This window comes from Terrabacter sp. NPDC000476, from assembly GCF_040300125.1.
Taxonomy (GTDB): Bacteria; Actinomycetota; Actinomycetes; order Actinomycetales; family Dermatophilaceae; genus Terrabacter.
Window position 1 is genome coordinate 1,627,487 of record NZ_JBEPDF010000001.1, and the last position, 56,425, is coordinate 1,683,911.

Here is a 56,425-nt window from a genome sequence, read left to right on the forward strand (position 1 = left end):
CGAGCCGAGCCCGCCCGCTCCGACGACGAGCACGCGGGCCGCGGCCAGACGCTCCTGCCCCTCGCGCCCGACGTCGGGCAGCAGCACGTGGCGGGCGTAGCGCGTCGTCTCGGCCTTCCCCAGCGCCCGACCCGTCTTGACCAGCGGATCCGTCGACATGTCCTCACCGTACTGCTCGGTATGGTGAGGTGGACACGGTCGTCGGCGGGTGGACGGCTGGACCGCACGAGCACCACGCCCACGCTTCGAAGAGGAACCGCATGGCAGAGCAGACCAACCCGACGGCCCGCGGCCAGCGGCTGCCCCGATCCGAGCGGCGCGCACAGCTGCTCGACGCGGCCCTCGGCGTCTTCGTCGAGAACGGCTACCACGCGGCGGCCATGGACGACATCGCCGGCCGCGCCGGGGTGTCGAAACCCGTGCTCTACCAGCACTTCCCCGGCAAGCTCGAGCTCTACCTCGCCCTCATCGACCAGCACACGGGCGAGCTCGAGCAGCTCGTGCGCGACGCCCTCGCCCTCTCCGACAACAAGGCGCGCATCAACACGATGACGCGCGCCTACTTCGACTTCGTCGGCCAGGAGGGCGCCGCGTTCCGGCTCATCTTCGAGTCCGACCTCGCCAATGAGCCGGAGGTGCGCCGTCGTCTCGACCAGATCGACCTGACCTGCGCCGAGGCGATGGCCGAGATCATCCGCAGCGAGACCTCCATGGAGCAGGAGGAAGCAGTGCTCGTCGGCGTCGCCTTCGTCGGTCTCGCCCAGACCTCGGCCCGGCACTGGCTGACCCACGAGGCGACGGTGTCCAAGGAGACGGCCGTGCGCATCACGGCCGCGCTCATCCGCCGTGGGTTCGGCGCCTTCCCCCTCGTCGGTCGCGCCGACCACGGGGAGAACGAGCGGCCGGGAGACCCCGCGCGGGAATCGGTCGGCAGCGACGCTGGTTAAGGTGACGACGGGCGCGGTCGACCGCGTCCACCCCGAACGCAGAAAGCAGGTTTGACGTGGAGGTCCGCATCGGCGTGCAGAACGTGGCACGCGAGATCACGTTCGAGACGACGCAGTCCACCGACGAGATCTTCGCCGCCGTCAAGACGGCGCTCGGAGCCGACGTCCTCGAGCTGACCGACGACAAGGGCGGCCGCATCATCGTGCCGTCCGCCTCGATCGGTTACGTCACGACGGGCGCGGAGCGCAAGGGCGGCGTCGGCTTCGGCGCCAGCTGACGACGAGCAGGGCGCTGCCGCAACGGCATCCGTCCTGCACGGCACGAGGGTCGCCGGCCTGCGAGGTCGGCGACCCTCGTGCGTCTCGGGTCGGGTGTGCGCCGGGAGGCCCTGACGGGTACGACCCTGCCGAGAGCGTCACGGGGCCACCGCGACGCCGTCACCCGCGAGGCGGGACCTGAAGGAGGACGCGTTCCAGATGCTCACCACCATCCTCATGGCACTCGTGGCCGGGGCGGTCGTCGGACCGCTCGCGCGGCTGGTGCTGCCGGGCCGGCAGAGCATGGGTGTCGTGCTGACGATCGTGCTCGGCGCCGTCGGGTCCCTCCTCGGAGCGCTCATCTACTACAAGGCGACCGGCGTGCAGGACACGGACGGCATCGACTGGGTCTCCGGGCTCATCGGGGTCGTCGTGGCGGCAGCGCTCATCGTCGGCTACGGGATGATCACGGGCAACCGCCAGACCCGCTGAGCCGACGCGTCGATCGCCGTAGAGACCGCCTCGCGAGAAATCACCACCACCACATCCACCACTCCCGCCACACACGGTGGGACATTGATCTCGTTGCACGAGACGTCCGCACCCGCGGACCCAGCGGTCACCCTCCGTGACCAGAAGGAGCTGTGACACATGATCGGAACCATCATCGGGGCCATCGTCGCCGGCCTCATCATCGGCGCCCTCGGCCGGCTCATCCTGCCGGGCAAGCAGAACATCTCCATCGTCATGACCATCGTCATCGGCATCATCGCCTCGCTCGTGGCCACGCTGATCCTCGGCGGCATCTTCGGCTACGGCAACGACAACGGCGGTGTGCGCTGGTGGTACTGGATCGTCAGCGCCATCCTCGCGGCCGTCGGGATCGTGGGCTACGGCCGCATCTCGAAGAAGTCGGTCTGACCGACACCGCACCACCCGTAACGTCGAAGGGCCCGACCGCCACGGTCGGGCCCTTCCGCGTGCCCCCGCCGATGCCGTGCCGCGGATGCGCCCCGGCCCGACGGCTCGGCCCGACTGCTCAGCCCGACTGCTCAGGCCGCCTGCTCAGGCCGACAGCCCGAGCCGCTCCATGCGGCGGGAGTGCTCGTCGGTGAGGCGGGCGAACATCCGGCCGAGCTCCGCGAGGTCGGCGCCCGCCCGGCCCGGTGCGCCGACGAGGATGCTGGCGAGCGCATCGCGCTCGACGCCGACGCGCTGCGCCTGGGTGATCGCCTCCCCCACGAGCCGTCGCCCCCAGAGGGCGAGCCGGCCGGCGAGGCGTGGCTCGGCCGCGATCGCCTCGCGCACCACCGTCACCGCGAAGTCGGCCTGGCCGGTGTCCTCGAGCACGCTGACGACGAGGGCCCGGGTGTCGTCGTCGACGTACCGCGAGATCTCGCGGTAGAAGTCCTGCGCGATGCCCTCGCCGACGTAGGCCTTGACGAGGCCCTCGAGGAAGTCGGAGGCGGTCGTGCGCTCGTGGAAGGCGTCGATGGCGGGCACGAAGGGCTCCATGGCCGTCTCGGGCGCCACGCCGAGGCCCTGGAGCCGTTCGGTGAGCACGGAGTAGTTCTTCAGCTCGTGCGCGGCGAGCACCGCGATGGCGGACTTGTGGCGCAGGCTCGGGGCGAGGTCCGCGTCCTTGGCGAGCTGGGAGAAGGCGCGCAGCTCGCCGTAGGCGAGCGCGCCGAGCAGGTCGGTGACGGCGGCGAGGTAGCCCGGCTCGTCGCCCGAGCCCCGGCGAAGGTGGTCGTCGGCCGCGGCGGTCACGTCATCGCTCATGGCCCCAATCTAGTGACGGAGTTCGGGTCGGCGGCCACCTTGCCGGTAGACTGTGGAGGACAACCCGGTGCCCGGTCGGCCCGATGGTTTTTCCAGATGGTGCTCGCGGACTCCCCGCGCACCGGTGGAGCCCACGCTCACGCGAGAGCCCCCCACCGTCCTGACAGTCTCCGATCGGCCCGTCACGCCACTGAGCTCCCGCCCTCCGGGGTGCTCGTGCCGATCGAGAGATGCCCATGACCCAGCCTTCCGAGACCTCCGCCCAGGCGGAGGCCACGACCACCGCCGCCCTCGACACGCCCGACGTGCCGGAGAACCCGGACGTCGCCGTGACCGGCGGCGCCGCCGCCGAGCCGGTCGCGCCCGACCTGACCTTCGCCGACTTCGACGTCCACCCCGAGATCGTCGCCTCGCTCGCCGCCGCGGGCATCACCACGCCGTTCCCGATCCAGGCCATGACGCTGCCCGTCGCCCTCGGCGGCCACGACATCATCGGCCAGGCCAAGACCGGCACCGGCAAGACGCTCGGCTTCGGCGTGCCGATGCTCAACCGCGTCGTGGCCCCCGGCGACGAGGGCTTCGACGGCCTGGCGCGTCCGGGCAAGCCGCAGGCCCTCGCCGTGGCGCCCACCCGCGAGCTCGCCGTGCAGGTGGCGGGCGACCTCGAGCGCGCCGGCCGCGGTCGCGGCATCCGCGTGCTGACCGTCTACGGCGGCCGCGCGTACGAGCCCCAGATCGAGGCGCTCCGCACCGGTGTCGAGGTCGTCGTGGGCACGCCCGGTCGACTCATCGACCTGGCCAAGCAGGGCCACCTCGACCTGTCGCAGGCCCGCACCGTCGTGCTCGACGAGGCCGACGAGATGCTCGACCTCGGCTTCCTGCCCGACGTCGAGACGCTGATGTCGCTGACGCCCGCGTCGCGCCAGACGATGCTCTTCTCGGCCACCATGCCGGGCGCCATCGTCGCGCTGGCCCGTCGCTACATGTCCCAGCCGACGCACATCCGCGCCATGGGCGACGAGAACGAGAACGCGCACACCGTCAAGGCCGTCGAGCAGTTCGTCTACCGCGCGCACGCCATGGACAAGGTCGAGATGCTCTCGCGCATGCTGCAGGCCAACGGCCGCGGCCTGACGATCATCTTCAGCCGCACGAAGCGCACGGCGGCCAAGGTCGCCGACGAGCTCGTCGAGCGCGGCTTCGCTGCCGCCGCGATCCACGGCGACCTCGGCCAGGGCGCCCGCGAGCAGGCGCTGCGTGCCTTCCGCAACGGCAAGGTCGACATCCTCGTCGCCACCGACGTCGCGGCCCGCGGCATCGACGTCGAGAACGTCACGCACGTCATCAACTACCAGTGCCCCGAGGACGAGAAGACCTACCTGCACCGCATCGGTCGCACGGCCCGCGCCGGCAACACCGGCGTGGCCGTCACCTTCGTCGACTGGGACGACCTGCACCGCTGGACCCTCATCAACAAGACGCTCGACCTCGGCATCCCCGAGCCGCAGGAGACCTACTCCAGCTCCGACCACCTCTACACCGACCTCGACATCCCCACCGACGCCAAGGGCCGCCTGCGCCGCTCGCAGCAGAAGCTCGCGGGCCTCGCCGCGGAGGAGATCGAGGACCTCGGCGAGACCGGCAAGCGCCACGGCAAGGCGGGCGCCGGCGCCGGGTCCGGCCGCGGCGACCGAGGCGACCGCGGGCGCACGCGCTCCGACCGTGGCCGTGGCGGCTCGGACGGCGCCGCGGCGTCGGCCGACGCGGGCGAGGGGTCGACGCCTGAGAGCGGCGAGGGGCGTCCGCGCCGCAACCGCAACCGCCGCCGCACCCGTGGCAGCGGTGCGGCCGCCGCCGGTGCTGCCGGCTCGGCGGAGTCGACCGGGGGCGACGAGTCTTCGGCCGCCGCGCAGGACACCGCCGGCGAGGGTGGCTCGCGCCGCCCGCGCCGCCGCCGTCGGGGCGGCTCCGGACGCGAGGGCGCGACGGCGTCCACCACGACCGCGGCCGAGTGACGTCCGCGGCGTCCCGCACCGACCAGGGATGCCGCCCACCGAGCACTCAGCACTGCGACACCACAGGACCCGGGTCCCGGCACACAGCCGGGGCCCGGGTCCTGTTCCGTCCCGCCACGCCGTCGGAGGGGCGCCGCCCCCGGGCGAGGGGAATCGTCCTCGTCGACGTCGAGCGCGTCTCGGACTCCTGCGGCTACGCGGTGCCCCTCATGAGCCACGACGGGGACCGTGACCGGCTGACGCACCGACCGAGCTCGGACACACGGACGGCCGGGCCCCTGCTGGGACCCGGCCGCACGCATACGCCCCGTGCGGGGCGTCGTGATCAGGCGCTGATCGTCGCGGTGTCGATGACGAAGCGGTAGCGCACGTCGCCGGCGACGACGCGGTCGTAGGCCGCGTCGACCTCGTCGGCCGAGATCGTCTCGATGCTCGCCCCGATGCCGTGCTCGGCGCAGAACGCGAGCATCTCGGCGGTGGCGGGGATGCCGCCGATGTTCGAGCCGGCCACGACGCGGCTGCCCCCGACCACGGCGCCGGGCGCGAAGTCGTAGTTGTTCGTGGGGAGCCCGACGTTGGCGATGACCCCGAGCGGGCGCAGCAGGCCGATGTAGGTCTGCATCGGCAGGTCGGCGCTCACCGTGTTGATGATGAGGTCGAAGCTGCCCTTGAGGCTCTTCAGCACACCCTCGTCACCGGTGGCGTGGTAGGCCGTGGCACCGAGGGCGAGGCCGTCCTCCTTCTTGGCGTCGCTGCGGCTCAGCACGCTGACCTCGGCGCCGAGCGCGACCGCGAGCTTGACGGCCATGTGGCCGAGACCGCCGAGGCCGATGACGGCGACCTTCTTGCCCGGCCCGGCGCCCCAGCGCTTGAGCGGCGACCACACGGTGATGCCGGCGCAGAGCAGGGGGGCGGCGACGTCGAGCTCGATGCCGTCCGGGATGCCGACGGCGAAGCGCTCGCTGACGACGACCTGCTGGGCGTAGCCGCCCTTGGTCGGCTCGCCGTCGTAGCCCTTGCCGTTGTAGGTCATGACGGCGCCCTTGGAGCAGAACTGCTCCTCGCCGTCCTTGCAGAACTCGCACTCACCGCACGAGTCGACCATGCAGCCGACGCCGACGCGGTCGCCGACCTTGTACTTCGTCACGCCGTCACCGACGGCCGAGACGACACCGGCGATCTCGTGCCCCGGGACCATGGGGAAGATGGCGCTGCCCCACTCCTCGCGGACCTGGTGGATGTCGCTGTGGCAGATGCCGGCGAACTTGATGTCGATGAGGACGTCGTCGTCTCGCAGGTCGCGGTGCTCGACGGTGCGGGCCTCGAAGGCGGCTCCGGCGCTCGGCGCGACCAGTGCAGGGGTGGAAATCAAGGGGGTGTCTCCTTCGTGGTGGGTGGCGACGCTCTCAGGTCCAGCGCCGACCTCACGAGGTTCATTCCCGCCCCGGGCCCCCGGGCGAACGGTGGGAGACTCCTCACATCCTCGCGAGCAGGGCCGCGGCGACCTCGCGGTAGGCCTGCGCCCCCTTGGAGGTGCGGGCGGTCGCGAGCACCGAGCGGCCCACCGCGGGCGCCTCGGCGAAACGCACCGTCTTGGGGATCGGGGGCTCGAGCACGGGCAGCTCGTAGCGCTCGCCGACGTCCGCGAGCACCTCGCGCGCGTGGTTGCTGCGACCGTCGAAGAGGGTCGGCAGGATCCCCCACACCTCGAGGTCGCGGTTGAGGATCCGCTGCACGTCGGCGACCGTGTCGAGCAGCTGCCCGACGCCGCGGTGGCTCAGCATCTCGCAGGGCATCGGCACGACGAGCCCGTCGGCGGCCGTCAGCGCGTTGAGGGTGAGCACGCCCAGGCTCGGTGAGCAGTCGAGCAGCACGACGTCGTATGCCGTCTCGAGGCCTTCCAGCGCCGTGCGTAGCACGTACTCGCGGCCGGGGCGGGCCAGCAGCATCGCCTCCGCCGCGGCGAGGTCGATGGTCGAGGGCACGAGGTCGACCCCGTCGTCACAGGCCACGACGACCTCCTCGAGGCCGACCCCGGCGGTCAGCACGTCGTGGACCGAGCGCTCCACCGTGTCGGGGTCGACGCCGAGCGAGAAGGTGAGGCAGGCCTGCGGGTCGAGGTCGACGAGCAGCACCCGGCGGCCCTGCTCGGCGAAGGCCGCGCCGAGGCTGGCGACGGACGTCGTCTTCGCGACACCCCCCTTCTGGTTCGCCAGCGCGAGGACGGTGGGGCCGGTCGTGCGCCGGCTCGAGGGGGTGCGGCTCGCCATGGCGACAGTCTGTCAGGCGCTCCGGGACGGCACGAACAGGACGTCGGTCGTGCGCCGGAGGTCACGCACGTCGACGGGCGCGCCGTCGACGAGGCGCGTCTCGTAGCCGAGCGCGACGAGGGCGTCGAACGCCGCGAGCTCCTGAGCCCACTCGGGGTGCCCGCTCCCCCAGCCGACCTCGCAGAGGATGGCCGGACGTGGCGACCAGCGTCTCAGGGCGGGCAGCATGCCGGTCAGCACGCGGTGCTCGGCACCCTCGACGTCGATCTTGACGAGGTCGGGCACGTCGGCCAGCCCGAGACCGTCGAAGCGGACCCCCTCGACCTCGACGGGCGCCATCTGCTTGCCCCGGGCCTTCTGCTCGACCATGGTGTTCCAGCCGAGGTTGCCGTAGCTGGAGACGAAGATCGTCAGGCGCGCGTCCGCGTCGCCGAGACCGACCCGGTGCACGGTCGCCGCGCAGGGCAGCCGGGCCGCCGTCTCGATGCAGAGGTCGGCGAGGTTGGGCACCGGCTCGAAGAGGTGCGCACGGCCCCTGAAGCCGGTGCGCTCGGTGAGCACCTGCGTGAAGAAGCCGATGTTGGCGCCGACGTCGAGCAGCACACCGTCGCGCGGGAGGAAGGGCGCCACCGCGTCGGCGAGGCCCTCGTAGACGGCGCGGCGCGCCTCGAAGAAGGCGAGCGCCCTCTTGCTGTCGATGGTCTCGGCGGTGACGCGCTCACGGGAGCCCGGCGGGGCGGTGGTGGCGGACGACCTCCGTCCGCCGCCGGGCCGCCCCCCGAGCCGGCGCGCGACCCGACGCCGGGTCGCGGTCACGACACCGCGGAGCCCGCCGCGGGCATACGCCCTGCGCACCGACGACCAGGTGGGCATGCCTCGACCGTAGCGACCCACAGGGGCCCGGTGGAAACGAACCTGCGGTCGAGGTCAGGGCAGCACGGGACCGGCGGTCGCGGACTCGTAGCCGGCCGGCTCGAGTCCGGCCCAGTCGGACTTCTCGGGGCCCATCCGCTGGCCCTCGGGGCAGTGCGCGCGGAAGTCGCACCATCCGCAGATCGCCGAGGGCCGCGGCTCGAACCGGGTCGACTCGATGCCCACCTGGGCGAACTCGGCATCGGCCCGGCGCAGGTCCGCAGCGATGGACTCGGCCTCGGCCACCTTGCGCGAGAGGGAGTCGTCGGTGTGCTCGTGCACGGCCACGGTGCCCGACGGCACGTGGTGCAGCTCGACCCGGTGGCACGGCCGGCGGAACATACGGGCGGACGCGACGGCATAGAGGGCGAGCGGCAGCGAGGTGCGGGCGTCGTCGTCGGTCGGCACCTGCCGGCCGGTCTTGTAGTCGACGACGACGAGCTCACCGTCTCGGTCGTCGAGTCGGTCGACCCGCCCGGTGATCGCGATCTGCTCGGTCTTGAGCGAGACGCTCCGCTCGACGCCGACGGGCTGGCGCTCGCGGTCGCTGCGGCGGAGGTAGTCGGTCACCGCGTCGCGCACGCGCAGCCGCCAGGCGGCGGACTGCTCCGGGTCGCGGAACCCGACGTCGATCCACGACGACCGCACGAGCTCGGCCACACCGGCCGGGGTGCGCCGGGCGAGCGGGAGGTCCCAGAAGTCGCGCAGCGCGTTGTGCGTGGCGATGCCCACCGAGGTGTGCGCGCGCTGGGGGCGCGCGGCGGGGCGCGGGCGGTCGAGGTACTGCATGCGGTAGCGGCGCGGGCAGTCGAGCCAGGCGAGCAGCCGCGAGGGCGAGCCGGAGTAGAGCGGCGTCGGCATGCCCGCAAAGGTCGTCTGCTCCGCGGGTCCCGTCGTCACGCCGACACCCTACGGCGCGGCGCCGACCGTTCGCTCCGGCCGTGCACACCGTCCGCGCCTCGGCGCCTCGGCGCCGCGTGGCACTCGGGCCGGTCGAGCACGACGACCGGCCTGCTGGGAGGCGTCGACGGAGGGTCAGGTCGAGCCGGCTCCCGGCCGCACCACCTCGGTGGCCCCGCTCGAGGCCGCCTCGATCACGGCGAGCGCCTCCGGGGTGGTCGTGTTCTCGCCGAGGCGGTTGCGCTTGCCGGCACCGTGGTAGTCGCTCGAGCCGGTGACGACGAGGCCGAGGCGGTCGGCGAGCGCCACGGCGCGTGCCACCTCGGCCGGCCCGTGGTCGCGGTGGCGCGCCTCGAGGCCGACGAGCCCGGCGTCGCGCATGGCCCCGACGAACGCGTCGTCGAGGACGCCGGCGCGGGTGCGGGTGAACGGGTGCGCGATGACGGGCACGCCGCCCGCCGCGCGGATCAGCCCGACCGCCCGCAGGGGGTCGGGGGCGTAGTGGCCCACGTAGTAGGGCGAGTCGTCGCCGAGCCAGTCGCGGAACGCCTCGTCGCGGTGGGCGATCGTGCCGTTCGCGATGAGCGCGTCGGCGATGTGCGGCCGGCCGGGCGTCGCGCCGGGGGCGACCTGCGCGAGCACCTCGTCGAAGGACACCGGCACGCCGTCGGCCGTCATGAGCTCGACCATCCGCTCGAGCCGGGTGGCCCGGGACTCACGTGCGCGGGCCAGCTCCGCCGTGAGCCCCTCGTGCTTCGGGTCGGTGAGGTAGCCGAGCAGGTGCACCGAGGTGTGCCGCCACGCGCACGAGATCTCGATCCCCCGCACGAGCGTGACGCCGTGCCGGCGCGCCGCCGCCGTCGCCTCGGGCCAGCCGGCGACGGTGTCGTGGTCGGTGATCGCCAGCACGTCGACGCCGGCCTCGGCCGCGGCGGCCACGAGCTCGGCCGGCGTCTGGGTGCCGTCGCTGACCGACGAGTGGGTGTGCAGGTCGATGACCGGCGGCGCGGGGCTCACCCACCCAGCCTAGGCGCGCCCCGAAACTCGCTCCCTGCCTCCACCCGCAACACACCGAGTAGTTCCCAACCCACCGGGATCCGTTGCCGGTGAGTTGGGAACTACTCGGTGTGTTGTCCGAAAGCGGGTGCCTCCAGAGCGGGTGGGAGCACCGAACCCGCGTCAGGCGGGACGCGGCGTCGAGGTCGACACGAGCGCGCGTGCCGCGCGGACGCGCGCCCCGATCAGGCCGGGGCGCGCGAGCTCGTCCCACACCACTCGTTCGACGGGATGCCCGAGCCGGCGGATCGCATCCTCTCGACGCTTCTCCAGCCACACCGCCTGCCCCGGCTCGGGGGTGCCGTCCTCGGCATCCCGCCGGCGGGAGTACTTCGTCTGACCGTCGAACTCGAGGACCACCCCGTCGACCATCAGGTCGACCCGAGCCACGAACGACCCGTGCAGGTCGCGCAGCACGACCTGGCAGTCGGGGTGCAACCCGAGCCGTCGCAGGACGAGCCGGACGAGCGACTCCCCCACCGACTCGCTCCGTCCGTCCATGAGCAGCACCGCGTCGAGAGCCCGCCCCCGTCCCTCGTGGACGGAGACGGCACCGACCTCCCGACGAAGCTCGGCCTCGTCCACGAGGCCGCGATGCAGCGCTGCATCACCCGCCACGACGGCGCACTCGGCGCCCATGGTCAGGGCCGTGCGCACCACGGCCCGCGCAGGCAGGACGCTCAGGCACGACCCGACGGGGCTCACCTCGACCCCGTCGTCCGGGTGGAGCCACACGCCGCCGCGCCGCACGCCCTGCACGGTGTCGGTGACGAGGTCGATGCGCTCGGAGGCGTGGCCCCACAGGGGTAGCCCCAGCACCGCGAGGGCAGCGTGGTGGCTCACCGCGTCACCCGGCCGGGACCGCGCGACCGCCAGGCACCCCAGCCGGTAGCGCTCGTCCTGGCTCGCCTCCCGCCACACCGTCGCGGCGACGTAGGCCCCGCGGCGCACCCGCACCAGCTCCCGCGCTCGGACGGCCCGGTGCACGGCAGCCTTGCCGACTCCTGCGGCGACCGCCTCGTGAGCGGCGAGCACCCCCTCGTGGGAGCCGGCCAGCGCCTCGAGTCGTTCGTCCATGGCGGCCAGCGTCAGCGCATACGGGCTGTCCGGCCAGCCCTCCGGGCATGCCTGTGGACAACCACCGCCGCCTCGGCGGGGGTGTGGATGTCCGCAACACACCGAGCAAGACGCAACCCACCGCGATCCGATCCCGGTGGGTTGTGTCCTACTCGGTGTGTTGCGCCTGGCCGGTCAGGCGTCGCGGCCGGGCCAGTTGCGGTCGGGCACCGGCTCGGGGCGGCCTGGCTGCTCGCCGCCGCGGGCCTGCAGGTAGCTGTCCTTGGGCACCATGACCTTGCGCCGGAAGATGCACACGACCGTGCCATCCTGCTTGTAGCCGATCGTCTCCACGTGCACGACGCCGCGGTCGTCCTTCGAGGCCGACTCCCACTTGTCGAGCACGGTCGTCTCGCCGTAGATCGTGTCGCCGTGGAAGGTCGGTGCGACGTGCCGCAGCGACTCGACCTCGAGGTTGGCGATGGCCTTGCCCGAGACGTCCGGCACCGACATCCCGAGCAGGAGCGAGTACACGTAGTTGCCGACGACGACGTTCTGCCCGAACTGCGTCGACCCGGCGGCGTAGTGCGTGTCGAGGTGGAGCGGGTGGTGGTTCATCGTCAGCAGGCAGAAGAGGTGGTCGTCGTACTCCGTCACCGTCTTGCCGGGCCAGTGCCGGTAGACCGCACCGACCTCGAACTCCTCGTAGCTGCGCCCGAACTGCATTCCCGCTCCTCGCGTCGGTCCCGCCCGGCCCCGCTGGGACGAGCGCTACCAGCCTGCCCGAGCGCACGGCATACGCCCATGGCCGTATGCCGTGTGCTTGCTCACGCTCGCAGCGGGTCGTCCGGGTGGGGCGCGTCGGTCGACGCGTCGAGGGCCGACACGACGGTGAGCTCCCCGGTGTCGGAGAGCACCGGCGCAGTGCTGCCCACCGCGTCGCGGTCGGGATCGGTCGGCAGGGTGGCTCCGGCGGCGGGCCGGGGGCGCACACCCTGGCTCTTCGCGACGAGCAGCCCGGCGAAGTAGGTGCCGAGCGAGACGCCGGCGGCGAGGCCGAGCCCGAGCCCGAAGGCCTGCAGCAGGACCGGCACGCCGAGGGCGAAGCCGTTGCCGTCCGGGTTCGTGACGATCTGCGAGATGCCCTGGTAGGCCATCCGTCCCGGCAGCAGCGGCACGATCGCGGCGGTCGTCACGGCGAGCGCCGAGATGGTGAGCCGGCGGGCGACGAGCCGGGCGAGGAGGCCGATGAGCAGGGCCGCGGTGGCCGAGGCGGTGACGGCGCCGAGCTGGAGCACCCGCTCCCCCAGCGCGAGCACGACCCACCCGAACCCGCCCGCGACGCCGGCGACGACGACCGCGCGGCCGCTGGCGTACGACATGACGGCGAACGACACGGCGATGATGACGGCGCAGACGACCTGCACGACGACGTCGTCGGTCAGCTGCGTCTGCGACTCGATGGCGATCGGGTAGTCGAGCCGCTTGCCGAGCGAGAGCACGACCGAGATGCCGACGGCGATGCCGAGCGAGAGCACGACGACCTCGAAGGCCCGGGCTCCCGCGGTCACGTAGTAGCCCTCGAGGGCGTCCTCCGCGGCGCCGACGACCGAGAGCCCGGCGAGGAGCAGCACGATGCCCGAGGCGACGACGAGCGAGGGCGAGACGTCCCCGACCGCGGTGAGCCCGGCCGACTGCGCCACGACGACGAGGGTGGCGACGCCGGTCGGGATCGCCGCGCCGACGCACTGGGCGAAGAAGGCGGCCACGCCGGCGCCGGTCAGCCAGCCGAGCACCCGCCCGACGACGGTGGCCGTGAGGAAGCTGAGCAGGATGATGAACGGCCCGGCCCCGACGAGGCCCGCCGCCCCGGCCGCGAGCGTGCCGCCGGCGACGGTGACGAGCCAGCGGCGGTAGGGGTGCGGGGCGGTGATGAGGCCGTCGAAGCGCACCCGGGCCTCGTCGACGGGCACGGGGTCCTGCGACAGGTCGATGATGAGGCCGCGCAGCCGCTCGAGGCGCGTGTAGTCCTGCACGCGGAAGCGGACGATGCGCATGACGGTGATCGGGTCGGCGTGCGGCCCGCGGTGGTAGGACACGGTGACCGAGGTGTACGTGACGTCGACGTGCACGCCGCTCAGGCCGTACGCCTTGGTCAGCGTCAGCACCGTCGCGGTGACGTCGGCGGCCGCCGCGCCCGTGGCGATCATGGCGACGCCGGCGCGCATCGCGAGGTCGATGACGGCCTGCGCCGTGTAGGCGTCGACGCCGTCGGGCGTCGTCCAGATCGGGATCTCGTCGGTCGGCGGCCCGCTCGGGCGCATCGCGCGACGGGTGCTGGCACGCAGCGAGGGAAGGCTCGCGCGCGCGGTGGTCGGCCGGTGAGGGGGTTCGGTGCGGGCCACTCCCCGACCGTATGCCACCCGCCCCGGACCGCGCCCACCGTGGGGTCCGGCGCCGGCGGCGACCCGGCAAACGGGCTTCGGCGGCCCGGGGGCTTCGTGGCACCATGCAGGGGTGATGAGTGAAGAACAGAAGAGCTCTCCGAGCCGCAAGCGCCCGACGACCGACGAGTTCCGGGCCTTCGTCGCGAGCGGCTGGGCGCCCCGTGGCACCGGGGTGACCCCCCGGGCCGAGGTCGCCGACCACGCCGCCCGCCGTCGCGACGCCGTGAGCGCCGCCTTCCCCGGCGAGCGCCTCGTCGTGCCCGCCGGCGGCCTCAAGGTGCGCAGCAACGACTGCGACTACGTCTTCCGGCCGCACAGCGCCTTCGCCCACCTGACGGGCCTCGGCAGCGACCGCGAGCCGGACGCCGTGCTCGTGCTCGAGCCGCGCCACGGCGCCGACGGCACGCCCGCCGAGGGTCACGAGGCGATCCTCTACTTCCGCCCGCTCGCCGACCGCGACACCGAGGAGTTCTTCGGCGACTCGCGGTACGGCGAGTTCTGGGTCGGGGCCCGCCCGACGCTCGACGACATCGAGTCGGAGCTCGGCCTCACGGCCCGTCACATCGACGGGCTCACCGACGCCGTGGCCAAGGACGCCGGCGAGGTGACCGTCCGCGTCGTGCGCGACGCCGACGCGGAGGTGGCCGAGCGCGTCGACCGCGCCCGCGCCGCGGCCGCCGGCACGCAGGAGGGGAGCGAGACCGAGACCCGCGTCGACCGCCAGCGCGAGGCCGACGAGCAGCTCGCCGCCTTCCTCTCGACGCTCCGCTTCGTCAAGGACGAGTGGGAGGTCGAGCAGATGCGTGACGCGGTCGCCGGCACCCACCGGGGCTTCGACGCCGTCATCGCCGACCTGCCCGAGGCCGTCCGCCGCGGCCGCGGCGAGCGCTGGGTCGAGGGCGTCTTCGGCCTGCACGCCCGCCACCACGGCAACGGCGTCGGCTACGACTCGATCTGCGCGAGCGGCGACCACGCGAACACGCTGCACTGGATCAAGAACACCGGCGACATCGCGGACGGAGACCTGCTCCTGCTCGACGCGGGCGTCGAGGTCGACTCGCTGTTCACAGCCGACATCACCCGCACCCTGCCGGTGAGCGGCACCTTCACGGATGCCCAGCGCCGCATCTACGACGCCGTCTACGCCGCCCAGGAGGCGGGCATCGCGGCGTGCAGGCCGGGCAACAAGTTCAGCGACGTGCACGCGGCCGCGATCCGCGTCATCGCCGAGCACCTGCACGCGTGGGGCCTGCTGCCCGACGGCGTCGATGTCGAGGCGACGCTCGACGCCGACCACGGGCAGTACCACCGCCGCTGGATGGTGCACGGCACGAGCCACCACCTCGGCATCGACGTGCACGACTGCGCGCTCGCCACGCGCGAGGAGTACTCCGACGCGGAGCTGCGCCCGGGCATGATCCTCACCGTCGAGCCGGGCCTCTACTTCAAGGCCGACGACGAGCTGGTCCCCGCCGAGCTGCGGGGCAACGGCGTGCGCATCGAGGACGACATCCTCATCACCGAGGACGGCTGCGAGAACCTCTCGGCCGCGATGCCGCGCAGCTCGACCGAGGTCGAGCAGTGGATCGCCGGCATCTGGGGCGCGAAGGCCTGACGGCCCGAGCGCGAACCGCGCGACCTCCCGAGTGCCCACGTCCCCGACCCGGGGGCGTGGGCACTCGGCCGTGGTGGCCCGCCCACCGGCCGCCGCCTACGTCGGGGACGACACCGAGCCGTCGGGGTCCGGCCCGGGGATCGGCGGGCTCCACCGCTCGACGAGGGCGACGAGGCCGCCGGCGTCGTCGGACTCGAGGTTCTGGCCCAGCACCGACGGGCGGCAGGTGGGATCGACGCCGATGCGCACCGGCGGCCCCGCCGGCCAGGCCAGCATTAGGGTGAAGCGCTGGTCCGAGGGGCCACCCGAGCCCTGGCACGTGCCGCTCGTCGGACGGGTGGGCAGGGCCCGCAGCGCGGCCACGACCTCCACGCCGCTCGCCCTGTCGAGAGGGACGGCCCGCGCCGTGCCGTCGGCGCCGTCTCGGCAGACCGTGACCGTCGGGTCGCCTGCGGGGACGAGGTCGACGTCGTCACCGAGCCGTCCCCACGACCGCTGGTCGCACGCGCCGCCCCCGACAGGCAGCGGGAGCGGGCGACCGCCCGTCACCGCCGCGAGGTCGACGCCTACAGGCGCGCCGCTGACGAAGTCACCGTTCGTCGCACGTGAGCACGCGTTGGGGTCGGCCTTCGCCGCCACCCACACGACCGCGTCGCCGAGGTCCGCCCCGACGAGGTATGCCGTCTCGTCGCCGCCCATCAACGTGCAGGGCCGCTCGCGTCCGTTCCACCGCGGCGCCCACGTCAGCAGGGCGACGACGTCGGCGCGCTTCGCGCCCGTCAGCACCGTTCGGGTGCTCCGCGGGAACGGAGCGCTGAGGGGCGTCGTCGCCATGATGTCGAGGACCGGGTAGCCGCAGACGACGAGGGTGCGCGGCTGCCGGTCGGGCAGGAGCCGGTCGCCACCGCGGACGCCCTGGGGGCGCACCGGCACGGTCATCCCCTCGGCCGAGGCCAGCGAGCCCGGGCAGGCCAGGGCACCGTCGGAGGAGCGGGCCTGCGGGGTGAGGTCACGCACGGGGGCGGTCGACGTGCCGGCCGAGGTCTGGTCCGGGGAGGTCTGGTCCGGGGAGGTCTGGCCCGGGGAGGGAGCAGGCGTCGTGCCGCAGGCGGCGAGGACGAGCAGGGCGGCCGTAGCCACGGCGGCACGGACGGCGGCCCGGGCACCGTGGCGGACGGCATACGCCCTGGGGCGGGAGGTCGGCATGGGTGCGCTCCTTCGTCGGGGACCCGTCACCGCGACAGACACCCACCGCCGCCGGATCGTTGCGCGGTGCTGCGCGTCAGCCGGCGGGTGGCGGCGTGCCGGCGTCACCCTCACCCGGGTGGGGGGCGGCGGTCGCCGTCGGCGCGAAGCCGGTGATGCCGGCGTCGGCGAGGATCGTGCGCCCCTGCTGCGCGAACTTGTGCTCGACGAAGACCTCGTAGCGCGTCGCCACGACCTGGCTCACCGACGAGAAGTCGCGCGCGCCCCGCGTGAAGGCGTAGCCCATGAGCGACCACACGAGGCCGAAGACGGCGCCGTAGAGGGCGGTCGACAGGAGCAGCGTGAGCGGGCTGGACGGCTGGGAGAACAGCGACAGGATGAGGCCGACGAACAGCCCCAGCCAGATGCCCGACAGCAGGCCGCCGAGCGCGACGCGTCCCCACGTGAGGCGCGCCGTCACCCGCTCGAGCTGCTTGAGGTCGGTGCCGACGATGAGGCAGTTCTCCACCGGGAACTGGTTGTCGGAGAGGGCGTCGACGGCCTTCTGAGCGTCGACGTACTTCTCGAACACCCCGAGCGACATGGGGTACTCGAGGGACAGCGTGGCGAATCCCTGACGTCCCCCCGGACCCTTCGGTTGCAGGCTCATGACCCCATCCTCCCACCTCGCCCGTCGGGGACCGGGGAAGCTCAGGCCTTGAGCCGGTAGTCCTCGACGAGGCGGCGCCCGATGATCATGCGCTGGATGTCGGCCGTGCCCTCGCCGATGAGCAGCATCGGGGCCTCGCGGTAGAGCCGCTCGATCTCGTACTCCTTGGAGTACCCGTAGCCGCCGTGGATGCGGAAGCTGTCCTCGACGACCTGCGAGCAGTACTCCGACGCAAGGTACTTCGCCATGCCGGCCTCGAGGTCGTTGCGCTCGCCCGAGTCCTTCTTCCGCGCGGCCTTGACCATCATCTCGTGGGCGGCCTCGACCTTGACGGCCATGTCGGCGAGCCGGAAGAGCACGGCCTGGTGGTCGACGATCTTCTTGCCGAAGGTCTCGCGCTGCTGCGCGTAGGCGATCCCGAGCTCGAACGCCCTTCTGGCCACGCCGCATCCGCGGGCGGCCACGTTGACGCGGCCCACCTCGACGCCGTCCATCATCTGGTAGAAGCCCTTGCCGGGCTCGCCACCGAGGATCTGGGCGTCGCTCGTGCGGTGACCGTCGAGCACGAGCTCGGTCGTGTCGACCCCCTTGTAGCCCATCTTCTCGATCTTGCCGGGCACGGTGACGCCCTGCGCCGTCTCGCCGAAACCGCTCTCCTTCTCGACGAGGAAGGTCGTCATGTTGCGGTAGACCGAGTCGGCCCCGGTGTCGGTCTTGACGAGGACGGCGACGAGGTTGGCCGAGCCACCGTTCGTCAGCCACATCTTCTGGCCGGTGATCGACCACTCGCCGTCGTCGCCCTTGACGGCCTTCGTCTTGATCGCTGCCACGTCGGAGCCGCAGCCGGGCTCGCTCATCGAGAAGGCGCCGCGGATCTCCCCCGTGGCCATCCGCGGCAGGTAGCGCTGCTTCTGCTCCTCGGTGCCGTGCTGGAGCACGAGGTAGGCGACGATGAAGTGGGTGTTGATGATGCCGCTGACGCTCATCCAGCCGCGGGCGATCTCCTCGACGCAGAGGGCGTAGGTCAGGAGCGACTCGCCGAGGCCGCCGTACTCCTCGGGGATCATGAGGCCGAAGATCCCCATCTCCTTCATGCCGTCGACGATCGCCTGGGGGTACTCGTCCCGGTGCTCGAGCTCGGTCGCGACGGGGATGATCTGCTCGTCGACGAACTCGCGCACGAGCTTGACGAGCTCGGTCTGCTCCTCGGTGAGGCCGTCGGTCTGCTGGAGTCGGGACATGCTCGGATCGCCACCTTGCGTCGGTCTACGGGTCAGCTGCGACCGAGTATGCCGTCGGGCCCCGCCCACGCAGAGGGCCCCGGCGTGTGAGGGTGGACACCTGTGGTGTCGGTCACCGGCGCCCCCGGTGGGCGGGGCCGCTCACCACGGCTGGCCGAAGCCGACCTTCTTGCTCTTGACCGGGCCCTCGAGCGTCGAGCGCTGGCTGAAGTCGCCCTCCTTGAGACCGGCGGTCACGGCCTTGAGCAGTTCGGTCCGGCTGGCGGTCGGGTCGGCCCGCAGCGCCTCGAGGAAGAGGTGGGTGAACGCGCCGTTCGACCGGCCGTCGAAGGTCGCGTCGGAGGCGGTCTGGTCGGGACGGCAGGCGGCGAAGAGCACCGGCTTGCTCGCGGTCGTGCGGCTCCTCGTCAGCTCGACGAGGGCCTTGCGGTCGACGGTGCGCACGGGCGCCACGGCGCGCAACGACCGCGCCTGCTCGAGCCCGGCCCGTGTGGGTGGCGGCAGGAAGCGCGGGCGCCTCCCGAGCAGCTGGGCCTGCATGATCTCGTCGAGGTCCTTCAGGCCCGTGCCGCTGTGGCACGTGTCGAGGAGGACCTCGAGGAGCACGCCGCCGGGCACCGTCGCGAAGAGGTCGCGCAGCTCGTCGTCGACGATGACGGTGTCACGGTCCCACTGGTCACCCTGCTGCCGGATGTCGTAGCAGGCGAACGCCTCGTCGAGGTCGTCGGGCTCGCGGTCGCCGCCGGGCTCGTTGGGCACCTGCGTCCCGTGGCTGCTGAAGGTGAAGACGAGGTGGTCGCCGGCCTTCGCCGACGCCACGAGTCCCTCGAGGGCGGTCATGACGGCTCGTTTCGTGGCCCCCGCGTCCGTCAGGACCGTCGTGTCCCGAGCGGCGAACCCGAGCTTCCGCAGCGCGGCTGCCACGTCGTTCGCGTCGTTGACGCAGCCGTTCAGCCAGCTCGTCGGCGGGAGCGACTCGAACTCGTTGATCCCCACGCACAGCGCCTTGCGTGCCATGGCAGTTCCTCCTTCTCTCTCCGGACTTCTGTGCACCCGCCGGTTGGTCGGGTTCGCTTGTCGCGTATGCCGGTTCAGGCCCTCTCGAGCACGGCGTCCGGTCGCGCGTAGACGACGTAGGCCAGCCAGGTGGGGTCGTCGGCGTCGCGGGCGGCCGCTCGTGCAGCCGCACTCGCCCGTGACATCGGGGCACCCTTGAGCAGCTCCTCGTAGAGCGTCTCGACGAACACCCGGGCCGGCTCCTCCGCGACCGACCAGAGGCACGAGACGAAGGCCGACGCCCCGGCATCGAGGAAGGCCTTGGCGAAACCCCCTGCCGTCGTGAACAGCTCGCCCGACCGACCGGTCTGGCAGGCGTTGAGCACGACGAGCGGTCCGCCCCGGCCGGGGTCGGCCCAGTCGAGGTTCTGCGACACGTCGGTCGAGCTGAGGTACTGCTCCCGCACCGTCGACCCACGACGCATCCCCTGGAGCAGCACCTTGGCGTCGGTGATGTCGTCGGAGCGCGCCGCGCCGTGGCCCGAGAAGTGCAGCAGGTCGAAACCCCCGCCACGCAGCAGCCGTTCGACGCCCGCGGGCGTCGCCGTCACGGGCTTCGCGCCGAACCGGTCCTTGAGCCAGCCCGCCTCGGCGACCCCGACGTCGTTGCGGAACATCGGGTTGGCGTAGACGGGGCAGAGCGAACGGGCCCGGCCCCGACGCACGCGCACCCGGCGGGGTGGGAAGCTGCCGAGCTGCCAGCGCACGAGGCCACCCTGCGCGAGGAAGTGGGGCTCGGCGCCCCGCTTGCCCCGGGCCGGCTTGAGGTGGACGAGCTCCCACGGCACGAACGGCTCGTCGGTGTAGAGGATGAGGTCGTGCACCAGCTCGCGGTGCGTCCAGAGGTAGTCCTGCATGTCCTCGGGGAAGAACTGGTCGAAGAGCAGCGTGCCGGTGTTCTGCAGCTGCGACAGGCGTTCTCGCGCGGACAGGTCCGGGTCGGTGATGACCTTCTCGACCTCGGCGAGCCGGTCGCGCACGAAGTCGTCCCGGCCGATGACCGGTGCCGACTCGAACACGTGCTCCGGCTCGCCGGGAACGAGTCGCACGGCGTAGCTGTAGACGCGCTCGCCCGTGACGCGCCGGGACTCGACGATGTCGATGCACGGCAGGTCGTCGAGCTCGGGGGCGTCGACACCGGTGTGCACGGCCGCGCGCGCCGGCGCCGGAGCCAGCAGGCCGGCGGCCCCGGCCGTCGACTCCAGGGTCACGCTGCCGACCGGCACGCGCCCCTGCCGGAGGACCACCGAGACGACGACCGGCCCCGGCGCGAGGGCGCGCGCCCGGAAGGTCAGCTCGCTCGCCCAGTCGCCGCTCGGCAGTCCGAAGAGCTTGGCGGCAGGCTCGAGCACCTCGACGTTCGCCTTGGCGTAGACCTGCACGGTGAGGGGCCGCTCGGCGTCGATGCGGACCGTGCGCGCCGCGTGCACCGTCCCCTCGGTCGCCGCGAGCGCCACGCGGGAGAGCCTGACGCGCACGGTGAGCTCGGCGCCCGGGGTCACGCTCGAGGGCATCTCCGCGGCCAGCTCTGCCTGCGTGTCCCCGGTTGCGACCCCGTCGTCCGGCGGCCGGGCGGGAGCGCCCTTGACCGCCTTCTTCGTCGCCTTCTTCGCCGTCGCCTTCTTCGCCGTCGCCTTCTTCGCCGTCGCCTTCTTCGCCGTCGCCTTCTTCGCCGGCACCGTCGGGGCCGGCGGCCGGGCCGACGTGGCCGGCGGCAGGTCCCGGTCGATGCTCTCGAGCCCCCGGTCCCCCGGCACACCGAGGTCGACGGCGGGGCCGGCGCCCGACCCGGCGACGGGTTCGCCGGCGGTCATCCAGGCCGGCAGCCGGGTGGCGTCGTCCCCCGCCCCGAGACCGAGCGGCAGCCACTGGCTGATGCGGGCGATGACGGGGAGCTGCGAGAAGTAGTTGACGTGGTGCACGACGTCGTTGGTGCCGAGCGCGAGCGTGTCGCGCACGTAACCCCCGCCGGGAGGCCCGATGGCCGACATCGAGTCGGTGTCGACGACGAGGTCGTTCCTGCCCCGGAAGAGGTGGTCGACGAATCCCTCCGCCAGCTTGACCGCCAGCTCGCGCGGGAACTCCGGCGGGTTGTGGTGGTCGTCGAAGAGCGAGACGTGGAAGTCGGACGAGACGACGAACCAGCTGGTGCCGGGGCCCGGTTGACCCGGCTGGTCCTCGTTGAGCGTCGTCACGAAGGGCCCGTCCGGCATCATCGCGGCGAGCCCCGGCACCCCGCCCGCCCCACCGGGCTCGCCGGCGGCATACGAGACGAGGTACTTGACGAGGGCGCCGACGCCCCGCACGACGCCGCCGACGACGGCGGCGAAGGGGGCCCCACCCGGCACGAGCGAGAGCCCGGTCGAGGCCGCGAGCACGAGGTTGGTGTAGAGGTCGACGAGGTCGTGCCAGCGCTCGGGGTCGGCGAGGTGGGTGCCGCCGTTCGTGGCCGCGACGAAGACGATGTTCTCGACGCCGATCGACGTGCCGGCGCCGGGGAGGACGCTCTCGACGAACGAGCGGGTGACCAGGCCGCCGCGGCTGTGGGTGACGACGTCGACGACGAGCTCGCCAGGGTGCGGGCGCAGCAGCGCGAGCAGGTCGCGGGCGTTCTGCTCGGGGTCGACGCTCAGGGTGCGGTGGTCGAAGCCGAGCACGGCGTCGTACGCCCCCCGCAGCGCGTCGACGAAGCCCTCGGCTCCCGGGGCCACGGCGAGGGCACCGAAGGCGCTCACGGTCGTCGAGAACGTGCCGTGCACGAGGAGCAGGACACGTGCCGGCCGGTCGGTGGGCAGGCGCACGGCCCCGAGGTCGGCGACCGGCCGCCAGGTCTCGAGGGTGGCTCCGCCGACGTGCACGAGCCCCGGGCGCACTCCCGCCTCCAGCCGCTCGATGACCTTGCCGACGAGCGCGGGCGCGCCGAAGCGCAGGACGATGGCCTGCAGCGCCCCGTGGGCGAGGTCGCCGAGCAGCCCGCGATCCGTCCCGGCCGACCCGCCCGTCGCCCCGTCCGCCGCCGGGCTCGCGCCGCGCTCGCGACGGGGACGGGTGGGGCGCTCCGGCTGCACCGTGAGCGCGAACGAGACGGTGCGGGGCCCGAGGTCGATGCCGCGCGACCGCCGCGACGCCTCGACCGGGAGGTGCCAGGAGTAGACGCCGTCGCGCTCGAGCAGGACCACGGCGTCGTCGCCGGCCGGCACGTCGACGTCGAGCCGCACCGTGCCCGCGCGGTTCGGCGCGGGCGGGCCCTCGAGGTCGCGGCCGCGCCGGGGCGTGAGGTCGATCCGGTCGACGACGACGAAGTCCTGCTCGCCGAGCGCCGCGACGAGGGCCGCGCGCTCGGCCGACCGGCGGCCGCCCCCGGGGAGGTCACGGTCGGTCCGGTCCCTCGCCGGCGCGGCGTCGTAGCCGCGGGGGGTGCGCACCCGCACCGCTCCCCCGCCGAAGGTCGTCGACGGCATACCCACTCACCTCCGGGACGGACGGGCGACGTGAACCTCTCGTCACGGTAGAGCCGTCGGCGGTGGCGCTGATACCGATTGCCGCAATCAGCCTGCGCCGGGCGACGCCGGAGGTGGGTAGCACTACCCATTCCACCCGCTCCCCGGCGGCCCTACTGTCGGCGGCGGGGGTCCACAGGGGAGTCCCGTCGAGAAGGGATGAGACATGGGTTCGACCATGCACGTACGCGCCGGGGCACCCCGCTCTGCGCGACTCGTCAGCGCGCTGCTCGCCGCGCTGGCGCTCGTCGGCGTCACCGTCATGACGCACCAGGCACCCGCGCAGGCCGTCAGCTCGCTCACCACGAGGCAGCTGCAGGAGGACCTCTGGGGGATGCTCTACTACTCCGGGTCGATCGACGGCAGCTACGGCCCCGCCACGACGGCGGCGGTCAAGGCGTTCCAGAAGGACAACTGCCTCGCCCAGGACGGCTCGGCAGGCCCGCTGACGCAGCCGAAGGTCATCGCCAAGGTCAAGGCGGTGCAGGCCAAGGCCGGCGCGTCGGCCGACGGCGTCTACGGCCCGCTCACCACGAGCAAGGTCAAGGCGTACCAGAAGGCCCACGGCATCCCGACCGGCGGCCAGGCCGGCCCGCAGACGATGAAGGCCATGGGCATCACCCGGGTGCTGAGCTGCTCACCGAAGCCCCCGACCGGTGGCTCGTCGGTGGGCGGCACGATCTCGCGCACCGAGGTCCTCGCCCGGGCGAAGTACTGGACCGACCGTCGCGTGCCGTACAGCATGTCCCGCTACACCGGGGACCCGCAGGGTCGCCAGTACCGCACGGACTGCTCGGGATTCGTCTCGATGGCCTGGCACCTGAGCTCCTCGCTGTCGACGGTCACGCTGCCGAACGTCTCGCACCGGATCGGCAAGAGCGACCTGCGCCCCGGTGACATCCTGCTCAAGGGCGGCCCGGGCTCGGCCGGGGCGTCGGGCCACGTCGTGATCTTCCGCGGCTGGGCCAACTCGGCCCACACCTCCTACTACGCCAGCGAGGAGTCGGGCTCGCACGGCGCGATCGCGCGCACCATCCCCTACCCGTACTTCTCGGGCTACGGCACGTTCGTGCCCTACCGCTACGACAAGATCACCGGCTGAGGCCGACGGCTCCACCGAAAACCCGTTGCACACCCGTGTGCCGCTGCGCCAGTCTCTACGCGAGCGCGGCGGCACACGGCTGCACGCCAGGACCCAAGGAGGGCGACATGTCCATTCCGGCCCCGGGCACGCCTGCCCACATCTCTTCTTCCTTGGAGTTCTCTTGTCATCAAACGCTTTTCATGACGACGACCGCGAGGTCGTCAGCCGCCGGCTGAGCAGCCGGCGCGACCTCGGCCTCGAGGTCGAGCAGTACGCCGTCGACAGCGACCCCGACGGCCCGCCCGAGGGCGAGCGCTGGTCGAGCTGGGACGGCGCCACACACGGGCCCAAGCCACGGCCCGACTGGGTCATCACCGACCTCGGGGCCGTGGAGTCCGACCTCGGGGTGCTCAAGACCGGCAAGGAGGCGGACGTCCACCTCGTGCGCAGGTGGGTGCCCGGCTCCCCCGGTCGCGACGTGCTCATGGCGGGCAAGCGCTACCGCTCGAGCCGGCACCGCCTGTTCCACCGCGACTCGGGCTACCTCGAGGGGCGGCGCGTGCGGAAGTCGCGCGAGACGCGGGCCATCCGGACCCGCACCGCCTTCGGCAAGGAGCTGATCAGCGGGCTCTGGGCCTTCGCGGAGTTCGAGACGCTCGTGCGGCTGTGGGACGAGGGGCTGCCGGTGCCCTACCCGGTGCAGATGTCCGACGACGAGATGCTGATGGAGTTCATCGGCAGCCAGGACGGACAGGCGGCGCCGCGCCTCGCGCAGACGAGGCCGGACGTCGACCTCCTGCCCGTGCTCTTCGAGCAGCTGCGGTCGGCGATGCTGCGCCTCGCCGAGCTCGGCTGGGCGCACGGCGACCTCTCGCCCTACAACGTGCTCCTCGAGGGCGAGGGGGACGCCGCCCGCCTGGTGCTCATCGACTGGCCCCAGATCGTCGACGTCATCGGCAACCCGCACGGGCCGGAGTTCCTCGAGCGCGACACCCGCAACATGTGTGACTGGTTCACCCGGCGTGGGTACGCGGTGGACGAGGGGCTGCTCTTCGGTGACCTCATGGCGGCGGCGACGTCGCGGTGGTGACCGGGCAGGCCCGGCCACGCACGTGACGGAGGCCGCTCGTTCGTGGAGCGGCCTCCGTCCGTGCGTCGGCGCAGACTCGGGTCCTCAGCCGAGGAAGTCTGCGGCGTGGCCGAACTTGCCGGAGTGGACGAACGCCTCGAGCGGCAGGCGGGAGCGGGGCAACCGGGCCCGCGCCCGCAGCCACTCGGGCATCTCGGCGTCGCCGTCGGGCCCGGCGGGCAGGCCGAGGGCGATCCCCGTCGTCACGGCCCAGTGCGGCGGGACGGCGAAGCGCTCGGCCGCGGCCCGGTGGTCGAAGCCACCGAACTGGCGCACCTGCATGCCCATCGACCGGGCCTGAACGGTGATGTGCGCGACCGCCTGCCCGAGGTCGAACATCGCGTAGTCGCTGTAGGCGATCTCGTGGTCCTCGTCGGTCGCGACCTGGTGCAGCGTGAAGATGACGGCCGAGGCCGACGGCGCCCACACCCGGTTCGCCGACGACAGCGTCTCCACCATGGCGGCGTGCGTGTCGTCGCCGCGCAGGCCCACGAGGAAGCCCCACGGCTGCGAGTTGCCCGCCGACGGCGACCAGCGGGCGGCCTCGAGGATGGCACGCAGCGCCTCAGGTCCGAGCACGTGGCCGCGGTCGTAGACGAACACGCTCTCGCGGTCGCGCAGCAGCGGCGTCAGCACGCCCGGCTGAGCCGGCTCCACCGGTCGTCCGCCCGCCGTCATCTCGCTCCTCACGTCGTCCTGACCCCCGGCACCGTCCACGTACCCGTCAACGGCGCGCGACCCGTCCCTCTTCCCGTGAGTCCTCCGGCGGTGTGGCCGGGGGGGGCCGACGGGCCGCGCGTCAGTAGGCCCGGGCGACGACCGCGAGCACGCCGTCGGCGTCCTCCGACGCGGGCACCGACCCGTCCGGCATGGTCAGGCACCGCACGGTGACGGCCGATCGGGCGAGCTCCTCCTCCCCCTCCGGCCCGAGGGCCGCCCACGGGATGGTGGCCCAGCCGGTGCGGGCGGCCTCGGCGGCCTCCCCCACGCTCGTGACGGCCACGGTGCTGGCCTCGCGGTGGGCCAGGGCGTTCGCGTAGAGCGTGTCGTGGTCCTCCTCGAGCGCTGCGACGACGACGTCGACGACGCCCCCGAGGGGCACGGACTCCTTGCCACCGGCGATCCGCCGGGCGACCGTGACCGAGCCCTCCGCGAGGTCGCGCGGACCCACCTCGACGCGCACCGGGATCCCCTTGAGCTCGGCGTCGACGGCGCGGCGGCCGAAGGCGGTGTCGACCCGGGCGTCGAGCTCGGCGCGCACCCCGCGCGCCAGGAGGTCGGCGACGAGCCGGTGCGCCGCCTCGGTCACGCCCTCACCCTCCTTGACGACCATGACGAGCGCCTGCACCGGCGCGAGCCGCGGCGGCAGCCGCAGTCCGTGGTCGTCGCCGTGACCCATGATGAGCCCACCGAGCATGCGCGTCGACGTTCCCCATGACGTCGTCCAGCACAGCTCTTGGCGCCCCTGCTCGGAGAGGTAGGTGATGTCGAAGGCCTTGGCGAAGTTCTGGCCGAGCTCGTGGCTCGTGCCCATCTGCAGGGCCTTCCCGTCGCGCATCATCCCTTCCAGGGCAAGGGTGTTCGTGGCGCCGGCGAAGCGTTCGCGGGCCGTCTTGCGGCCGAGCACGACCGGCAGGGCGAGCATCTCGCGCATGAACGCGGCATACACGTCCTCCTGGATCCGGGCGGCGTACGCGCGCGCGTCGCCCTCCGTCGCGTGCGCGGTGTGCCCCTCCTGCCAGAGGAACTCGCTGGTGCGCAGGAAGATCCGTGGCCGAAGCTCCCACCGCACGACGTTGGCCCACTGGTTGAGCAGCAGCGGCAGGTCGCGATAGCTCTGCGTCCACTTCGCGAGGTACTCGCCGATGACGGTCTCCGAGGTCGGCCGCACCACGACCGGCTCCTCCAGCTGCTTGCCGCCCGCATGCGTCACGACGGCGAGCTCGGGGCTGAATCCCTCGACGTGCTCGGCCTCCCTGGTGAGGTAGGACTCGGGGATGAAGAGCGGGAAGTACGCGTTGCGCGCACCGGCCTCCTTGATGCGGCGGTCCATGTCCGCCTGCATGCGCTCCCAGATCGCGTAGCCGTACGGTCGGATGACCATGGTGCCGCGCACCGGCCCGTTGTCGGCCAGCTCGGCCTTGGCGACGACGTCCTGGTACCAGCGGGGGAAGTCATCCGACTGTGGGGTGAGCACGGTTCTGGGCATGGCCCCGATCCTAGGCGGCGGCACGCTGCACGGCCGGTCCCTCCGCCCGACCCTCGACCCACCCGTGTGCCGTGCCCCGCGTCACGGTGTCAGCCGCGCTCCATCGTGGCGACGAGGAAGGCCTGCCAGGCCTCCCGGGAGTCGGCGAGCTCGCCGGGACCGCCGACGCGCTCGAGGATGCGCGTCGTCGCGGCGCGCGTCGCGTCGTCGAACTCGCCGGTGGTCTCGACGTCGGTGACGCCCCAGACGTGGCGACACATCGCCTGCACCGCCTGCACCTGGGCGTTCGAGCGCCGGATGAGGCGCGGTCGCTCCGGACCGAAGCGGCCGAGGTCGACGTGGATGTGGTTCGCGTGGGCGGCGTCGAAGAGATACGTCAGCACGTCGGCGAACTCGTGGTGGAGCCCGGCGGCGGTGCGCCAGTAGAGCGACAGCCGGCGGCGCAGCTCCGGCGCCGGGGCGTCGCGCCACTGGTCGTGGCGCAGCGACGTGAGGTCGCGTCCGCCCGCGCGGAGCCGGGCGACGTCGATGGCCTCGCCCGAGCTGTGCCACGACGTCGCCGAGCCACGCACCCACGCGCCGTAGGACCGCAGCTCGTCGGGGGCCTGGCCCACGTGCCGTCGGTGCAGCTCGAGCCAGCGGTCGACACGGGCACCGAAGGGCTCGGTGACGTAGGCCGTCGCAGCTCGGCCCGTCACCTCGTAGACGTGCCGGGCCGGCCCGAAGCGCCGACGCGACTCCAGCTCGCGGAAGTCCGCAGGCCGGGGGTCGATGCGCAGCTCGCGAGGGGTCGGCTCCGCGAACCCGGGCAGCTGCGGCAGGGACGGGAGCCCGGGACCGCGCGACACGGCATACGCCCCTCCCGCCGCGACGACGCCGACAGCGCCCACGGCGCCCAGCGTCAGCAACCGGCGACGGGACAGGCCCGCCCGGTCCCCGCCGGTGACGGGTGGGGTCGTGGCTGCACGCTCGCGCGGCTGCTGGCTCATGACTGCTCCAACGCACGAGGGACTCCGGCCGATCCCGCCGGCCACGCTCCCGCCCGATGGAGCCGTCGGATCACGAGAGGGCGGCGATGGCCTCGGCCGTGGCGAGCACCTTGCGGGCCGTGTCGACGTGGAGGTTCTCGATGAGGCGGCCGTTGAGGGTTGCCACGCCCCGCCCCTGCGCCTGCGCCTCCTCGAAGGCCGCGATGACGGCCCGCGCGTCGTCGACCTGGCCGGGGTCGGGCGCGAAGACCTCGTTGGCCGGGCCGACCTGTGCCGGGTGGATCAGGGTCTTGCCGTCGAAGCCGAGCTCGCGTCCCTGCCGCGCCTCGGCGTGGAAGCCCTCGGCGTCCGAGACGTCGTTGAACACGCCGTCGAGCACCGCGACGCCCGCGGCCCGCGCGCCGAGCAGCACCAGCTGCAGGCTCGTCGCGATGGCTGCGCGGCCGGGCGCGAAGGACGCACCGAGCTCCTTGTAGAGGTCGTTCGTGCCGAGCACGAGGCAGGCCAGTCGGCTCGACGCGCGGGCGATCTCCTCGGCGTGCAGCACGGCCACCGGCGTCTCGACCATGGCCCACAGCCGCGTGCGCGCGGGGGCGCCGGCCGCCTCCATCGCGGCGACGAGCGCCCGCACCTCGTCGGCCGAGCCGACCTTCGGCACGACGATCGCGTCGGGGCCCGCCGCTGCGGCCGCGGCGAGGTCGGCGTCGTGCCACTGCGAGCCGAGACCGTTGACCCGGATCGTCAGCTCGCGTCGACCGTAGTCACCGGATCGCGCTGCCGCACAGGCGTTCTCACGTGCGGCGTCCTTCGCATCCGGTGCCACGGCGTCCTCGAGGTCGAGGATCAGCGAATCGACGGGAAGCGTCTTCGCCTTCTCGAGGGCGCGCTCGTTCGAGCTCGGCATGTAGAGCACCGAGCGGCGCGGTCGGTAGGTGTCGGACTCGACGGTCACGGGCTCAGCCCTCCTGCGGGACGGTTGCGGCGGCATACAGCTCGGCGAGCGCGGGGTCGGTCTGCGAGAGGCGCTCGGCGAGCTCGACGATGACGAGGCACTGCTTGAGGCTCGCGTCGTCCTCCATCTTGCCGTCGAGCATGACCGCGCCCGTGCCGTCGCCCATCGCGGCGACGACCCGGCGCGCGTGCGCCACGTCCTGCGCCGACGGGCTGAAGACGCGCTTGGCGATCTCGATCTGCACCGGGTGCAGCGACCACGTGCCGACGCAGCCGAGGAGGAACGCGTTGCGGAACTGGTCCTCGCAGGCGACGACGTCCTGGATGTCGCCGAACGGGCCGTAGTACGGGTAGATGCCGTGCATGGCGCAGGCGTCGACCATCCGGGCGATCGTGTAGTGCCAGAGGTCCTGCTGCGCCGTCGTGCGCTCCCCCTGCACGTCGCCGTCGACGGGGTCGGTGCGCACGAGGTAGCCGGGGTGGCCGCCGCCGACGCGGGTCGTCTTCATCCGCCGGTCGGCCGCGAGGTCGGCGGGCCCGAGGGAGAGCCCCTGCATGCGCGGCGAGGCCCCGCAGATCTCCTCGACGTTGACCATGCCGCGGGCGGTCTCGAGGATGGCGTGCACGAGGATCGGCCGGGTGAGCCCCGCCTTCGCCTCGAGCTGGGCGAGGAGGCGGTCGACGTAGTGGATGTCCTCGGCGCCCTGCACCTTGGGCACCATGACGACGTCGAGCTTGTCGCCGATCTCGGTGACGAGCGTCGTGAGGTCGTCCAGGGCCCACGGGCTGTCGAGGGCGTTGATGCGCGTCCAGAGCTGGGTGTCCTCGCCGAAGTCCGTGGCCTTGGCGATCTCGACGAGACCGGCCCTCGCCGCCTCCTTGCGGTCGGCCTTGACGGCGTCCTCGAGGTTGCCGAGGAGCACGTCGACGGTGCCGACCATGCCGGGCACCTTCGCGGCCATCTTCGGGTTGCTCGGGTCGAAGAAGTGGATGACTCGGGACGGTCGGGCCGGCACCTGCGTCAGAGGCGTCGGCGCCCCCACCGCGAGCGGGCGGAAGAAGTCCTTGGCGCTGCGCATGGCGGTCAACGTAGCAACGGCGGGTCGGCCCGCGTTATGACGACAGTCACGCCCTCCGCCGATGAGGCGCGGGTCACTAGGGTGGCCGTGTGACCGAGCGCGCGACCGAGCAGCAGGGCGAGCCGACCGACGCCCCCGACCCCGCCGCGCCCGCCCCCGGCGCCGCACTGCTCGCCGAGACGATGGGCAAGTCGGGGCTGCTCTGGATCGACGTGGCCGACGACCGCACCTGGCCGGCGTGGCACGTCTGGGACGACGGCGCCGCCCTCGTGGTCAGCGGTCCGGGCGAGCAGCCCCTGCCGTGGCTGCCGCCCGAGGTGCGCCTCGTCCTGCGCAGCAAGGACACCGGCGGCCGGCTGCTGACGGTGCGCGCCCGCGTGCACGTGCTCGAGCCCGGGAGCAGCCAGTGGCAGCGCGCCACCGACCTGCTGCGTCCCGCGCGGCTCAACGCCGTCGACGACAGCGTGACGCGCTGGGCCGCCGAGTGCACCGTCACCGCCCTCGTGCCCTTCGGCGCCCCCCTCGAGTCGCCGGGGTCGTATGCCGCCGACGACCACCGCGCGCCCCCCGCCCGCACCGCCGCGACGACGACCTCCTGGCGCCCCTGGCACTGGGGTGGGCGCGGGGAGACGAAGGCCGAGCAGCGGCGGGCGCGTGCCGAGGCCAAGGCCGAGCGGCGGGCCGCGAAGGCCCGCGCCAAGCAGCGCAGGAAGCGGCGGCGACGTGGCGTCGGTCTCGACGGACGCTGACCGCATAGCCTTGGGCCCATGAGTGCGAGCACCCGCGTCTTCGTCGCGCGCCTGACCGGCCTCGCCGTCTTCGACCCGCTCGGTGACCAGGTGGGGCGCGTCCGCGACGTCGTGGTGATGTTCCCCGTGAGCCGCCCCGAGCCCCGCGTCATCGGTCTCGTCGTCGAGGTGCCGGGGCGGCGGCGCGTCTTCGTCCCGATGACTCGCGTGACCTCGATCGACGCCGGCGCCGTCATCACGACGGGCCTGGTCAACATGCGCCGCTTCGAGCAGCGCACCAACGAGGTGCTCGTCGCGGCCGAGCTGTTCGACCGGTCCGTGCGCGTCACGACACCCGAGGCCGTCGAGGCGGGCTTCGCGGACGCCCTCGTCGAGGACGTCGCCATCGAGCAGGGCCCGCGTCGCGACTGGCTGGGCACCCGGGTCTTCGTGCGCCAGGCCTCGGCGGGCATCTCCCCCGCCTCGAAGGCCATGTCGCGCCTGACCCGGCGCCGGTCGGGCAAGACGATGCTCGTCGACATCCGCGACGTCGTCGGCCTGCACCAGCAGTCGGGCGCCCAGAGCGCCGAGCGGCTCCTCGAGACCTACGACGACCTCAAGGTCGCCGACCTCGCCGAGGTCATCCACGACCTCAACCCCAAGCGTCGCGCCGAGGTGGCCGCCGCGCTCGACGACGAGCGGCTCGCCGACGTCCTCGAGGAGCTGCCGGAGGACGACCAGGTCGAGATCCTCGCCGGCCTCGCCAACGAGCGCGCGGCCGACGTGCTCGAGGCGATGGAGCCCGACGACGCCGCCGACCTGCTCGCCGACCTGCCGCCGGAGCAGGCCGAGGAGCTGCTCCAGCTGATGGAGCCCGACGAGGCCGCGCCCCTGCGCCGCCTGCTCGCCTACGACGAGAAGACCGCCGGCGGCATGATGACGACCGAGCCCGTGGTGCTCGGCCCCGAGGCGACGATCGCCGAGGCGCTCGCGACGGTGCGCCGCGAGGAGCTCGCCCCCGCGCTCGCCTCGATGGTCTACGTCTGCCGGCCGCCGCTCGAGGCGCCGACCGGGCGCTACCTCGGCCTCGTGCACATCCAGCGCCTGCTGCGTGAGCCGCCGCACGGCGCCGTCGGCTCGATCATCGACAAGGAGATCGAGCCCGTCGCGGCCAGCGCGTCCCTCGAGACGGTGACGCGCACCCTCGCCACGTACAACCTCGTCTCCCTGCCGGTCGTCGACGACGACGGGCGCCTCATCGGCGCGGTCACCGTCGACGACGTGCTCGACCACATCCTCCCGGAGGACTGGCGTGAGGCCCGGCACGAGCTGGGGGTCAAGCCGTGAGCGAGCGCGCCGACCGGCGCAGCACCCCGCGCAGCGTGCGCAGCGACAAGCTCGACCAGCCGCAGGAGAAGCGGGCCCGGGTGCTGCCGCGGGTCACCCTGACGCAGGAGGCCTTCGGCGTCCTGTCCGAGAAGTTCGCGCGGTTCATGGGCACGGCGCAGTTCCTCATCGGGATGACCGTCTTCGTCGCGGCGTGGATCGCCTGGAACGTGCTCGCGCCGACGAGCCTCGTCTTCGACGAGTTCCCCTTCATCTTCCTCACCCTCATGCTCAGCCTGCAGGCCTCCTACGCCGCGCCCCTCATCCTGCTCGCGCAGAACCGGCAGGCCGACCGCGACCGCGTCGCGCTCGAGCAGGACCGCGCCCGCGACGAGCGCAACCTCGCCGACACCGAGTTCCTGACCCGCGAGGTGGCGAGCCTGCGCCTCGCGCTGCGCGAGCAGGCGACCCGTGACTTCGTGCGCTCCGAGCTGCGCTCGCTCCTCGACGAGCTCGAGGACCGCGCCCTGCTGCGCGGCCGCGACGACGACACCCCGCCCCCGCCCGCGCAACACACCGAGTAGGTCACGACACACCGGCATCCGATCCCGGTGGGTTGTGACCTCCACGGTGTGTTGCGGTAGACACCGGGGGCGGTCGGGGGCGCCTGCACCGCGGCATACGATGGAGCACATGTCTGTCGCCGCACTGCCCAGCCGTGACGCCCTGCTCACGGCGCTGTCGAAGGTCAACGACCCCGAGATCCGCAAGCCGATCACCGAGCTCGGCATGGTGAAGTCGGTCGAGATCGACGACGCCGGCAAGGTCGACCTCGCGATCTTCCTCACCGTCTCGGGCTGCCCCATGAAGGAGACGCTGACCAAGGACTCGAGCAACGCCCTCCTCGCGCTCGACGGCGTCACGTCGGTCGAGGTCGAGCTCGACGTCATGAGCGACGAGCAGCGCGCCGAGCTGCGCTCGCAGCTGCGTGGGGGCGCCCCCGAGAAGGAGATCCCCTTCGCCAGGCCCAACAGCCTCACGCGCGTGTATGCCGTCGCATCCGGCAAGGGTGGCGTCGGCAAGTCGTCGGTGACGGTCAACCTCGCCGCCGCGATGGCTGAGCAGGGCCTGCGCGTGGGCGTCGTCGACGCCGACGTCTACGGCTTCTCGGTGCCGCGCATGCTCGGGGTCGAGCAGCGCCCGACGCAGGTCGACGACATGATCCTGCCGCCCGTCAGCCACGACGTGAAGGTCATCTCGATCGGCATGTTCGTGCCCGGCAACCAGCCGGTCGTCTGGCGCGGGCCGATGCTCCACCGGGCCCTGCAGCAGTTCCTCGGCGACGTCTTCTGGGGCGACCTCGACGTGCTGCTGCTCGACCTGCCGCCGGGCACCGGCGACATCGCGATCTCGGTCGCCCAGCTCATCCCGACGGCCGAGATCCTCGTCGTGACGACCCCGCAGCAGGCCGCCGCCGAGGTGGCCGAGCGGGCCGGATCGATCGCCCTGCAGACCCACCAGCGGGTCGTCGGCGTCATCGAGAACATGAGCTGGCTCGAGCTGCCCGACGGCACCCGCCAGGAGATCTTCGGCTCGGGCGGCGGCCAGGCCGTCGCCGACTCCCTGACGAAGAGCATCGGCGCGCCCGTCGAGCTGCTCGGCCAGATCCCGCTCGACACGCGCCTGCGCGAGGGTGGCGACGCCGGCACCCCCGTCGTGCTGGGGGCGCCCGACACAGCCGCCGCCGTGGCGCTGCGCGGCATCGCCCGCCGCCTCGGCTCCCGCGCTCGGGGCCTGGCCGGCCGTTCGCTCGGACTCACTCCCGCCGGCCGCTGACGCGCGCCGGCCCGGCGCGGCGCGCGCCCGCGCGCCGGGGTGACCCGGCGCCCGGGCCGCGCGGTCAGGCCAGGGAGTCGACCCAGGCCTGGTGCAGGTCGGAGTAGCGCCCGTCGCCGGCCGCCACGAGGTCGCCCGGCGCACCGTCCTCGACGATCCGCCCGTGCTCGAGCACGAGCACCCGGTCGGCGTTCTCGACCGTCGAGAGCCGGTGCGCGATGACGATGGCGGTGCGCCCGGCGAGGATCGTGTCGAGCGCGCGCTGCACGAGGCGCTCGGAGGGGATGTCGAGCGAGCTCGTCGCCTCGTCGAGGATCAGCACGGCGGGGTCGGCGAGGAACGCGCGGGCGAAGGCCACGAGCTGGCGCTGACCCGCGCTGAGCAGGCCGCCGCGGTTCGAGACGGCCGTCCCGTACCCCTGCGGCAGCGCCGTGATGAACTCGTGCGCCCCCAGGGCGCGAGCCGCTGCCTCCACCTGCTCGTCGCTCGCCTCGGGGCGACCGAAGCGGATGTTGTCGGCGACGGTGCCGCTGAAGAGGTAGTTCTCCTGCGTGACCATGACGACGGCCCGGTGCAGGTCGTCCGAGGCGAGCCGCCGCAGGTCGATGCCGTCGAGGCGCACCGCGCCGTCGCTCGGGTCGTAGAAGCGGGTGGCGAGCTTGGCGATGGTCGTCTTGCCGGCGCCGGTCGTGCCGACGAGGGCGACGGTCTGGCCGGCGGGCACCGTCAGGTCGAGCCCGGGCAGCACGGGCTGGCCCGCGACGTACTCGAAGCGCACCCCGTCGAACCGCACCTCGCCCGCGACGTCGCGCAGCGGCTCCGGGTCGACCGGCTCGGCGACGTCGGGCTCCTCCTCGAGCACCCCCGACAGCTTCTCGAGCGCGGCCGTCGCCGACTGGAAGGTGTTGTAGAACTGCGAGATCTCCATCATCGGCTCGAAGAACTGGCGCAGGTAGAGCAGGAACGCCGCGAGCACGCCGACGGTGACCTCGCCGTGGTAGGCGAGGTAGCCGCCGTAGAGCAGCACCGCGGCGATCGTCACGTTGCCGATGAGGCGGATGCCCGGCATGAACCACGCGACGAGCCGGAAGGCGACGAGGTTGGCCCGGCGGTACTGGTCGTTGACGTCCTCGAAGATCGCCTGGTTGCGCGGCTCGCGGCGGAACGCCTGCACGGCCCGGATGCCGTTCATCGACTCGACGAAGTGGACGATGACGAGGGCGACCTTCTCGCGGGTCGCCCGGTAGCTCTTCGCCGACTCCTTGCGGAACCAGTTCGTCAGGAGGGCGAGCGCCGGGCCGCAGAGCAGCGCGACGAGACCCAGCCGCACGTCGAGCACGAGGAGCAGCACCGAGGTGCCGACGAGCGTCAGCGCGGCCGTGACGAGCCCGTCGAACCCGGTCTCGAGCATCTCGTAGATGGCGTCGACGTCGGACGTCTGGCGCGAGATGACGCGGCCGGAGGTGTAGCGGTCGTGGAACGCCGGGCTCAGCGCCTGGAAGTGGCGGAAGACCCGCCGCCGGATCGAGAGCAGGATGTCCTGGCCGATGATGCCCGAGCGGACGAGGAACAGGTTGCGCGAGATCGCCTGGGTGATCGTCGCGACGAGCACCAGACCGACGACGAGCAGCAGCGGCCCGAGGTCGCCCGAGGCCCGGATCGGCGGGATGCCGGTGTCGATGCCCTCCTTGACGAGGTAGGGGATCGACAGCCGGGCGGCGTTCTCGACGACGACGACCACCATGAGCCACCACAGCGCCCGGCGCCACGGGCGCAGCACCTCACGGAGCAGCCGCTGGGACCGGCCTGCGAGCCGCGCCGAGGTCTCGGCCGTCAGGTCGCCCTCGATGTCGTCGGCGGCCACGCCGCGCCACTGCTGGGTGGGGGCCGTCATGCCGTCATCTCCTCGGTCGCGTCGGCCCGGTCCGTCGCGTCGGGGCCGTCGGCCGCGAGCAGCTCGCGGTAGGCCGGGACGGTGTCGAGCAGCTCGCGGTGCGTGCCGACGTGGGTGATGGTGCCGTGCTCGAGCAGGGCCACCCGGTCGGCGAGCAGCACGGTCGAGGCCCGGTGGGCGACGACGAGGCCCGTCGTCTCGGAGAGCACGCTCGACAGCGCCTGCTCGACGAGCTTCTCGGTGTGCACGTCGAGCGCCGAGAGGGTGTCGTCGAGCACGAGCACCGCCGGCTGCGAGAGCACGGCCCGGGCGAGGGCGAGCCGCTGGCGCTGGCCTCCGGACAGCGAGAGGCCCTGCTCGCCGATGCGGGTGTCGAGGCCCCAGGGCAGGTCGTGCACGAAGCCGGCCTGTGCGACGTCGAGGGCGGCGAGGACGTCGTCCTCCGGGGCGTCGGACCGGCCGAGCGTCACGTTCTCACGGGCGCTCATCGAGAAGAGGGTCGGCTCCTCGAACGCCGTCGCGACGAGGCTCCGCAGCGTCTCGAGGTCGAGGTCGCGCACGTCGACGCCGTCGATCGTGACGCGGCCGCCGGTGACGTCGGAGAGCCGCGGCACCAGGGCGGTCAGCGCGGTCTTGCCCGAGCCGGTGGCCCCCACGAGCGCGAGGGTCTCCCCCGGCGCCACGTCGAGGTTGACGTCGCGCAGCACCGGCTCGTCGGGCGCGTCGGGGAAGGCGAAGTCGACGTGCTCGAAGCGCAGGTGTCCCCGCGCCGCGGCGCCCGGGTGCTCCCCCGAGACGATGTCGGGCTCGGTGTCGAAGATCTCGAGCACCCGCGCCGCGGCGGTCATGGCCTCCTGGGCCATCGCGAGGATGACCCCGAGCGACGACACCGGCCAGACGAGCGAGAGCATGAGGGTGATGAAGGCGACGAGCTCGCCGGGGGTCAAGGCACCCCGGCCGACGCCGATGGCGCCGAGGAGGAGCACGACGACGACCGCGAGGTTGGGGATGACCTCGAGGAAGGTCCAGAACTTCGCCGAGAGGCGCACCTTGGCCAGGCTCGTCGCGCGCAGCTCGAGGGCCGCGTCGTCGTAGCGGCGGCTCATGTGGTCGCTGCGGCCGAACGACTTGATGACGCGGATGCCGACGGCGCCCTCCTCGGCCTGCGTGGCGAGGTCGCCCTGCTGGTCCTGCACCTGCCGGGACACGACGACGTAGGCCCGCTCGAAGCGCATCGAGAGCCAGACGATGGGGGCCGCGGTCGCCGCGACGACGAGCCCGAGCGGCCAGTACATCGTCAGCAGCACGACCGTCACGGCGACGACCTGGAGCACGTTGACGACGAGGAAGAGCAGCCCGAAGCCGCTGAACCGCCGGATCGCCGACAGGTCGGTGGTCGCGCGCGAGAGCAGCTGGCCGGACTGCCACCGCGTGTGGAAGCTCATCGGCAGCGCCTGCAGGCGCTCGTAGAGGTCGCGCCGCAGCTCGGTCTCGAGACCGAGCACGGCGTTGGACTGGACCCAGCGGCGCACGAAGATGAGGACGGCCTCGAGCACGCCCAGCGCGAGCGCGAGCAGGCCGAGCGGCAGCACCGGCGCGAGCTCGTGCCGGGTGATCGGCCCGTCGATGACGGCACGGGTCACGAGCGGGATGGCGATGGAGAGGCCGACGCCACCGAGCGACGCGGCGAACATGACGGCGAGCGCCCACCGGTGCGGGCGCAGGTAGCCGCGCAGGCGCCAGAGCGATCGGACCGAGGCGGGTGGGTGCGAGGTGGGTTCAGCAGGCATCAAGCAGTGACGATAAACCCAGCCACCGACAGCGGTGCCTCTGGGTCAGAGGTTTCTCGCGCCGCGCCTCAGGTGGCGTCGGTGTCCCACGGCGTCGGCAGCGCCGGGTCGTGCTGCCGCGGCAGGCTCACCGGCTTGTCCTCGACCACGGCGTCGTCCTCGTCCGCCGGCGCGGCGAGCGCGTCGCGCACGATCTTGCGCGGGTCGTACTGGCGCGGGTCGTAGGCCGACCAGTCGACGTCGGAGAACTCCGGACCCATCTCGTCCTTGAGCTGCTGGCGCGCCCGGTCGGCCATCGTCCGCGCCTGCCGGACGAACCGGCCGAACTTCGCGGCGTAGTCGGGCAGTCGCTCCGGTCCGAGGATGACGATCGCGAGCAGACCGAGCAGGAGCAGCTCCCACCCGTTGATGTCGAACACTGTCCCTGCCCTTCCACGCGTATCGGCGGCGCCATCCTACGGTGACGTCCCGAGTGCTACTTGGGCGGATCGGCCTCGAGCGTCATCTTCAGGTCCACGTCCTGCCCGTCACGCTCGACCGTGAGCGTCACGGTCTCGCCGATCGCCCGCGCGCGGATCGAGACGATGAGCTGGTCGGCCGTGCGGATGCGCTTGCCCTCGAAGCCGACGATGACGTCGCCGGGCTTGACGCCGGCCTTGGCGGCGGGGCCGCCCGCGGTCACGGCATCCGGCTTGTCGACGACGCGCGCGCCCTCGCCGCTGAAGGTGCGGTCGAGGCCGACACCGATGACGGGGTGGCTCGCCCTGCCGGTGGCGATGAGCTGGTCGGCGGTGCGCCGGGCCTGGTCGCTCGGGATGGCGAAGCCGAGGCCGATGCTGCCGCCCGTCGAGCCGCTCGTGCCCGGCACGCGGGCGATGGCGCTGTTGACGCCGATGACCTTGCCCGCCATGTCGAGCAGCGGGCCGCCGGAGTTGCCCGGGTTGATCGCGGCGTCGGTCTGGATCGCGTTGATGTAGGACGACTCCCCCGGCTCGCCCGGTGACACCGGGCGGTTGAGGGCGCTGACGATCCCGGTCGTCACGGTCTGGTCGAGCCCGAGCGGCGCGCCCACGGCGATGACCTGGTCACCGACGACGACCTTGTCGGAGGGGCCGAGCTGCAGCGGTGTGAGGTCGGTGCGGGCGATCTTGAGCACCGCGAGGTCATAGCTCTCGTCGCGTCCGACGATGGTCGCCTTCTCGGTGTCGCCGTTGCTCAGCACGACCTCGATGTCACCGCCGACACCGGGGGCGACGACGTGGTTGTTCGTCAGCACGTGCCCCTTGCCGTCGACGACGAAGCCGGACCCGGTGGCCGAGCCCTCGCTCCCGGCGTCGACCTTGATGGTGACGACGCTCGGCAGCGCGTTCGCCGCGATGTTGGCCACCGAGCCCGCGGGGCGCTGGGTCGAGCCGGGCCCGGGCGGGGGCAGCGTCGACACGCCGGTGTTGATGCGGTCCTCGGCCAGCTGCCCGGCCACGCCGCCGATGACGCCCGAGAGGAGGCAGAGCCCGACGACGGCGAGCACGAGCGGTCCGCGCCGGCGTCGGCGTCCGGCGGGCTCGTCGCGCAGCGGCACCCCACCGGGCGGGCCGCCGGCGCCGTCGCCCGGCAGCCCGTCGAGGTCGGCGGGCACGGCGCCCCCGTATGCCGGCACGGTCGTCGCGCCCGCGCCCGCGGTCCCCGAGGGGGCGCCGTGGGCGGCGGAGGGCGCTGCGAGGGCGGGGTCGACGGGCGGGGCGTAGGTGGCCCGGTGGGCCTGCTCGGCGAGCGCGTCCGCGCGGTCGCTCCCCCAGGCGGCGTCCGCCCGCGCCGGCACGCCCGCACCGTCGCCGGGGTGCTCGCCGCCGAAGACGTCGAACCAGGCCTCGTCGCGCTCCTCGTCGGACCGGCGCGCGGCGGCCGACGCCGTGGAGACGGCGGGGTCGGCGCTGCCGATCGGCCGGGTCGCCCCGGCCGGGATGGCGCGCGTGTCGTCGAGGTCGATGATGCCGGTCTGCTCCGAAGGCACGCCTCCAGCAGCCTGGGCGCCACCCGCCTCGGGGGGCAGGGCGGCGTCGGGGGCGTGGCTCTGCTCCGGCTCCGGCGTCCTCGACTCGTCGGTCATGGACCCGATTGTGCCGAACGCAGGGCCGTGAGGCGCACCGGGGCGGCAGCGTTCGAGGCGATCGCCGCCGAGCGGGTCGTCACGGCCCAGTACGGCAGGCCGCCCAGACCGACGGTGCGCGACCGCTGCGACTCGCGCAGGACCGGCGCCACCCGGTTGCCCGGGAGCACCGAGCCGCCGAAGTTCACGGCGCTGACGGCGCCGACGGCGCTGGTGCCGAAGGTGGCCGCCGGCACGCGGGCCGTCGAGGGCACGGGCGAGCCGGGCACGGGCGAGACCGCGAGTCCCCAGGCCGCCGCGACGGAGGCGCCCGCGGCGAGCGAGGCGACGACGGCCGCGCGCATCGGCGAACGGTGCAGCGCGGGGGCGGTCGGGGCCACGGTGGGCACGGGCTCGTAGGACGGTGCGGACGGCATACGGAAGCCGACCGGCAGGGCGGGCACCCGGGGGACGCCCGCGTCGCGCGCACCGGCGGACGCGTCGGGGGCGGCCGAACCCTCCACGGGGTGCGCGGCGAGGCCCATCAGCGAGGTGCGCAGGCTCATCGGGACACCGGTGTCGGCGCGCAGCGCGGCGACGATGCGGCGCTCCTGGTCGGCGGCGGCCCGGCAGACGGTGCAGCACACGAGGTGACGGTCGTAGACGTGCAGCAGCGCCGGGGGCAGTGCCCGGTCGACGTAGGCACGGACGTGTCCCTTGAGGTGCGGCGTCACGACATCACCGGCCCGTCACCGCGTCCCGGCGGCGACCCGACGACCCGGCAGGCGCAGCCCGGCGCGAGCGGCGCGGCCCTGGGCCGGCGCGGCCGTCGCGACCGCAGCGACCTCCGGGGCCCGGTGGGCCAGCGCCTCGCGCAGCTGCGCGCGGCCGCGGTGGATGCGGGAGCGCACGGTGCCGAGCTTGACGCCCAGCGTGGTGCTGATCTCCTCGTAGGAGAGGCCCTCGATGTCGCAGAGCACGACGGCGGCGCGGAACTCCGGCGCGAGCGCGTCGAGCGCGCGCTGCACGTCGTCGTCGAAGCGCGCGTCGTGGTAGGTCTGCTCCGGGCCCTTCTCGAAGCTCGGCAGGCGGCCCGCGGCGTCCTCCGGGAGGGAGTCGAAGCGGATCCGCTGCTTGCGCCGCATCTTGTCGAGGAAGACGTTCGTCGTGATGCGGTGCAGCCAGCCCTCGAACGTGCCGGGCTGGTAGGAGTGGAGCGAGCGGAAGACGCGCACGAAGACGTCGTGCGTCAGGTCCTCGGCGTCGTGCGGGTTGCCCGTGAGGCGGTAGGCGAGCCGGTAGACGCGCGCCGAGTGCTGCTCGACGATCTCCTCCCACGTGGGAGGGGTCCACGCCGAGTCGGCCTGCTCCACCGAGGTGGGCGGGTTGGGCGTCACGCTGGTCGTCACGAGGACACGGGCCTTTCACGGGTACGGTTCATCGGCTTGAACGCCGACGCTTCTCGATTCGTTCCCCTGCATGCTCCCGGATGGGCCTGTCGGGCCGCCAGCGGGAACCTGTGGATGGGCTGTGGGCGGCTCAGGAGTCGGCGGCGGGGTCCTGCTCGCCGCCGTCATGCGGCACGGCCTCGTGGTGGCGCCGGCCATGGGTGCGGCGGTCCTCCTTCATCTCGGCCTCGAAGAGGTGCCTGCGGCCCCCGACGAGGTCGTCGCGGGCGCCTGCCTCGAGGCGCTTGAAGGTCGCGTAGTAGTCGTCGTCGTACTCCTCGACGAGCTGGAAGGTCCACCGTCCCTGCACGACGTTGCGCCCGACGAGCTCGGTCTCGAGTCGGTCCGCGAGCTCGTCGTGCCCCGCGTCGCGGAAGAGGTCGACCGCCTCGCCGAGGGTCAGGTCGGCCATCCCGGAGAGGCGGTGGAAGCCGTAGAGGTGGCCGCGCGCGTCCTCGACGACCTCGAGCGCCTCGGAGAGCTTGCCGAGCGCCTCGACCGTGGCGTCGTCGACGCCGGACGGTCGGCGGTGCTCGGCGGTCGGTGCGTCGGCGCCCCCGCCGTCCACGCCGGTCGTGTCCTCGGTGGTCGCTGCGTCGTCGTCCATGCCCGTCCCGTACCCGCTCCGCATGCTGGCCGCGCTCGGGGCGGTCGCCCGATCGCAGTAGGGTGACGACCATGAGCACGCAGAAGGTCGCCGCCTGGTCGCACGCGGAGGAGTTCGTCACCCCGAGCGAGCCGGTCGAGGAGGCCGGCCGCCGCGGCGAGGAGCTCGGCGCGCAGCCCGTCGGCAACGGCGTGGGCGCCGTGCTCCAGATGCTCGCGGCCGCCTCCGGCGCCAAGGCCGTCATGGAGATCGGCACCGGCGCGGGCGCCTCGGGCCTGTGGCTGCTGGGCGGCATGCCCGCCGACGGCATCCTCACCACGATCGACCTCGAGACCGAGCACCAGCGCGCCGCCCGCGACGCCTTCGCCTCGGCGGGCATCGCCCACCAGCGCACCCGTGTCATCGCCGGTCGCGCGCTCGAGGTGCTGCCGCGGATGACCGACGGCGCCTACGACCTCGTCGTCGTCGACGCCGACAAGCAGGAGTACCCGCAGTACCTCACGCAGGCGACCCGCCTGCTGCGCCCGGGCGGCACCCTCGTCATGACGTGGTCCGACAAGGAATCCGACCCCGCCAACCGCGACGCCGAGACCCGCACGCTGCGCGAGGTCGGGCGCGCCATCCGCGACCACGACCAGTTCACCGTCTCGCTCCTGCCCGTGGGCGAGGGCCTGCTCGTCGCCGTCAAGCGCTGAGGGCGCGCCCCGAGCACGTCACTGCACGGATGCCGGAAGGCGCGCCACCCGGCATACGGGCTCGGCCGCGCACCGGACGCACGACGGCCCCCGACCGTGCGGTCGGGGGCCGTCGTGGCGGATCAGGAAGCAGGGGTCAGTTGACGCCGTCGCAGCCCTGGATCGCGTCACGCAGGGCCGCAGCCTCGTCGGGGGTCATCTCGACCACGAGTCGACCGCCCCCCTCCAGGGGCATCCGCAGCACGATGCCGCGACCCTCCTTGACGACCTCGAGCGGTCCGTCGCCGGTCCTCGGCTTCATTGCTGCCATGGTTCCCCTTCCCTAGGAATCCTCGGTCTTTGGCCCCATTATTCCGTGTCTCGTTTGCGAGACCTAATTGGGGATGTGACAGAGGGCACGTCGGGGCCCCCGTCGGGGCGGCGGACTTCCACCGGTCGGCGGATTGGGAGAGAGTGACGCCCATGAGCCAGAGCCCCGCCTCCCCCGCCGCCCCGCCCCTGCTCGTCGAGGTCGAGGACGGCGTCGCGTGGCTGACGCTCAACCGTCCCGAGGCCATGAACAGCCTCGACAACGCCCTCAAGGACGCCCTCGTCGCGGCCCTGCGCGAGGTGGCCGACGACCCGGCGGTGCGCTGCGTCGTGCTGACCGGCTCGGGCCGCGCCTTCTGCGTCGGGCAGGACCTCAAGGAGCACGTGCGGAGCCTTGGCGACCCGGACTCCACCCTGGCGACGACGGTCACCGACCACTACAACCCGATCGTCACCCTGCTCTCGACGATGAACAAGCCGGTCGTCGCGGCGCTCAACGGGGTGGCCGCAGGTGCGGGGCTGAGCTTCGCCCTCGCCTGCGACTTCCGGGTCGCCTCGGACCGGGCCGGGCTCAACACCTCGTTCGCCGGCATCGCGCTCTCGTGCGACTCGGGCGCCTCGTGGACGCTCCCCCGGCTCGTCGGCCCGGCCCGCGCCAAGGAGCTGCTCCTCCTGCCGCGCACCGTGCCGGCGCAGGAGGCGCTGGCGCTGGGGCTCGTGACGCAGGTCGTGCCGGCCGAGCAGCTCGAGGGGGCCGTGCGTGAGCTCGCCGGGCGCCTCGCGGCCGGGCCCACGCTCGCGTACGGCTCGATCCGCCGCGCCGTCGCGTTCTCGGCCGGGGCCGGGCTGGCCGAGTCGCTCGCCCACGAGGCCGAGCTGATGGCGCTCACGGGCGGCAGCAGCGACCACCGCGCCGCCGTCGACGCCTTCCTCGCCAAGCAGGACCCCACCTACACCGGCGCCTGACCCCCCCGCCCGCCGGCTCGCACGCCGGTGCCGCAGCCGGTTCCGCATCCGGACGGGGATGGGCCTGCGGATCGACCTGCGGATGAACCTGCGCCAGGTGTGGTGATCACCCCACCTGGCGCAGGTTCATCGATCCGTTCATGCGTCGGCCCATCCCCGCGACGTCAGACCGCCGCTGTCCACACCCCTCCGCGCGCTCACCGGGTCGTCCACAGGTGCGCAGAGCGCCGAGACCGACGGCCCCGAGCTGCGCGAGGCTCACGACGTGGATCTCCCGCAGACCGTCATCACCGTGGCCAGGGCCCAGGCCGGCGTGGTGAGCCGCGCCCAGCTGCTGGCGGCCGGGCTCACCCCCGAGGCGATCCGCTGGCGGATCGGCCGTGACTGGCGGCTGCTGCTCCCCGCCGTCTACGCCCTTCAGACGGGGCCGCCGTCCGACCACCAGCGCCTCGTCGGGGCGCAGCTCCTCGCCGGGGAGCAGGCATGGTTCGCCGGCCGGACGGCGGTGCACCTCCACGGCCTGCGCGCCTGCTCGCTCGACCTGCCCTTCACGATGCTGGTGCCCGACTCGCATCGCTCGCGGCGGATCGCCTGGGTCGACGTCCGCTCCACGTCGCTCACCGGCGAACCGCTCCTGGAACGAGGGCCGCTGCGACTCGGGTGCCTGGCACGGTCCGTCGTCGACGCGGCGGCCGGCCTGCCGAGCGAGCGGGACGCCCGGGCCCTCGTGCTGGAGGCCGTGCAACGCCGACTCGTGCGGCTCGACGACCTCGAGCTGTGGGTCGACGCCCGCAACCGGCGCGGGTCGGTGCGCCTGCGTCGGCTGCTCGCCGAGGCCGCTGCGGGTGCGTGGTCGGTGCCGGAGTCCGACCTGCTCGCCCTCGTCGCCCGATCCGCGACCCTGCCCCCGGCGTGGCCCAACCCTCTCGTGACCGGGCCCGCCGGCGAGTCGCTCACGTCACCGGACGCGTGGTTCGACGACGTCGGCATGGCCGTCCTCGTGCAGTCCCGCCAGTTCCACGCAGGCGCCCTCGACTGGGACGCGACGGTGGTGGCCGGCTCCGACCTGTCGGCGGTGCGCGTCGTCGTCGTGGGGGTGACGCCGGAGGCCATCGCGCGTGATCTGGAAGGACAGCTCCGGCGGATCGAGCTGGCCCACGAGGCCGCTCGCCGTTCCGGTACTCGTGCTCCCGTCACGGTGACGCCACGACCGGCCGTCGCGCTGCAAGCGGCGGCGGTCACGGGCTCGGCGGCGGGCCGGGTCAGCGCGGGCTGGGGTCAGGGCGGGTAGTCGCTCGGGGGGACGAAGCGCCAGAGCTCGTCGGTCCACCAGTACTGGCCGACGACGAAGAGCACGAGCAGCGGCACGGCCCGCACGAGCAGACGCGGCCAGCCGTTGCCCCGCCGGTCGGCCCAGCCGGCGCCCACCACGACGCCCAGCAGCGGGAAGAGCGGCACGAGGTAGCGGAAGATGCTCGTGAACGGGTCCAGCACCGCCGCGAGGTAGGCGGGATACGCGAGCGACCACGTGCGCAGGTCGGCGCCCAGCCCGCGCGCCCAGGGGCCTGCCACCATCGCCACGAGCCCGAGCGGCACGACGACGAGCAGCACCGGCCCCCACGTCGGGCCGAAGACGTACTCCGACATCCCGACCCAGGGCGTGAACGGCTCGACCGTGCCCGAGCCGCGCCAGGCGGCCATCGTGTCGGTGTAGGCCGAGCTGACTCCCGTGCGCCACCAGGCGACGGCCGGCCACAGCAGCCCGGCGACGCCGCAGCCGACGAGCGCGGCCAGCATCGCGGCATACGTGCTCGGGGGGATCGGCCGCTCCCGGCGCGCGCGCCACCGCAGTGCCACGACGACGAGCGTCACGATGCCGAGCGGCACGGCGATGGGTCGCGACAGCCCGACGAGCAGCGCGACCGCGGTGGCGACGAGCCAGCGCTCCCGGGCGAGCGCGTAGAGGTAGGCGACGAGGAGCAGCATCGCGAGCGACTCGGTGTAGGCCAGCTGCAGCGTCACCGACGCCGGGAAGCTCGCCCACAGCGCGACGACGACGTATGCCGCAGGGTCGCCGAGGCGGTCGCGCAGCAGCAGCCCCATGAGCACCGCGGCGCCCGCCCCGCAGAGCAGGGCGATCGTCGAGCCGACGGTCGGGAAGTCGAGGCCGGTCACGCTCATGCCCGCCCGCGCGAGCAGCGGGAAGAGCGGGTAGAACGCCCACGGGTTCTGCGACACGGCGCCCGTCTCCCCCACCGGCAGCTGCGAGGGGTAGCCGTGCAGCGCGATGGTCTGGTACCACTGCCCGTCCCACAGCGCCGTGAACGGGAAGTAGGTCACCGGCACGTCGTCGCCGCCGGTCATGCCCGACGGCACCTGGCGGCTCATCACGAGCAGCAGGATCGTCGTCGTGACGACGCGCGCGACGGCGTAGACGGCGAGGACCCAGCCGACGAACACGCCGCGCCGGCCGGGGGCGGTCACGGACGTCATGCCAGGCGTTCGGGGCCGGTCGCCGGGTCGGACTGCACGGTGGGTGTCTCCGGCTGCGCGTCCGCCTCGGGGTCCTCGGCCGCCACGGCAACCTCACCGCGCAGCACGGCGATCTGCTCGTCCTTCTCGCGCAGCTCACGCCTCAGCCGGTCGACGACGCCGTCGACCTGACCCATCCGGTAGCCGCGCACCGACACGTCGAAGACGAGGTCGTCGAAATCGGTGTCGGCGAGCGGCTCGTCGGGCAGCGGCTCGTGGCTCAGGGCCGTCCCGGAGCGGCCCATCCCGCCGCCGGCGAGGCCGAGCACGAGCGCCACGACGCCGCAGAGCACGACGACGCCGACGAAGAGGATGAACCACTTCACGCGCGCGGCTCCTCGTAGGTGCGGATGATGCGGACGGCCTCGTGCGGGTCGTCGGTCAGCACGAGCCGGTCGATGTCGGTGTGGTCGATCATGCCGTTGGCGTGCACGGTGTCGCGCAGCCAGTCGATGAGGCCGCTCCAGTAGGCGACGCCCATCAGCACGACGGGGAACTCGGTGACCTTCTGGGTCTGCGCGAGCGTCACCGCCTCGAAGAGCTCGTCGAGCGTGCCGAAGCCACCGGGCAGCACGATGAAGCCGCGGGAGTACTTGAGGAACATCACCTTGCGCGCGAAGAAGTAGCGGAAGTTGATGCCGAGGTCGACGTACTCGTTGAGGCCCGTCTCGAAGGGCAGCTCGATGCCGAGGCCGACCGACGTGCCGCGCGCCTCGAACGCACCCCGGTTCGCGGCCTCCATCGCCCCCGGGCCGCCGCCGGTGATGACCGCGTAGCCCGCCTCGGCGAGCAGGCGCCCGACCTCCACGCCCATCGCGTATGCCGGGTCGTCGGGTCGCATGCGCGCCGACCCGAAGACGGCGGCCGCGGGCCCGAGGTCGGCGAGCGTGCCGAAGCCCTCGACGAACTCCGACTGGATGCGCATGACCCGCCACGGGTCGGCGTGCAGCCAGTCGCTCGGCTGCTGCCCCTCGAGCAGGCGCTGGTCGGTCGTCGTCGGCGGCACCTTGCCGCGGCGCAGGGTCACCGGGCCGGTCTGGCGACGGTCGTCGCGCCGGCCTCCCGGGGTCGGCCGCACCGGCTCGTCGTGGGTCGCGGGCTCCTTGGGGGTCACAGCGCCACCCTATGCGGCGGCGTCAGCGCAGCCAGCGCAGCAGGGCGGCCTCGGCGGCCTCGTACTGCTCCACCGGGCAGGCCTCGTCGTCCATGTGCGCGAGGTTGGGGTCGCCGGGGCCGAAGTTGACCGCCGGCACGCCGAGCGCGGTGAAGCGGGCGACGTCGGTCCAGCCCTCCTTGGCGTTGACCGGCACCCCGAGCGCCTCGACGAAGGCCTGCGCGGCCGGCAGGTGCAGGCCCGGGCGGGCGCCGTCGGCGGCGTCGGAGAGCGTCACGTCGAAGCCGTCGAAGACCCGGCGCACGTGGGCGAACGCCGCCTCGGTGTCCTTGTCGGGGGCGTAGCGGTAGTTGACCGTCACGGTGCACCGGTCGGGGATGACGTTGCCGGCGATGCCGCCGCTGATGCCGACGGCCTGGAGCGCCTCGTGGTACTCGAGCCCGTCGACGGTGATCGTCTCGGCCTCGTAGGCGGTGAGCCGCCCGAGCACGGCCCCGGCGTCGTGGATGGCGTTGTGGCCCTTCCAGGGGCGCGCGGAGTGGGCGGCCACGCCGGTCGTGACGACGTCGACGCGCAGGGTGCCCTTGCAGCCGCCCTCGATGGCGCCGTCGGTGGGCTCGAGCAGCACGGCGAAGTCGGCCGCGAGCAGCTCGGGCGAGGTCTCGGCGAGGCGGGCGAGGCCGTTGAAGCGGCCGTCGATCTCCTCGCACTCGTAGAAGAGGAAGGTGAGGTCGCGGACGGGCTCGGACACCTCGGCGGCCACCCGCAGCATGACGGCCACGCCGCCCTTCATGTCGACGGTGCCGCGGCCCCACAGCACGCCGTCAGCCTGACGCGTCGGCAGGTTCGGCGTGGACGTCAGGGGCACCGTGTCGATGTGACCGGCGAGGACCACCCGCTCGTCACGGCCCAGGGACGTGCGCGCGACCACCGTGTTCCCGTCGCGCACGACCTCGAGGTGCGCGAGCGGACGCAGGGCCGCCTCGATGGCGTCGGCGAGGGCCGCCTCGTCCTGGCTGACGGACTCGATGTCGCAGACGGCGGCGGTCAGCGTCGTGACGTCGGACGACAGGTCGAGGGCGACGGCGGGTGCTGCGGGCGGCTGGGTCGACGGCATACGCGGAAGGCTAACCGGCCCGGGCGACACCGGGCCGACCCGCCCGCTCCGCGGCACGGCGTTTCACGCCGCCGACTCGTCCCCATATCCTTGCGGCCATGTCGGAGCGCAACGCATGGGGTCACGGACTGACGACGATCACGGACGACGGGCAGGTGCTCGACACGTGGTTCCCGCAGCCGGCGCTCGGTCACCGGCCGGCCGACACCGCGGCGCCCGACGACCTCGTCGCGCTCGAGGGCACCGACGCGGGGCGCGGCGTCCGCACCGAGGTGCGCCTCGTCGAGATCGACCTCGACGCCGCGCCGGCCGACGCCCCCGACGCCTACCTGCGCCTCCACCTGCTCTCGCACTGCCTCGTGCGGCCGAACACCGTCAACCTCGACGGCGTCTTCGGCGCCCTGCCCAACGTCGTGTGGACGAGCGCCGGGGCGTGCGCCGTCGACGGGTTCGAGCGCACCCGGCTGCGGCTGCGCGCCCGCGGTCAGCACGTCGCCGTCTACGGCGTCGACAAGTTCCCGCGCATGACCGACTTCGTCGTGCCGCCCGGCGTGCGCATCGCGGATGCCGACCGCGTGCGGCTCGGCGCGCACCTCTCCCCCGGCACGACCGTCATGCACGAGGGCTTCTGCAACTTCAACGCGGGCACGCTCGGCACCTCGATGGTCGAGGGCCGCATCGTGCAGGGCGTCGTCGTCGGCGACGGTTCGGACATCGGTGCCGGCGCCTCGATCATGGGCACCCTCTCCGGTGGCGGCTCGGAACGGGTCAGCATCGGCGAGCGTTGTCTGGTCGGGGCCAACGGCGGCATCGGCATCGCGCTCGGCGACGACTGCGTGGTCGAGGCCGGGCTCTACGTGACCGCGGGCACGAAGGTGACGCTTCCCGACGGCTCGGTCGTCAAGGCCAAGCAGCTGTCGGGCTCGAGCAACATCCTCTTCATCCGCAACAGCGTGAGCGGCGCCGTCGAGGCCCGCGACCGCGCGGGCACCGGCATCGCGCTCAACGCCGCGCTCCACGCCAACGACTGACCGCCCGCCCCGAGAGCACCACCCGACCGCCGTCCGCCGACTGCGCCGCCGCCGCGCAGCCGACCACCCGAGGACCCCATGCCGAGCAACCGATCCGGCCCCGGAATCGCCGACCCGCGGCGGCGCCCCGCTGCTCGCGAGAGCGCACGCGGCGGGAACGGCGGCCGCGGCGGCGCGCCACGTCGACGGTCCGGGTCGGCGGCCCGCCGACGCCGGCGCATCGCGGTGCTGCTCGTCTTCGCCGTCGGCCTCGGGGCCGCCCTCTGGTTCGGCGGGCGCCTCTTCGTCTCGAGCGTCGCCAACCCACGCTGCACCATCACGGCCGGCGGCATGACCGAGACCTTCGACCCCGAGCAGACCGGCAACGCCGCGCTCATCTCCGCCCTGTCGATCAAGCGCAAGATGCCGCCGCGGGCGGCCACGATCGCGCTGACGACGGCGTTCCAGGAGTCGAAGATCCGCAACCTGCGCTACGGCGACCGTGACTCCCTCGGCCTCTTCCAGCAGCGGCCCAGCCAGGGCTGGGGCACCGAGTCGCAGATCCTCGACCCGGTCCACGCCACGAATGCCTTCTACGACGCCCTCGTGAAGTTCAAGGGCTACGAGACGGCCGACATCACCACGATCGCCCAGCGCGTGCAGAAGAGCGGCTTCCCGGAGGCCTATCGCGACCACGAGGGACAGGGCCGCGTGCTCGCCTCGACCCTGACGGGGCACTCGCCCGCCGGGCTAACCTGCCGGCTCGACGCCGTGACGTCGCGCGAGACGCCGCAGGAGGTCGCCGCCGACCTCAAGACGCAGATGGGCGTCACCACGGCGCGGCCCGGCGACGGCTTCCTCACCGTCACGACGCGCAACGCGACGACGGCCTGGGCCGTGGCGCACTGGGCCGTCGCGCGCGCCCAGTCCACCGGGGCGACCAAGGTGGCGATCGGTGAGCGGGCCTGGGACCGCGCGTCGGGCGGCGACGGCTGGTCGAAGGGCGCCGCGAGCACGACCGTGACGATCACGCTGCGCTGACGGCATACGGCAACGGCCCGCCCCGCTGGTGCGGGACGGGCCGTTCGCGTCTGCAGTCGGACCGTGGGAGCCGTGCGGCCCCGGCGGGTCAGGCCGGGTAGCTGCGCTCGGGCGAGCCGGTGTAGATCTGGCGCGGGCGGCCGATCTTCGTCTCGGGGTCGGTCATCATCTCGCGCCACTGGGCGATCCAGCCCGGCAGGCGGCCGATGGCGAAGAGGACGGTGAACATCTTCGACTCGAAGCCCATCGCCTTGTAGATGAGGCCGGTGTAGAAGTCGACGTTCGGGTAGAGCTTGCGCTCGACGAAGTAGTCGTCCGCGAGGGCGATCTCCTCGAGGCCCTTGGCGATCTCGAGGAGCGGGTCGTTCTGACCGAGCTTCTCGAGGATGTCGTCGGCGGCCTTCTTGATGATCGCGGCGCGCGGGTCGTAGTTCTTGTAGACCCGGTGGCCGAAGCCCATGAGGCGGACGCCGTCCTCCTTGTTCTTCACCTTCTCCATGAACTTCTTCGGGTCGTCGCCCGACTCGTGGAGCTGGCCGAGCATCTCGAGCACGGCCTGGTTGGCGCCGCCGTGCAGCGGGCCCGACAGGGCGTGGATGCCGGCCGAGACCGAGTTGAAGAGGTTCGCGTGGGCCGAGCCCACGAGGCGCACCGTCGAGGTGGAGCAGTTCTGCTCGTGGTCGGCGTGCAGGATGAAGAGCAGGTCGAGGGCCTTGGCGACGGTCGGGTCGACCTCGTAGGGCTCGACCGGGTAGCCGAACGTCATCCGCAGGAAGTTCTCGACGAACGACAGCGAGTTGTCCGGGTACATGTACGGCTGGCCGACGCTCTTCTTGTGCGCCATGGCCGCGATGGTCGGCAGCTTCGCGAGGAGGCGGACGGTCGAGATCTCGACCTGCTCCTGGTCGAAGGGGTCGAGGCTGTCCTGGTAGAACGTGCCGAGCGCCGAGACCGCCGAGCTGAGCACCGGCATCGGGTGCGCGTCGCGCGGGAAGCCGTTGAAGAAGGCGCGGAGGTCCTCGTGCAGCATCGTGTGCCGACGGAGGTTGTCCTCGAAGCGGGTCAGCTCCTCGGGCGTGGGCAGCTCACCGTAGATGAGCAGGTAGGCGACCTCGACGAAGGTCGACTTCTCGGCCAGCTCGGAGATCGGGTAGCCGCGGTAGCGCAGGATGCCCGCGTCACCGTCGATGTAGGTGATCGCGCTCTTGCACGACGCCGTGTTGACGAAACCGACGTCGTAGGTGACGAGGCCGGTCTCCTTCAGCAGGGACCCCACCCCGAGCCCGTCGTTGCCGTCCACGGCCTTGACGCCCGGGAACGTGAGTTCCTGGTCTGCGACCTTGAGTGTCGCGTCCACTGCCTTCGTCACTGTTCCTCGCCTCCTGTAACTCCGGCCCAACGGCGCCGGACGTATCCGCGAGCGACGTTACCCCAGCGTCGGGCGGTGCGAGAACACAGGTCCACCCGCCACGGGCGCCTCGGAGCGCCCCGGCGGGGCACCGCGGACGACCGGGCGAGAGCCTCGTCGCACTCAGAGTCGGGCGCAGGCGGCGGCGATGCGCTCGTCGGTCGCGGTGAGCGCGATGCGCACGTGCCGCTCCCCTGCGACGCCGTAGAACGACCCCGGCGCGACGAGGATGCCGCGCTCAGCGAGCGCGGAAACCGTTGTCCAACAGTCTTCTTCGCGGGTCGCCCACAGATAGAGACCCGCCTCGGAGTGGTCGATCCGCAGACCCGCGCGGGTGACGGCCGCGGTGAGCAGCTCACGCCGGCGGGCGTATGCCGCCCGTTGCCTCTCGACGTGCGTGTCGTCGCGCAGGGCCACCGCCATGGCGTGCTGCACCGGTGTGGGCATGATCATGCCCGCGTGCTTGCGCACCTCGAGGATCGCGCCCACGAGGGCGGGGTCGCCGGCCACGAAGGCCGCCCGGTAGCCGGCGAGGTTCGACTGCTTGGAGAGCGAGTAGACGGCGAGCAGGCCGTCGTGGGATCCGCCGCAGACGTCGGGGTGCAGGATGCTCGGCGTCGCCGTGCCGACCTGCCCCTCCCGCCAGTCGAGCTCGGCGTAGCACTCGTCGCTCGCGACGACGACGCCGTGCTCACGGGCCCACTCGACGACCTTGCGCAGGTGCGCCGTCCCCAGCACCTGGCCATTGGGATTGCCGGGGCTGTTGAGCCACAACAGTTTCGGCGTCGTGGCACGGGTGAGCGGGCCCAGGCCCGTCAACGACTGTGCGACGATGCTCGACGCCCCGGCGATGCGTGCCCCGATGTCGTAGGTCGGGTAGGCGACGGCCGGGACGCCGACGACGTCACCGGTTCGCAGGCCGAGCAGCGTCGGCAGCCAGGCGACGAGCTCCTTGCTCCCGACGGTGGGCAGCACGGCGTCGGGGCCGAGCCCCGGCACGCCGCGACGACGCGCGAACCACTCGCAGATCGCGGCCCGCACGTCGGGCGTCCCCACCGTCAGCGGGTAGCCGTGCGCGTCGGCGGCGTCGGCGAGTGCCCGCTGCACGATCTCGGGCGTGGGGTCGACCGGGGTGCCGACCGAGAGGTCGACGATGCCGTCCGGATGCGCGACCGCTCGCGCCTTGAAGGGCGCGAGCGAGTCCCAGGGGAAGTCCGGAAGGTCGAGCGGGGTCACTCGTCGTGTTCCTGGGGCGGCAGCGCCTCGATGAGCGGGTGGTCCTTCTCGATCATGCCGAGCTTGGCCGCGCCGCCGGGGCTGCCGAGGTCGTTGAAGAACTCGACGTTGGCGTTGTAGTAGTCGGCCCACTGCTCGGGGACGTCGTCCTCGTAGTAGATGGCCTCGACGGGGCAGACCGGCTCGCACGCACCGCAGTCGACGCACTCGTCGGGGTGGATGTAGAGCGAGCGCTTGCCCTCGTAGATGCAGTCGACCGGACACTCCTCGATGCACGCCCGGTCCTTCAGGTCGACGCAAGGCTGGGCGATGACGTAGGTCATGGGGAGCGGACCTCCTGCGGTGGCGCGTTCGGGAGCGTTCGGGAGCGGGTGCTGCACCGCCTAGTATGCCGGACATGAACGGCGAGCCCACGCACGGCCCCACGGATGAGACCGTCCCCGACACGACACCCGGGAGCGACTCCCCGACGCATGGCACGGGCTCGGCGGGCCACCGGCTGACGGCCGCCCTCACCGTCGGCAACCGCGTCGTCGTGCGCTACCGGCTGGCCGAGGGCAGCGAGTCGCGGGCCACCGACTTCCTCGGCGAGCTCGTCGCCCGCGACGACGACTTCCTCGTCGTCGACACGAAGACCGAGCGCGTGAAGCTCATCCGGGCCGACGTGCTGGCGGCCAAGGACGTGCCACCGCCCGCGAGCCGCCCCGGGCGCGCCCACGAGCGCATCTCGGCCGACGACCTCGAGCTGCTCATGGCGAAGGGTTGGCAGGCGGTCGACCGGGCCGGGCTCGGCGACTGGGTGCTGCGGGCAGCCTCGGGATTCACCGGGCGCGCGAACTCGGTTCTCGCCGTGGGTGACCCGAGCCTCCCGCTCGACAAGGCCATCGACTACGCCGAGAAGTGGTACGCCGACCACGAGCGTCCCCCGATCTTCCAGGTGCACGGCGAGCAGGGCTTCGTCGTCGAGGACCAGCCCCTGCCCGCGGCCCTGCTCGAGCGTGGCTACGTCGTCGGTGGCGACTTCGACAGCTGGCAGCGGGTGCTCGTCATGACCGGTCTGTCGGCGGCGGTGCCCCCGCTCACCGAGGAGTCGGTGCCGGTCACGGCCGACGCGGAGCTGACGATGGACTGGCTGATGGCCTACAACGAGCAGCGCTCCGTGGTGCCCGGCGTGACCGAGGCGGTGCTGACCGGCAGCGAGGGCCAGCTCTTCCTCTCGGTGCGCGACCCCGGCACCCAGCGGATCGTCGCCGTGGCCCGGATGGCGATCCACCCGGGCTGGGCCGGCATCTTCGGCCTCTGGGTGCACCCCGACCACCGGCGCGCCGGCCTCGCCTCGACGATCGTCTCGGCGGTCGCCATGGTGGCGCGCGAGAACAACATGCCGGCGATCTACCTGCAGGTCTCGGGCGACAACGGTGACGGCCTGGCGTTCTGGCACGACCTCGGCTTCACGGTCCACCACGAGTACACCTACCTGGCCCGACCGGCCGGCTGACCGTTCCCCTCCCCCGGCCCAACGCGGCCTCGGCGCGGCCTCGGCGCGGCGTCAACGCGCGGCGGCCCGGGAGCCGGTGCACACGACGCCGTCGAGCGGCAGGTAGTGCGTCGACACCGGCTCGCTGCGCACCGGTGCGCCCGCGCCCGTGCCGGGGCGGAACCACTGCCGCGTCACCGTGACGTCGAAGCCGGGCCTCGCGGGCCGCGGCGTGCAGCCGGCGCCGGAGCCCCGCGTCGTCCGCGGGGTCACCACCGCCGTGCGGGGTCCGGTCACCGATCGCACGTCCCACGTCTTCGTGCCCCAGATGCGGCCGTGGAGCACGCCTCCCTCGACCCACGTCTGCACGAGCATCCCGAAGGGGGTGTCGTTGCGCCAGCGGTTGTCGAGGGAGGGCCACGCGAGGGCGGCGTCGCGCCCGACCGGGCGGTGCGCGTCGTAGTGGGCGGGCGGCGTGCGCTCGAGGATCGGCACCCCGGCGAGCCAGGCGAGGTCGTGCACGACGGTCGAGACCTGGGTGACGCCGCCGCGCGTGCCGGCCACCCGCCGACCGTCGACGACGACGGCGCCGTCGGGGTCGTCGCCCACCTCCCCCGGCTCGCCGAGCACGGCGTTGAGGCTGAAGGTGCCACCGGGCCTGACGTACGTGCCGTTGACCCGCCGTGCGGCGAGCAGCACGTCGGTGGTGCGCCCGGCGTCCCCCGCCGCGAGGGGCAGGCGGACGTCGGCGACGAGCGTCGTCACACCGGCGCGGCGGGCGTCGTCGGTCGTGAAGGGTGGGCGCGCGGCGCCCGCGCGCACGAGGACGGTGCGGTCCGCCCCGGAGATGGCGGTGGTGACCCGCTCGACGAGGTCGGCCTCGTCGAGCGCGAGCCCGTCGACCGACGGCACGAGCGTGGGCGGCCGGCCGTGGGCGTCGAGCACCCACCGGGCGCTCCGGGCGGGCCGGGTCACGACCGTCACCTTGCCCGCCACGAGCGCCGCGAGCTTGGGGCCGTCGAAGTGCGGCACGAGGCCGCCGGAGCCGTCCGGGACGACGGTGACGAGCGGCGCGTACTCCACGGGGTCGAGCAGCACCCGGGTGCGCCCCGCGACGAGGACGAGCGGCCTCGAGACCGCCGTGCTCCCGAAGGCGGAGGCCACCCGCTGGACGGTGTCGCTGCTCACCCGCGGCTCGACCTCGCGCACCACGGCGGTCGCCTCGTCCGCCTCGGGGAACGCCTTGCGCAGCGCGAACTTCGTGCCGACGACGTCGAGCACGTGCCCGCGCTCGGGCAGGTCGACCGACATGGCGCCGCCCGGGAAGCTGATCCGCCCCTCCGTCGGCGCCACCTCGGTGCGCGGTGCCAGCCCCTCGACGTAACGGGTCAGGGCGTCGTCGTCGGCGCTCGTGAGCAGCGGGGCGTCCACCTCGCCGACGAGGCGCTCCCAGA

The 56,425-nt window shown here is 73.1% G+C and carries 54 protein-coding genes (2 of these 54 cut by a window edge); 18 read left to right on the forward strand and 36 right to left on the reverse strand.

Annotated features, from left to right (window positions below; translation table 11 throughout):
• Positions 1-159 carry the 5' portion of a molybdopterin-synthase adenylyltransferase MoeB gene (moeB, locus tag ABT295_RS07520; RefSeq protein ID WP_352393768.1) on the reverse strand. The gene continues 1,020 nt to the left of window position 1, outside the view, so only the first 159 of its 1,179 coding nucleotides appear in the window; the start codon lies at positions 157-159; its stop codon lies off the left edge, out of view.
• A 101-nt stretch (positions 160-260) separates the two neighbouring features.
• Here moeB and ABT295_RS07525 point away from each other — a divergent pair, with 101 nt between their 5' ends.
• The 4 genes from ABT295_RS07525 (at position 261) to ABT295_RS07540 (ending at position 2,126) form a co-directional block, all read left to right on the forward strand.
• Positions 261-947: a TetR/AcrR family transcriptional regulator gene (locus ABT295_RS07525; protein WP_352393769.1), complete on the forward strand. Its 687-nt coding sequence runs from the start codon at positions 261-263 to the stop codon at positions 945-947.
• Between the two features lie 56 nt (positions 948-1,003).
• Entirely contained in the window at positions 1,004-1,225 is a 222-nt protein-coding gene (locus ABT295_RS07530) for a DUF3107 domain-containing protein (RefSeq protein ID WP_345507465.1), read from the forward strand.
• Between the two features lie 199 nt (positions 1,226-1,424).
• Complete coding sequence (locus ABT295_RS07535) at positions 1,425-1,697, forward strand: GlsB/YeaQ/YmgE family stress response membrane protein (RefSeq protein ID WP_352393770.1); 273 nt, start codon at positions 1,425-1,427, stop codon at positions 1,695-1,697.
• A gap of 159 nt (positions 1,698-1,856) precedes the next feature.
• Complete coding sequence (locus ABT295_RS07540) at positions 1,857-2,126, forward strand: GlsB/YeaQ/YmgE family stress response membrane protein (RefSeq protein ID WP_352393771.1); 270 nt, start codon at positions 1,857-1,859, stop codon at positions 2,124-2,126.
• Positions 2,127-2,270: 144 nt separating this feature from the next.
• Here ABT295_RS07540 and ABT295_RS07545 read toward each other — a convergent pair whose 3' ends face one another.
• Entirely contained in the window at positions 2,271-2,987 is a 717-nt protein-coding gene (locus tag ABT295_RS07545) for a ferritin-like fold-containing protein (protein WP_352393772.1), read from the reverse strand.
• Between the two features lie 236 nt (positions 2,988-3,223).
• On the opposite strand from ABT295_RS07545, the gene ABT295_RS07550 reads away from it, so the two are divergent.
• Positions 3,224-5,002 carry a DEAD/DEAH box helicase gene (locus ABT295_RS07550; RefSeq protein WP_352393773.1) on the forward strand — a complete coding sequence of 593 codons (1,779 nt, stop codon included), beginning with the start codon at positions 3,224-3,226 and terminating at the stop codon, positions 5,000-5,002.
• A 325-nt stretch (positions 5,003-5,327) separates the two neighbouring features.
• Here the strand turns inward: ABT295_RS07550 and ABT295_RS07555 are convergent, their stop codons facing one another.
• From ABT295_RS07555 to ABT295_RS07590, 8 genes are all read right to left on the reverse strand, one after another.
• Positions 5,328-6,374 carry an NAD(P)-dependent alcohol dehydrogenase gene (locus tag ABT295_RS07555; protein WP_352393774.1) on the reverse strand — a complete coding sequence of 349 codons (1,047 nt, stop codon included), beginning with the start codon at positions 6,372-6,374 and terminating at the stop codon, positions 5,328-5,330.
• A 103-nt stretch (positions 6,375-6,477) separates the two neighbouring features.
• The gene (locus ABT295_RS07560) at positions 6,478-7,272 is read right to left on the reverse strand and encodes a ParA family protein (protein WP_352393775.1); all 795 of its coding nucleotides are present in this window, start codon (positions 7,270-7,272) and stop codon (positions 6,478-6,480) included.
• 12 nt (positions 7,273-7,284) lie between these two features.
• Entirely contained in the window at positions 7,285-8,145 is an 861-nt protein-coding gene (locus ABT295_RS07565; protein WP_352393776.1) for an FkbM family methyltransferase, read from the reverse strand.
• Positions 8,146-8,199: 54 nt separating this feature from the next.
• A complete protein-coding gene (locus tag ABT295_RS07570; RefSeq protein WP_352393777.1) occupies positions 8,200-9,084 on the reverse strand; it encodes a RecB family exonuclease in 885 nt (294 codons plus the stop codon).
• A gap of 135 nt (positions 9,085-9,219) precedes the next feature.
• A complete protein-coding gene (locus ABT295_RS07575; protein ID WP_352393778.1) occupies positions 9,220-10,101 on the reverse strand; it encodes a PHP domain-containing protein in 882 nt (293 codons plus the stop codon).
• 162 nt (positions 10,102-10,263) lie between these two features.
• Positions 10,264-11,217, reverse strand: a complete 954-nt coding sequence (locus tag ABT295_RS07580; RefSeq protein WP_352393779.1) for a hypothetical protein — start codon at positions 11,215-11,217, stop codon at positions 10,264-10,266.
• A gap of 174 nt (positions 11,218-11,391) precedes the next feature.
• Complete coding sequence (locus ABT295_RS07585) at positions 11,392-11,922, reverse strand: MaoC family dehydratase (RefSeq protein WP_352393780.1); 531 nt, start codon at positions 11,920-11,922, stop codon at positions 11,392-11,394.
• Between the two features lie 101 nt (positions 11,923-12,023).
• Positions 12,024-13,601 (reverse strand): threonine/serine exporter family protein, encoded by a 1,578-nt coding sequence (locus ABT295_RS07590; protein ID WP_352393781.1) that lies wholly within the window; start codon positions 13,599-13,601, stop codon positions 12,024-12,026.
• Between the two features lie 115 nt (positions 13,602-13,716).
• On the opposite strand from ABT295_RS07590, the gene ABT295_RS07595 reads away from it, so the two are divergent.
• A complete protein-coding gene (locus tag ABT295_RS07595; protein ID WP_352393782.1) occupies positions 13,717-15,258 on the forward strand; it encodes an aminopeptidase P family protein in 1,542 nt (513 codons plus the stop codon).
• A gap of 96 nt (positions 15,259-15,354) precedes the next feature.
• Here the strand turns inward: ABT295_RS07595 and ABT295_RS07600 are convergent, their stop codons facing one another.
• The 5 genes from ABT295_RS07600 to ABT295_RS07620 all read right to left on the reverse strand — a co-directional run bounded on the left by ABT295_RS07600 (position 15,355) and on the right by ABT295_RS07620 (position 22,871).
• Entirely contained in the window at positions 15,355-16,464 is a 1,110-nt protein-coding gene (locus ABT295_RS07600; protein WP_352393783.1) for a hypothetical protein, read from the reverse strand.
• A 76-nt stretch (positions 16,465-16,540) separates the two neighbouring features.
• Positions 16,541-17,113 (reverse strand): YflT domain-containing protein, encoded by a 573-nt coding sequence (locus tag ABT295_RS07605; RefSeq protein WP_352393784.1) that lies wholly within the window; start codon positions 17,111-17,113, stop codon positions 16,541-16,543.
• A 41-nt stretch (positions 17,114-17,154) separates the two neighbouring features.
• The gene (locus ABT295_RS07610) at positions 17,155-18,354 is read right to left on the reverse strand and encodes an acyl-CoA dehydrogenase family protein (protein ID WP_352393785.1); all 1,200 of its coding nucleotides are present in this window, start codon (positions 18,352-18,354) and stop codon (positions 17,155-17,157) included.
• 141 nt (positions 18,355-18,495) lie between these two features.
• Positions 18,496-19,371: a caspase family protein gene (locus tag ABT295_RS07615; RefSeq protein ID WP_352393786.1), complete on the reverse strand. Its 876-nt coding sequence runs from the start codon at positions 19,369-19,371 to the stop codon at positions 18,496-18,498.
• Positions 19,372-19,445: 74 nt separating this feature from the next.
• Positions 19,446-22,871 carry a CHAT domain-containing protein gene (locus ABT295_RS07620; RefSeq protein ID WP_352393787.1) on the reverse strand — a complete coding sequence of 1,142 codons (3,426 nt, stop codon included), beginning with the start codon at positions 22,869-22,871 and terminating at the stop codon, positions 19,446-19,448.
• A gap of 205 nt (positions 22,872-23,076) precedes the next feature.
• On the opposite strand from ABT295_RS07620, the gene ABT295_RS07625 reads away from it, so the two are divergent.
• Positions 23,077-24,012, forward strand: coding sequence for a peptidoglycan-binding protein (locus tag ABT295_RS07625; protein ID WP_352393788.1), 936 nt, complete (start codon positions 23,077-23,079; stop codon positions 24,010-24,012).
• A 163-nt stretch (positions 24,013-24,175) separates the two neighbouring features.
• Entirely contained in the window at positions 24,176-25,084 is a 909-nt protein-coding gene (locus ABT295_RS07630) for a serine protein kinase RIO (RefSeq protein ID WP_352393789.1), read from the forward strand.
• 84 nt (positions 25,085-25,168) lie between these two features.
• On the opposite strand, the gene ABT295_RS07635 is transcribed toward ABT295_RS07630, so the two are convergent.
• From ABT295_RS07635 to ABT295_RS07655, 5 genes are all read right to left on the reverse strand, one after another.
• Complete coding sequence (locus ABT295_RS07635) at positions 25,169-25,801, reverse strand: nitroreductase family protein (protein WP_352393790.1); 633 nt, start codon at positions 25,799-25,801, stop codon at positions 25,169-25,171.
• 121 nt (positions 25,802-25,922) lie between these two features.
• On the reverse strand, positions 25,923-27,332 hold the full coding sequence (gene proS / locus ABT295_RS07640) for a proline--tRNA ligase (RefSeq protein ID WP_352393791.1): 1,410 nt from the start codon (positions 27,330-27,332) through the stop codon (positions 25,923-25,925).
• Positions 27,333-27,421: 89 nt separating this feature from the next.
• On the reverse strand, positions 27,422-28,321 hold the full coding sequence (locus ABT295_RS07645) for an extensin family protein (protein ID WP_352393792.1): 900 nt from the start codon (positions 28,319-28,321) through the stop codon (positions 27,422-27,424).
• A 70-nt stretch (positions 28,322-28,391) separates the two neighbouring features.
• Positions 28,392-29,273 carry an HpcH/HpaI aldolase/citrate lyase family protein gene (locus ABT295_RS07650; protein WP_352393793.1) on the reverse strand — a complete coding sequence of 294 codons (882 nt, stop codon included), beginning with the start codon at positions 29,271-29,273 and terminating at the stop codon, positions 28,392-28,394.
• A gap of 4 nt (positions 29,274-29,277) precedes the next feature.
• On the reverse strand, positions 29,278-30,351 hold the full coding sequence (locus ABT295_RS07655; protein WP_352393794.1) for an HpcH/HpaI aldolase/citrate lyase family protein: 1,074 nt from the start codon (positions 30,349-30,351) through the stop codon (positions 29,278-29,280).
• Between the two features lie 89 nt (positions 30,352-30,440).
• On the opposite strand from ABT295_RS07655, the gene ABT295_RS07660 reads away from it, so the two are divergent.
• The 4 genes from ABT295_RS07660 (at position 30,441) to ABT295_RS07675 (ending at position 34,241) form a co-directional block, all read left to right on the forward strand.
• A complete protein-coding gene (locus tag ABT295_RS07660; protein WP_352393795.1) occupies positions 30,441-31,100 on the forward strand; it encodes a hypothetical protein in 660 nt (219 codons plus the stop codon).
• 18 nt (positions 31,101-31,118) lie between these two features.
• Entirely contained in the window at positions 31,119-32,426 is a 1,308-nt protein-coding gene (locus tag ABT295_RS07665; RefSeq protein WP_352393796.1) for a magnesium transporter MgtE N-terminal domain-containing protein, read from the forward strand.
• Positions 32,423-32,989: a DUF1003 domain-containing protein gene (locus tag ABT295_RS07670; protein WP_352393797.1), complete on the forward strand. Its 567-nt coding sequence runs from the start codon at positions 32,423-32,425 to the stop codon at positions 32,987-32,989. The genes ABT295_RS07665 and ABT295_RS07670 overlap by 4 nt, the downstream gene beginning before the upstream one ends.
• 109 nt (positions 32,990-33,098) lie before the next feature.
• Positions 33,099-34,241, forward strand: coding sequence for an Mrp/NBP35 family ATP-binding protein (locus ABT295_RS07675; protein ID WP_352393798.1), 1,143 nt, complete (start codon positions 33,099-33,101; stop codon positions 34,239-34,241).
• A 64-nt stretch (positions 34,242-34,305) separates the two neighbouring features.
• On the opposite strand, the gene ABT295_RS07680 is transcribed toward ABT295_RS07675, so the two are convergent.
• From ABT295_RS07680 to ABT295_RS07710, 7 genes are all read right to left on the reverse strand, one after another.
• Positions 34,306-36,135, reverse strand: a complete 1,830-nt coding sequence (locus ABT295_RS07680; protein WP_352393799.1) for an ABC transporter ATP-binding protein — start codon at positions 36,133-36,135, stop codon at positions 34,306-34,308.
• Positions 36,132-37,925, reverse strand: coding sequence for an ABC transporter ATP-binding protein (locus tag ABT295_RS07685; RefSeq protein WP_352393800.1), 1,794 nt, complete (start codon positions 37,923-37,925; stop codon positions 36,132-36,134). Before ABT295_RS07685 ends, ABT295_RS07680 begins: the two co-directional genes overlap by 4 nt.
• 68 nt (positions 37,926-37,993) lie before the next feature.
• Positions 37,994-38,344, reverse strand: a complete 351-nt coding sequence (locus tag ABT295_RS07690; RefSeq protein ID WP_352393801.1) for a twin-arginine translocase TatA/TatE family subunit — start codon at positions 38,342-38,344, stop codon at positions 37,994-37,996.
• Between the two features lie 56 nt (positions 38,345-38,400).
• Positions 38,401-40,032, reverse strand: coding sequence for a S1C family serine protease (locus ABT295_RS07695; protein WP_352393802.1), 1,632 nt, complete (start codon positions 40,030-40,032; stop codon positions 38,401-38,403).
• A complete protein-coding gene (locus ABT295_RS07700; protein ID WP_352393803.1) occupies positions 40,029-40,745 on the reverse strand; it encodes an anti-sigma factor family protein in 717 nt (238 codons plus the stop codon). The genes ABT295_RS07695 and ABT295_RS07700 overlap by 4 nt, the downstream gene beginning before the upstream one ends.
• 15 nt (positions 40,746-40,760) lie before the next feature.
• Positions 40,761-41,420 (reverse strand): RNA polymerase sigma factor SigE, encoded by a 660-nt coding sequence (gene sigE, locus ABT295_RS07705; RefSeq protein WP_502991078.1) that lies wholly within the window; start codon positions 41,418-41,420, stop codon positions 40,761-40,763.
• A gap of 130 nt (positions 41,421-41,550) precedes the next feature.
• Entirely contained in the window at positions 41,551-42,066 is a 516-nt protein-coding gene (locus tag ABT295_RS07710; RefSeq protein WP_352393804.1) for a hypothetical protein, read from the reverse strand.
• A gap of 71 nt (positions 42,067-42,137) precedes the next feature.
• Between ABT295_RS07710 and ABT295_RS07715 the strand changes: the two genes are divergently transcribed.
• Positions 42,138-42,761: an O-methyltransferase gene (locus tag ABT295_RS07715; RefSeq protein WP_352393805.1), complete on the forward strand. Its 624-nt coding sequence runs from the start codon at positions 42,138-42,140 to the stop codon at positions 42,759-42,761.
• Positions 42,762-42,897: 136 nt separating this feature from the next.
• On the opposite strand, the gene ABT295_RS07720 is transcribed toward ABT295_RS07715, so the two are convergent.
• On the reverse strand, positions 42,898-43,071 hold the full coding sequence (locus tag ABT295_RS07720) for a DUF3117 domain-containing protein (protein ID WP_013493416.1): 174 nt from the start codon (positions 43,069-43,071) through the stop codon (positions 42,898-42,900).
• 152 nt (positions 43,072-43,223) lie between these two features.
• Between ABT295_RS07720 and ABT295_RS07725 the strand changes: the two genes are divergently transcribed.
• Positions 43,224-44,036, forward strand: a complete 813-nt coding sequence (locus ABT295_RS07725) for an enoyl-CoA hydratase/isomerase family protein (protein WP_352393806.1) — start codon at positions 43,224-43,226, stop codon at positions 44,034-44,036.
• Positions 44,037-44,301: 265 nt separating this feature from the next.
• Positions 44,302-45,327, forward strand: a complete 1,026-nt coding sequence (locus tag ABT295_RS07730) for a hypothetical protein (protein WP_352393807.1) — start codon at positions 44,302-44,304, stop codon at positions 45,325-45,327.
• Here the strand turns inward: ABT295_RS07730 and ABT295_RS07735 are convergent.
• The 4 genes from ABT295_RS07735 to dapE are packed head-to-tail and all read right to left on the reverse strand — an operon-like array spanning position 45,315 to position 48,799.
• Positions 45,315-46,529, reverse strand: coding sequence for a putative hexosyltransferase (locus tag ABT295_RS07735; protein WP_352393808.1), 1,215 nt, complete (start codon positions 46,527-46,529; stop codon positions 45,315-45,317). The genes ABT295_RS07730 and ABT295_RS07735 overlap by 13 nt on opposite strands.
• A complete protein-coding gene (locus ABT295_RS07740; RefSeq protein WP_352393809.1) occupies positions 46,526-46,894 on the reverse strand; it encodes a cell division protein DivIVA in 369 nt (122 codons plus the stop codon). Before ABT295_RS07740 ends, ABT295_RS07735 begins: the two co-directional genes overlap by 4 nt.
• A complete protein-coding gene (locus ABT295_RS07745) occupies positions 46,891-47,646 on the reverse strand; it encodes an LOG family protein (RefSeq protein WP_352394701.1) in 756 nt (251 codons plus the stop codon). Before ABT295_RS07745 ends, ABT295_RS07740 begins: the two co-directional genes overlap by 4 nt.
• Before the next feature lie 58 nt (positions 47,647-47,704).
• Entirely contained in the window at positions 47,705-48,799 is a 1,095-nt protein-coding gene (dapE, locus tag ABT295_RS07750) for a succinyl-diaminopimelate desuccinylase (protein WP_352393810.1), read from the reverse strand.
• 98 nt (positions 48,800-48,897) lie between these two features.
• Between dapE and dapD the strand changes: the two genes are divergently transcribed.
• Both dapD and ABT295_RS07760 read left to right on the forward strand, forming a co-directional pair.
• Positions 48,898-49,830: a 2,3,4,5-tetrahydropyridine-2,6-dicarboxylate N-succinyltransferase gene (gene dapD / locus ABT295_RS07755; protein WP_352393811.1), complete on the forward strand. Its 933-nt coding sequence runs from the start codon at positions 48,898-48,900 to the stop codon at positions 49,828-49,830.
• Between the two features lie 78 nt (positions 49,831-49,908).
• A complete protein-coding gene (locus ABT295_RS07760) occupies positions 49,909-50,850 on the forward strand; it encodes a hypothetical protein (protein ID WP_352393812.1) in 942 nt (313 codons plus the stop codon).
• An 88-nt stretch (positions 50,851-50,938) separates the two neighbouring features.
• On the opposite strand, the gene ABT295_RS07765 is transcribed toward ABT295_RS07760, so the two are convergent.
• The 3 genes from ABT295_RS07765 to fdxA all read right to left on the reverse strand — a co-directional run bounded on the left by ABT295_RS07765 (position 50,939) and on the right by fdxA (position 53,817).
• Positions 50,939-52,219, reverse strand: coding sequence for a citrate synthase (locus ABT295_RS07765; RefSeq protein WP_352393813.1), 1,281 nt, complete (start codon positions 52,217-52,219; stop codon positions 50,939-50,941).
• Between the two features lie 162 nt (positions 52,220-52,381).
• On the reverse strand, positions 52,382-53,494 hold the full coding sequence (gene dapC / locus ABT295_RS07770) for a succinyldiaminopimelate transaminase (protein ID WP_352393814.1): 1,113 nt from the start codon (positions 53,492-53,494) through the stop codon (positions 52,382-52,384).
• The gene (gene fdxA / locus ABT295_RS07775) at positions 53,491-53,817 is read right to left on the reverse strand and encodes a ferredoxin (RefSeq protein WP_345507420.1); all 327 of its coding nucleotides are present in this window, start codon (positions 53,815-53,817) and stop codon (positions 53,491-53,493) included. The genes dapC and fdxA overlap by 4 nt, the downstream gene beginning before the upstream one ends.
• Positions 53,818-53,891: 74 nt before the next feature.
• Between fdxA and ABT295_RS07780 the strand changes: the two genes are divergently transcribed.
• The gene (locus ABT295_RS07780) at positions 53,892-54,992 is read left to right on the forward strand and encodes a GNAT family N-acetyltransferase (RefSeq protein ID WP_352393815.1); all 1,101 of its coding nucleotides are present in this window, start codon (positions 53,892-53,894) and stop codon (positions 54,990-54,992) included.
• 51 nt (positions 54,993-55,043) lie between these two features.
• Here the strand turns inward: ABT295_RS07780 and ABT295_RS07785 are convergent, their stop codons facing one another.
• Positions 55,044-56,425, reverse strand: the 3' portion of a protein-coding gene (locus ABT295_RS07785; RefSeq protein WP_352393816.1) for a VanW family protein. 352 nt of this gene lie beyond the right edge of the window; 1,382 of the gene's 1,734 nt are visible here — the last part of the coding sequence; the start codon falls outside the window, past its right edge; it ends in the stop codon at positions 55,044-55,046.

Bases quoted from the DNA above. Each gene is read 5' to 3' on its own strand.
- ABT295_RS07665 (WP_352393796.1), top strand. From the start codon at position 31,119: ATGAGTGCGAGCACCCGCGTCTTCGTCGCGCGCCTGACCGGCCTCGCC.
- ABT295_RS07615 (WP_352393786.1), bottom strand. From the start codon at position 19,371: ATGGCACGCAAGGCGCTGTGCGTGGGGATCAACGAGTTCGAGTCGCTC.
- ABT295_RS07610 (WP_352393785.1), bottom strand. From the start codon at position 18,354: ATGTCCCGACTCCAGCAGACCGACGGCCTCACCGAGGAGCAGACCGAG.
- ABT295_RS07585 (WP_352393780.1), bottom strand. From the start codon at position 11,922: ATGCAGTTCGGGCGCAGCTACGAGGAGTTCGAGGTCGGTGCGGTCTAC.
- ABT295_RS07580 (WP_352393779.1), bottom strand. From the start codon at position 11,217: ATGGACGAACGACTCGAGGCGCTGGCCGGCTCCCACGAGGGGGTGCTC.
- ABT295_RS07540 (WP_352393771.1), top strand. From the start codon at position 1,857: ATGATCGGAACCATCATCGGGGCCATCGTCGCCGGCCTCATCATCGGC.
- ABT295_RS07675 (WP_352393798.1), top strand. From the start codon at position 33,099: ATGTCTGTCGCCGCACTGCCCAGCCGTGACGCCCTGCTCACGGCGCTG.
- ABT295_RS07595 (WP_352393782.1), top strand. From the start codon at position 13,717: ATGAGTGAAGAACAGAAGAGCTCTCCGAGCCGCAAGCGCCCGACGACC.
- ABT295_RS07645 (WP_352393792.1), bottom strand. From the start codon at position 28,321: ATGAGCCAGCAGCCGCGCGAGCGTGCAGCCACGACCCCACCCGTCACC.
- ABT295_RS07715 (WP_352393805.1), top strand. From the start codon at position 42,138: ATGAGCACGCAGAAGGTCGCCGCCTGGTCGCACGCGGAGGAGTTCGTC.
- ABT295_RS07535 (WP_352393770.1), top strand. From the start codon at position 1,425: ATGCTCACCACCATCCTCATGGCACTCGTGGCCGGGGCGGTCGTCGGA.
- ABT295_RS07725 (WP_352393806.1), top strand. From the start codon at position 43,224: ATGAGCCAGAGCCCCGCCTCCCCCGCCGCCCCGCCCCTGCTCGTCGAG.
- ABT295_RS07560 (WP_352393775.1), bottom strand. From the start codon at position 7,272: ATGGCGAGCCGCACCCCCTCGAGCCGGCGCACGACCGGCCCCACCGTC.
- ABT295_RS07720 (WP_013493416.1), bottom strand. From the start codon at position 43,071: ATGGCAGCAATGAAGCCGAGGACCGGCGACGGACCGCTCGAGGTCGTC.
- ABT295_RS07655 (WP_352393794.1), bottom strand. From the start codon at position 30,351: ATGCGCAGCGCCAAGGACTTCTTCCGCCCGCTCGCGGTGGGGGCGCCG.
- dapD (WP_352393811.1), top strand. From the start codon at position 48,898: ATGTCGGAGCGCAACGCATGGGGTCACGGACTGACGACGATCACGGAC.
- ABT295_RS07735 (WP_352393808.1), bottom strand. From the start codon at position 46,529: ATGACGTCCGTGACCGCCCCCGGCCGGCGCGGCGTGTTCGTCGGCTGG.
- ABT295_RS07550 (WP_352393773.1), top strand. From the start codon at position 3,224: ATGACCCAGCCTTCCGAGACCTCCGCCCAGGCGGAGGCCACGACCACC.
- ABT295_RS07680 (WP_352393799.1), bottom strand. From the start codon at position 36,135: ATGACGGCCCCCACCCAGCAGTGGCGCGGCGTGGCCGCCGACGACATC.
- ABT295_RS07695 (WP_352393802.1), bottom strand. From the start codon at position 40,032: ATGACCGACGAGTCGAGGACGCCGGAGCCGGAGCAGAGCCACGCCCCC.
- fdxA (WP_345507420.1), bottom strand. From the start codon at position 53,817: ATGACCTACGTCATCGCCCAGCCTTGCGTCGACCTGAAGGACCGGGCG.
- ABT295_RS07525 (WP_352393769.1), top strand. From the start codon at position 261: ATGGCAGAGCAGACCAACCCGACGGCCCGCGGCCAGCGGCTGCCCCGA.
- ABT295_RS07685 (WP_352393800.1), bottom strand. From the start codon at position 37,925: ATGCCTGCTGAACCCACCTCGCACCCACCCGCCTCGGTCCGATCGCTC.
- ABT295_RS07760 (WP_352393812.1), top strand. From the start codon at position 49,909: ATGCCGAGCAACCGATCCGGCCCCGGAATCGCCGACCCGCGGCGGCGC.
- ABT295_RS07545 (WP_352393772.1), bottom strand. From the start codon at position 2,987: ATGAGCGATGACGTGACCGCCGCGGCCGACGACCACCTTCGCCGGGGC.
- ABT295_RS07600 (WP_352393783.1), bottom strand. From the start codon at position 16,464: ATGCCGACCTCCCGCCCCAGGGCGTATGCCGTCCGCCACGGTGCCCGG.
- ABT295_RS07625 (WP_352393788.1), top strand. From the start codon at position 23,077: ATGGGTTCGACCATGCACGTACGCGCCGGGGCACCCCGCTCTGCGCGA.
- ABT295_RS07710 (WP_352393804.1), bottom strand. From the start codon at position 42,066: ATGGACGACGACGCAGCGACCACCGAGGACACGACCGGCGTGGACGGC.
- ABT295_RS07780 (WP_352393815.1), top strand. From the start codon at position 53,892: ATGAACGGCGAGCCCACGCACGGCCCCACGGATGAGACCGTCCCCGAC.
- dapE (WP_352393810.1), bottom strand. From the start codon at position 48,799: ATGCCGTCGACCCAGCCGCCCGCAGCACCCGCCGTCGCCCTCGACCTG.
- ABT295_RS07635 (WP_352393790.1), bottom strand. From the start codon at position 25,801: ATGACGGCGGGCGGACGACCGGTGGAGCCGGCTCAGCCGGGCGTGCTG.
- ABT295_RS07565 (WP_352393776.1), bottom strand. From the start codon at position 8,145: ATGCCCACCTGGTCGTCGGTGCGCAGGGCGTATGCCCGCGGCGGGCTC.
- proS (WP_352393791.1), bottom strand. From the start codon at position 27,332: ATGCCCAGAACCGTGCTCACCCCACAGTCGGATGACTTCCCCCGCTGG.
- ABT295_RS07620 (WP_352393787.1), bottom strand. From the start codon at position 22,871: ATGCCGTCGACGACCTTCGGCGGGGGAGCGGTGCGGGTGCGCACCCCC.
- ABT295_RS07605 (WP_352393784.1), bottom strand. From the start codon at position 17,113: ATGAGCCTGCAACCGAAGGGTCCGGGGGGACGTCAGGGATTCGCCACG.